Raw genomic sequence first — 57203 nt, 5'->3', positions numbered from 1 at the left:
CTCCATAGTAAAAAATTAACCTCTGCGATCCAGTGGGAAAAAATTTGGATCCTTTTCCTGATTGAAATTCTGATCGATAAACTCCTCAGGATTAAAGCCGGAGAAAAGTTTGAACTCCTTGATGAAATAGGACTGATCAGTAAAGCCACATTGATAGGCTATCTGTGCCCAGGAGATCATTTCTTTTTTGTGGACTTTTTGCAGGATTTCGTTGAAGCGGAGGATGCGTTGTGCCGACTTAGGTGTAAGTCCCACATACTTTTTAAACTGATCGATCAGGTGCTTTTGCGTATTGGGATAATTTTCAACAATCAACGGATAATTAGCTGCTGGAGCCTTTTGTAGCGCTTCGTAAAATTCAATGAGTGCCGGAGGAGGTATTTTATCTGAATCAAACCTATCAAGTAGCCAGGATTCAATTTTTTGAAACTTACCTGTGGAGGTTTCCTTGGTGAGGAGTTCTCCCCTCAGTCCAATGATTTCACCTCCCAAAAGCTCCTGTGCGAGGATCACTTTACCGGCAATTTTTTCTAAATCTGTATGAAGAAATGGGTAGGCACCAAAAGGTTTGAATTGGATAACCAACATTTCAGACATTTCATGGGCGGAGATGGAAATGTAGTTTTTGTGGGTTCCGGATATCCACGCATTCTGATAGGTGCCATTAGGCTTCAGTGTTTCATTATCAAAGGTGTGACGTGTAAAACCATCCAATTCGAATATCATGAAAACATGTCCTGTAGGAACTACCCGCTCGATGGAATGATCCGGCATAAAATCTTTTAGATGAAAAACCGCTTCTATATAGGGAACGAGTGTGGTCGGTAGTTGATGTGTTTCAAAGATCATGGAGGTGAATATCTGAAATTTCTATGATAGTGCTCCTCCTCAATAAATAAATAATTTAATCTACCACAATAGGAGCGGCCAACAGCTTTTCAGGAATTCCAAATGCCTCAACTAAAGGAACAACGTCTTTTCTTAGATCCCAACAAAGTTGGTTGACGAGTTTTCGTATAGCTCCTAATAACTGATTTTTGTCAAATAGCTTTCATAAAAAAAGTATCCTGCCAAAGCAGGATACTTTCAACCAAATACAATCCATTTTAATTAATCAAAATGAGTAATATTTTACCTCAGAGAAACCATTGCTGGTCAAAGTCAATTTATAGTTACCGGGCAAAAATTTAAATCGCTTACCAATTAGGCCAACGGCCCCTTTTATTTTGTCATCAAAAAGCAATTCCCCTTCAGATGAATGAATACTCACATGTAAATCATTAGTTTCATTAGAAAGTAATTGTACCATCATCAATTCTTTCTCTAATTTAACTTTTGGGAAGTAGGTCTTGGAAAGCAGACTCATATCCACCTTTACTTCTTCATTGCTAATATTCAGTGGAACTGATTGCTGTTTTGCTTGATCTCTAAGCGTGAGAGTGTAATTACCTACTTCAACTTTATTGAGATCTATTTTAATTTTCATTTCTTTCTTAGCCTTAAAATTTTGTTCATGAATAATATCCCCTTCTTCATTAGCTAAGTATAACCTCACCTTTCCACTAATGTCAGATAGATGGAGATCGATGAGTTTTTCACCAACTACGTGAACGAAGAGCGAATGCTCCACACCGGATGCTAAACCTGCGTTGATCGTTGATACCATCAAGATCATCGCGATAACTAAGTTTCTTAGCTTTTTCATTGTCTTACTACTTTATAAATTTCTAATAATGCAAACCTAGAGGCGGTAGCATGTACATATCACCTGAATATTTTCTAATATCTATGGTATATTATCTATTATTAGATGAAATTCATTAAAATGTGAAATTCATTGCGGAATTTTACAGTAAAATTGATTTTTACTGGTATAAAATTCAATAGAATAGTGCATAAGGTATCAAACAAAAAATACAAAAGTCCTCCTTTAGAGAAAGTGGTATTTCCACATGAAGGGTCAATCCTTGTACGACATTTTTCAGAGAAAAATAGAAATACACGTCCCTATTGGCATTATCATCCTGAGCTGGAATTGGTATTCGTAAATAAGGGGCGGGGGAAGCGTCATATTGGGAGTCATTTATCCTATTTCAATGAAGGTGAATTGGTATTGATCGGATCAAACCTTCCTCATCAGGGGTTTACAGACCGCCTGTCTGGACATGAGAGTGAAACTGTGATTCAAATGCGTCCCGATTTCCTAGGTAAAGAGTTTCTTCGGATACCTGAAATGAAAAATATTAGCACTTTATTTGAGCGAGCGAAGAAAGGGTTATCGTTTTACGGAAAGAGTAAGGAAGATATTGGTGAGAAGATTGTTGCTTTATCCGATAAAGATAAATTTGATCAGGTCTTAAGTTTATTAGATATCCTCAGGGACCTTTCCATTTCTCATGAGTATAGTATTCTAAACGCAAATGGTTTCTCGATGGTGGCCGCTCCACAGGATAATGACCGGTTGAATGCAGTGCTGAATTATGTCCGTAGTAATTTCCAACAGTCAATCTCGATAAATGAGATATCCGAGGCAGTAAGTATGACAGAAACTTCTTTTTGTCGCTATTTCAAGAAGATCACATCAAAAACATTTACCCAATTTTTAAATGAGTACCGCCTGGTGCATGCTTCCAAATTGTTGGCAGAGAAAGAGGTCAGTATTACTGAGGTTTGCTTTGAATGTGGCTTTAGCAATTATTCTCATTTTGTAGATCAGTTCAAATCGTTTACGGGTAAAAGCCCATCAAATTATCGTAAGTCTATTCAGCAGGTGTTTTGAGTGGGACTAGTTGGATTCTCTACTTTCCCATAATTCTACAAAATGATAGATTTCACCTAGTACAAAAGCCATATTATGCTTTACATCCAGATCGTCAAATCGGAGGAAGGATAACTCCATCGCTTCTAGAATTTTGTTGCCTTGCCTTATCCTGAAGGCGAGCTTCTTCATGGTAGTGACTGCTGCCATCCACTTCAATGACCAGATTCAATTTTTTGCAATAGAAGTCAACGATGTAATTATTAAGTGGTTTCTGCCGATTGAATTTGTGTCCATTTATAGAGCCTGCCCTGAGTTCTTGCCAAAGCAAGACTTCTCCGAGTGTGCTGTTATTTCGTAGATTCCTCGAAAACTGTTTTAGGTTCTTGTTGTACGGCAGGTAATACATAGGTTAAAAATAGAAACGTTGCGTTGAATCCCCCGACTGTGGTTCGTCGAATCCCCCAACTTGATTCTTCGAATCAAGCCACCCCCTTTAAGAAAGTGGGAATTCTTCCTTATTTTATTCAAATCAAAAATGGATGTATTCCCCCTTGAAAAAGGAGGATAGGGGGATTAGTACGTACACAAAATGCATAAGCGAATGTTTGTGCTAGTAGTTAAAATTAAACGTTTTGATTTAAGGAATGGAATAAGTTAAAAATATGCTTTGGCTCCTCTAAATAATTCATCATAGGTAACTTCTTCAAATTAATATCAATTGTTGTTTTCTGGATATTTTGGAAATGCTCAAGGTTTTCAACAAAAGGACCAGGTAAGACAACACCAAAGTGCTCCCTGATCCCACTTTTTTTGTCCAAAAGATTATAAACAACTAATACCCCAAACCAATTCTTGTTAGAATCAGAGACTAAATGAATACCCTCTTTGTCCGAAATCCTAGGATCCTTGAAGACAAGAGTATTATTCTTAACTTCTTTTTTAGAATGTATTTGTTTAATTATAAATTGACCACTAGGTGTAAAGATGTAGGGGTAGCCAAGTATCTCAAATAATTTAAGATAGGCAATTCTTACATGAGCCAGAATTATTCTATCTGGATTACCTCCGCTTATATTGACATTAAATTTGAGGCCATCCCAAGAATTTTGTAATTCTGATAATTTTGATTCAAGGAATGGATTATTTCTATGTTGAAAATTCCAAGTTGTCTTCTGTTTATCGAACTTCAAATCCACTTTGAATTTAGCAAACCCTAAGTCGAGGATAGAGTCGATTGGTATGCCAGAACCGTCTGTCAACCTTTTGATGTTAAGGTTTCTTGTTAGATGTATATCAAGGTCTGATCCTGATGTATTATTACACTTTTTGCATGTTAAAATAGTTGCTTTTCCTCCCATAGATTTTGGAGGAACATGTTCGAGTGATAGATGATTAGGAAAATTTAAATCAAGACTATTTTCATCATGAATTCCTTTGCACGTTGGGCATATGTAGAAGAATTCTTTTTCAATATTAATTTTTCCTCCTTGAATCTTGCCTACTTGAATATCAAATATGTTTGAACATGCAAGAAAATTTTCTGAATAGGTGTTAAATATTTCTAGTCTTTTTTTATCATAATTCATATGTGAAGATAACTACACTTCATACCAACCTAGGACGCAGTTGCAGCTACCCCTTTTGTATCCGGTCAATTCATATTGACATTTGCTAAGAACAACAACTGCCCAAATATTCTTTCATTTCCCGACCCTTTGCACCAAACGATATCCTACTCTATTTTCACTGAAACCAAATCTCTCCAAATAACCTTCCTTTTCCGTATCTTTACCATCCCAAAAATTGAAGCGACATGACCCCAGAAGTTGAGATTTATAAGCCTAAGAATCACATTCGAATTGTTACCGCAGCATCCCTATTTGATGGACACGATGCAGCGATCAATATCATGCGAAGAATCATTCAGTCTACCGGCTGTGAGGTGATCCATTTGGGACATAATCGTGCCGTGCAGGAAATAGTAGACTGTGCCATTCAGGAAGATACGCAGGCGATAGCGATCACTAGTTATCAGGGTGGTCATGTAGAATACTTCAAATACATGTATGATTTGCTTAAAGAGCGGGGTGCAGAGCAAATCAAGCTGTTTGGTGGAGGAGGGGGTACCATCCTCCCGGAAGAAATTGAAGAGTTGCATCAGCATGGGATCACACGCATCTACTCCCCGGATGACGGACGTGCAATGGGACTACAGGGCATGATTAATGATCTGGTCAAGCAAAGTGATTTTCCGGTAGGAGAAAATCTGAACGGACAGATAAAGAAGATCAGCACGAAAGATCATCAGGCCATAGCTCGCACCATCTCAGCAGCAGAAAACTATCCCGAGCAATTCAAGGATGAAATGGCTGCCTTGCGAAAGGTCGCTTCTGATACCCCTGTTTTGGGAATCACCGGAACAGGAGGGGCAGGAAAATCATCGTTAGTGGATGAACTGGTTCGCCGCTTCCTAATGGATTTTGAGGATAAGAATATCGCCGTTATTTCGGTTGATCCGTCTAAGCGGAAAACAGGCGGAGCTCTGTTGGGAGATCGAATCCGAATGAACGCAATCTTCAGTGATCGGGTATATATGCGTTCGCTGGCTACCCGTCAGTCCAACCTGGCATTGTCTAAGTATGTTCAGGATGCCATCGACATTGTGAAAGCAGCCGGATTTGACCTGATCATTCTCGAAACATCCGGTATTGGTCAATCCGATACGGAAATCACCGATCACTCAGACGCTTCCCTATATGTGATGACACCAGAATACGGGGCAGCTACTCAGCTGGAAAAGATTGACATGCTGGACTTTGCTGATATCATCGCACTCAACAAGTTTGATAAGCGAGGTGCATTGGATGCCCTTAGAGATGTGAAGAAGCAATATCAGCGCAACCATCAACTGTGGGATGCTAAACCTGAGGATTTGCCGGTATTCGGCACGATAGCTTCTCAGTTCAATGACCCGGGAATGAACCAGTTGTACTTGTCGTTGATGAACCTCATTGATGAAAAGACCGGATCAAAATTGAAATCTTCTTTTGTGAGTTCTGAAGAGATGAGCGAGAAGATTTTCATCATTCCGCCAAAGCGAACCCGATACCTATCAGAGATCACCGAAACGATTAGAGGCTACAACGAAACAGTTGAAAAGCAAAAAGAGGTAGCGCAGAAGTTGTATAGCCTGGATAAGACAAGTGAAATACTAAAAGATAAAAAAGAGGCGCTTGAAGCAATTGATCAAGCCAAAGAGGAACTTCGCCTGGAGCTTGACCCTTACAACTTGAAGCTTTTAGAAGAGTGGGATGCAAAACGAGCCAACTATGAAGGCGAGTACTTCACCTATGAGGTGAGGGGCAAAGAAATTAAGGTTGAAACCACCACGGAATCACTTTCTCATACCCGGATTCCAAAAGTGAGTCTTCCAAAATATGAAGCCTGGGGAGATATTTTAAGATGGTCGTTGCAGGAAAACGTACCCGGTGAATTTCCATATACCTCAGGTGTATTCCCGTTTAAGCGACAGGGAGAAGATCCAACAAGGATGTTTGCCGGAGAAGGTGGGCCGGAAAGAACAAACCGAAGGTTTCACTATGTATCCAAGGGCCTACCTGCTGCCAGACTTTCTACCGCATTTGATTCGGTAACACTTTACGGAGAAGATCCGGATCACCGTCCGGATATCTATGGAAAAATTGGTAACTCCGGAGTTAGCATCTGCTGCCTGGATGATGCGAAAAAATTGTATTCAGGTTTTGATCTGTGCGATCCGACCACTTCTGTTTCCATGACCATCAATGGTCCCGCTGCTACGATCTGTGCATTCTTCATGAATGCCGCGATTGATCAGCAGTGTGAAAAGTACATTAAGGAACATGGCTTGGAAAAAGAGATCGAGGCGAAAATTGACGAGATGTACAAGGATGCGGGCGTGCAACGACCAACATACAGTGGCGAATTACCGGAAGGACACAATGGATTAGGATTGATGCTGCTTGGTGTGTCAGGTGATCAGGTATTACCAGCCGATGTATATGGGGAAATGAAAGTGAAAGCACTTTCCTCTGTTCGAGGCACTGTACAAGCAGACATCTTAAAAGAAGATCAAGCGCAAAATACGTGCATATTCTCAACCGAGTATTCGCTTCGTTTGATGGGAGATGTTCAGCAGTATTTCATTGATCAAAATGTGCGGAACTTCTATTCGGTCTCTATTTCCGGTTATCACATTGCAGAGGCAGGAGCTAACCCGATTTCTCAGCTTGCATTCACGCTGGCCAATGGATTCACATTTGTGGAATACTACCTGTCCAGAGGCATGGACATCAACGCCTTTGCTCCAAATCTATCGTTCTTCTTTTCCAACGGAGTAGATCCGGAATATGCAGTAATCGGACGTGTGGCGCGTAGAATCTGGTCAAAAGCCATGAAACTGAAGTACGGAGCAAACGACCGTGCTCAGAAACTAAAATATCACATTCAAACATCCGGGCGCTCGTTGCATGCGCAGGAAATCGATTTCAACGATATCCGGACCACACTTCAAGCACTTTATGCTATTTATGATAATTGTAACTCACTGCACACAAATGCTTACGATGAGGCGATAACCACCCCAACGGAGGGATCAGTAAGGAGAGCAATGGCTATTCAATTGATCATTAATAAAGAGCTCGGACTGTCGAAAAATGAGAACCCAATTCAGGGCTCATTTATCATCGAGGAATTGACAGATTTGGTTGAGGAGGCTGTGATGGTTGAGTTCGATCGAATCACGGAACGAGGAGGTGTGTTGGGTGCAATGGAAAGCATGTATCAGCGCGGTAAGATTCAGGAAGAATCAATGTATTATGAAATGCTGAAGCACACTGGTGAAATGCCAATCATCGGTGTAAATACGTTCCTTTCTTCTAAAGGGTCACCAACAGTCATTCCTGATGAGGTTATCCGTGCAACCAAAGAGGAGAAGGAGCAGCAAATTCACAATTTGCGGGAAATGCACAAAGGCAATGCCAGCAAATCAGCAGAACTACTAAAGGAACTTCAAGAGGCAGCATTACACAATGAAAATACGTTTGCAGCCTTAATGCAAGCTTCTAAATATTGTTCATTGGGTCAGATCACGCATGCAATGTTTGAGGTTGGAGGCCAATACCGAAGAAATATGTAAATGATTGGCCGAAAACCCTGAACAGCGTGAAGAATCCAGGGAGTAATATGTGGTGTTGAAAAAATGACTTAATGATATGTCAAATAGGAGGTTAAGTATATCTGAGTGATGTACTTTTCGAAGTATTATACCATAATTTGAGAATCCCACAGCATAGAAAAATTTAGTTTTCATTTTGAGAAAATTACTAAAAAACGTAAATTCATTAGATGCGTTGGCTCCTCATTGGCTTTTTGTTCTTAAGCTCATGTACCGCTTATAAACACAATCTCAAAACGGAAGACATCACCAGCTCAGAACTTGAAAAGATCGAGGTTGATGATAAACTATTATTGGTGTTAAAAGAGGAACTTGATGAAAAAACATACCTAAGAGGCAGGTTCGAATCCTTCACTGATGAAACTATTCTGATTTCTAATAAAAGGAAAGGTGTTAAGGAAATAACAACAATCCCACTCTCCAATATCCGGAAAATAAAATTTGATGAAAACGTTCCTGTCACCATTTTAAAAGCAGTTTCGGGAGTAAGTGGTACCGTATTCCTGGTGGCATTAATTTCTTTTCTAAGCGATCCTAATATTAGTGTAGGCGGAATCTAAAAGGGGACGGATTTTTAATCTTGCGGGAAATTAATTTTCAAAAAGTTGAATCCGGTTTCCGTCCGGATCTTTGATGATAACCATTCTTAAACCTGAGTTCGGGTCATTTACGACATCTCCGTGGAAATTGACGTTATTCTTTTTTAACAGTTGAACAAAATCATCGAAAAAGGAGGTTTTAAACCCGATCTTGAAGAGGCCTTCCAGTTTAGATGCACCGGATAGTTTGGATGCTTCTGACAGTGACATACTTCCTTTTAATTCTATTAACTCAAGCTGCGTGTTGGAAGAAGTCATATTTGCGATTACAAACCCACTTTCCTTGGATTCGGTTTTGTCGGCGAGCTCAAAGCCGAGGTTATTGTTGTACCAGTCTATTGACTGCTCAATGTCTTTAACAACTATTGCGAAAAAACTAGGCTGAAGACTCTGAAATACGTCATTTTGACGTTTTTCGGCTTCAGTGCTCTGGCAATAAGTGGAAATTGAAACGACCAATGAGATAAGGCAGAATAGTTTCTTCATATCGGAGTATTTAAAGGGTATACTTTAAAAATTAGTACAAGGTTTAAAACAGTTTCAATTCTGTCATGTAACAAGTTGTTGAATTATTGACTATTTTGAATTAAAAACCAATCAGATGCTTTACGATGTTAACACCCCTTCAGAATACCTTACAGAATTGGATGAAGATTGGCGTAAGGAGAAGTTAATGGAGCTTAGGAGTATACTGTTGGGTTATAAGTTCACTGAAGGAATCAGGTATAAAATGCTCAGCTACGCAGATGATCGGGGAGTTGTTTTTCAACTCAACGCACAGAAAAATTACGTGGCGCTGTATGTTGGAGATGCGAGCAAAGTAGATCCGGATGGTGAATTGCTAAAAGGGATAGATCATGGGAAGGGGTGTTTAAGGTTTAAGAAGACCACCTCTTTAGCGGAGACAAAAATTGAAGCATTTATAAAGAATGCAGTTGACAAGTGGAAAAAAGGAGGAGATATTGATTGTTAGTAGCCTTAAACTCGACTTCTGACTACCATTTTAAATTGGCCATTCGCCATTTGAATGGCCCTGTTTTTTGCGTGTTCAACAAGAGGTCCTTCAAAAAGTGTATCCAGTGTTTCAAACCACAAGCCAACCCATTGACGAAAGTGTTCTTCTGTGATTCCATTTTTTAAGGACCTATCTACCATGATGTGCATCATACCTGGTTTCCCATTGAAATTCCCGGTTCCAAATAAATTCATCTCCCAAAAATCTGTCAGCATCTCCAGATGGACCGGCCATCTTTCCTCTTCTATGTGATGATTGAAGATTGGGCCGAGCAACTCATTTTTTCGAATGTTTGTATAAAAAGTGTTTACCAGTAGGGAGATATCATCTCTGGATTCAATTTGCTTCATCTAGTTTAAGTTTTACTCTTTCAACTTTTCGAGTACACCTTTTAGTTCCTCATAGCGATCAAAAGCATCCTTCCCTGGCACCTGATCTGCTCGATTGAGCATGAAGTATAAGTATGAAATCTGATCAACGAGCATTGGCTTCATGTAAATACCTTCCTCAGTTCTTAGCTGCTCGAGCTTTGTTTTCGAATTATTAAGAGTAGTCTGCTCTTCTTCAGATAAGCTTTCGTTGGATTTTAGCTTTTTCACCTCATCCGCAAGTTCATTTTCCATCTTGCGAGCGTCACTCAGCAGATTTCCTACTTTCATTTGAAAATCTACTTGGCTACTTATGTCACTTTCACTCACGCCGTTTTCTTTTACCCTTGGGTCAATGATTAACTCAAAAGAGTTGGTGTAAGATCTTCCTTCGACAGTTAGTACAACATCGTATTTTCCGGGTTTCGCTAACGGACCTCCTTTGAATCGTCTATTGTTTTGGCTGTGCCAGGGTCCCGTCATAGACATATCCCATTCAAACCGATTCATTCCCTGGTTGGTCGTAAGTGACTTATTGATGATATAAGTTGTGGCACTTAGGTCCATATTTTCGATTATTTCATCTTTCACTTCGCTTTTTGTAGTGTCACTCACAAATATTGCAATGATATTGCCATCTACATCTTTAATTTCCAGTTTGATTGCATCCGTTTTTTCCTCGAGGAAGTAATCAATAGCGACTGTTTGTGCCGGGTAGTTGGGCATTGCATCTCCTCGATTTGCAGTGGGATATCGGTAACGTATCGTATTCGCTGGTTTAAAGAGCGTGTTTTCTGATATCTCCGTGAAGTTTTCATTCCTTAAGGATTCAATATTATCAACTACCCAAAAGCCACGACCCATGGTAGCCATGACCAGGTCATTACGATGAATTTTTAAATCAGTAATTGGCGTTATCGGTAAGTTCTGTTGAAAAGACTTCCAGTTTTTTCCATCATCAAACGAGATAAATATGCCGTATTCTGTGCCGGCATAAAGCAATCCTGCTCGTTCCGGATCTTCCCGAATTACTCGTGTTGGGTAATCTGCAGGAATACCATTTGTCCCCGTAGTTAATAGCTCCCATGATTTACCATAATTGGCAGTTTTGTAGATGTAAGGCTTTTGATCACCCAGCTGATACCTCAATACGCTTATGTAAGCTTTTGCAGGATCGTGAGGAGATGGCGCAACCGCATCCACACGTCCACCTGACGGTAGCTTGGCAGGCGTCACATTCGTCCATGTTTTTCCTCCGTCTTTAGTAACATGAACTGGTCCATCATTTGCGCCAACCCAAATCAATCCTTCACTTATTGGTGACTCTTGAATGGAATAAATCGTACTGTAGAATTCTTCACCAGTGATGTCACGGGTAATCGGAGATCCTGAAATAACTTGTTTATCTTCTTCAAACGCGGTTAGATCCGGAGAAATGGTTTCCCATGTTTTTCCATCATCAGTGGTTTTGTGCACGTACTGTGAACAGTGATAGACTACATCAGGATTGTGTGGTGATACATGGATAGGTGAGACTCGCTGGAACCGGTACTTTAGTTCTTTAGGGTTATGGCCATACATGTTGGAGGCGCCAACATAAAATTGCATTTCTGTTCCTGTATTCTTATTAAAAACACCAAATCTGCCTTTACAATTTGAATAGACAATATCAGGATTACCGGGTTTGGGAACTGCAGGTCCTGTTTCACATCCTCCGGTATTGAGAATATATCCGGTACCGCCAACCTGATTTCCATAGGGCGTAAGACTAGGTACTGCTATTGTGGTGTAATTGTCTTGCTGACCGCCGTAAACCCAATACGGATACTGGTCATCTACTTCCACCTGATAGATTTCTGCGGTCGGTTGATTAAACTGGGTTGACCATGTTTTTCCACCATTGTGAGTCACATTGGCGCCTCCATCATTCGCCTGAATAAATAGGTCAGGGTTATCCGGATTGATCCACATGTCGTGATTGTCTCCGTGAGGAGGGTTCATTCGCTCCCAATTCTTTCCTCCATCTATGGATTTGTAATACCGGGTGGCCAGCGAATAAACAATATCGGCATTCTTCGGATCTACACGTATGTTATTATAATAGAATGGTCTCGTTCTGATAAAATCTTTATTGGAAACAAGTTCGAAAGATTCCCCCTGATCAACCGATTTAAATAATCCGCCTTCATCATTGGGAGCCTCAATCAAGGCATAAACGATTTTACTGTCTGCTGGGGTTACTGCTACATCAATTTTACCAATCAGGTTATTTGGTAATCCCTTATTGACCTGATTCCAGGTCTTCCCACCATCTATTGATTTGTAAACTCCACCTTCCTCAGGGCTGCCACCACTGATGATGGTCCAGGGTTTTCTTTCTGCTTTCCAGGCAGAAGCGAAAAGCACTTCTGGATTAGAGGAAAGAAATTCGATATCCGAGAAACCTGTTTTTTCTGATACATAAAGAATTTTTTTCCAGGTCTTCCCGCCATCTTCCGTTTTAAAAATTCCTCGTTCCGGATTAGCATTAAAAGCTTTACCTACAGACGCTACATATACAATATTGTGATTGGTAGGGTGAATTCTGACTGCTCCAATTTGACCTACATTTTCTAAGCCAACATGCATCCAGGTCTCCCCTGCATCAATGGATTTATAGACTCCTTTGCCTTCGATGACATTGCTTCTTAACCCGTCAGAGCCAGTACCCACATAAATAATGTTGGGGTCATTTTGAGCCACTTCCAATGCTCCTATCGAAGGCGTGCTGAAGAAACCATCAGACACGTTCCTCCACGTTGTTCCATAATCTTCGGTTTTCCAGACTCCAGCACCGGTTGCTCCGAGATAGAAGGTAGCCGGTTCTGACGCAATCCCGGCCACCGCGGTGACTCTACCACCCCGATAGGGGCCAAGATTTCTGTATTTGAATGTTGAAAAATCCTGACTATAGGAAGCAAGTGCTGCTGTCAGAAGCAGCAAGGTAATCGTACGATTCATGTTGTTGATTTAAGTTATTAGTTATCTACCAGCCAATGCCATAATCCTCTCCGAAATTACTACTACCACCCCACATGCTTCCATGTTCCCAGTCGAAGTAGATGGCATTGATAGGTCCCGAGGTTCGTTCCCGAATTTGAAGTGTATAGCCCATGTCACGAAGTTTTTTACGAACATAATCCGGTGTATCTTCTCTAATTAAAAGTTTTCCAGGCTCAATTTCATGTTGCCCGAATGAGCCCTTCATTTGAAAGCTGTTAACATTGGCAGCCTCTGCAGCCTCTTGTACATTCATGTCAAACTCTACCATATTAAGGAAGAATTGCAAGAGGTTTTGGTCTTGAGAATCTCCTCCCTGAACTGCAAACGATAGGAATGGCTTACCATCTTTAAGTGCCAGTGTAGGGGTAAGGGTGGCTCTCGGTCGTTTGCCTGGCTCGATCACGTTATACGGATTCTCTTTTTCATTCAGCACAAAACTTTGAGCACGCTGGCTGAGTCCAATGCCGGTATTACCAGCGATAGCTGCAGGAACCCAGCCGCCACTTGGAGTGATAGAGACTACCCACCCCTCTTCATCAGCTGTTTGGATGGAGGTGGTGCCGTTATATATTTCAGTTCCTTTAGGAAATTCAGACGAAGGAGACTGAATATTGGGGACAAACCCTGTTTTGCCATTCATTTCTTTTGCCCAGTCTTCGATGTATTTCAAATATGGATTTTTGCCATTTTGGTAAGGATAGGGATCTCCAGGTTTTACTTCCGGGTCATTCATCTCCCAGTTGATTTCCTTTAATCGCGCCTTTGCATATTCTTTGGACATTAACCCATCGATAGGCTCAGCAGGTGGAAAGTAAGGGTCGCCGTAGTAGAAATCACGATCAGCAAAGGTCATATTCATAATTTGGTAAAGCGCATGAATGTAATTCACCGAGTTGTACCCCATCCCTTTCAGATCCAATTGTTCTACCATATTGAGTGATTGAAGCATCACCGGACTTTGAACCCATGAGGTTAACTTGTATACATCTATCCCTTTGTAATTGGTTTTCAGCGGTTCTTCGATGTATACTTTCCAATTTGCCAGATCTTTCTTAGTGATCAACCCACCTAATTCTTTTACTCCCTTCACAAAATCATCCGCTATGTCACCTTTATAAAATCTGTCGTAGGCAGCATAAATAGCCTCTTTTCTTGACTTACCATCTTTAAGGGCTTTTCGTTCTGCTTCGATTAGCTTTGATAATGTATTGTAGAGGTCTTTTTGAACAAAAATCTCCCCTTCATCAGGCGCCTCTGTTTCCTTTCCCAAATTGGTGAGAAAAATTCGTTTAGATGCAGGCCACTTCTTTATTTCATCTTTTGATCCTTCGATGCGTCTGGCAGTCTGCCCTTCCATTGGATATCCCATCGCCATCTCCATTGCGGGAGCAAGGACTTCTTCTAAACTCATAGAGCCGTACTCGGCTAACATGGTCATTAAACCTCCGGGTGTGCCAGGAGTAACAGCCGCCAAAGGTCCATACTGAGGTGGATAGTCATATCCCTTTTCCTTATAAAACTCTACAGTTGCTCCGGTAGGTGCTACCCCTAAAGCATTAATGCCGATGACTTTTCCCGTGTTTGGATTGTAAATGAGTGCCTGAGTTTCACCTCCCCAACTTAACACATCCCACATGGTACTGGTAGCTGCCAGCATTGCACAAGCTGCGTCAACCGCATTTCCTCCTTTATTGAATGTAGTAGCTCCTGCGGTTGCTCCCAAAGGTTTTCCAGTAATTGCCATCCAGTGTCTGGCATGAAGGATAGGTTTTTGGGTGGATTGTGCAACGAGTAGAAAGACACTGAATATGCCGAGTATTGAGTAGAGAAGTCTTTTGATTAACATGATGAGGATGGGTTTTGGTCATTGAATGTACCTCAATTTACTAATTATAGCTGTTTTTTGAAGCCACAAAAAAGGGCCGCTCCTTGAGCGGCCCTAATCGCATAGCCATTAGCTTATGCTTCCTTAGTTAGCCTTAATAATCTGTTCCCTAAAAACCTGATCGCCTGATTTAATTTCAAGTACATAAAGACCTGGTTTTATAGTTGAAAGATCCAGTGATCCATAGCGAATTTTATGTTTAGCCAATAGAATCCTTCCATTCATTCCAATCAATCGAATGGTAGAATTTTCGCTGGTTTTGATGGTTAATTTATTTCTAACAGGATTTGGATAATATTCTACATCAATATCATTTTCAAAGCCCAATACATTTTCAGTTACCTCAAATGACTCTATTGCTGAAGCAGAGTTGTAATTCTCATTACCCTCCTGAGATACCGTTACAGTAACAGTTCCACTTTCTCCAGTTAATGTTACGGTTGCATCCTCATTTGTTGCAGGACCAGAAACGTTGTAAGTAAGCTCCAGCCCAGAGTCTACTTCTGCATCAATATCAAACGCTGCATCGGTTGTCAACTTATCCTCAATTGGAGTGATGGTGATCACTTGTTCTGCTTTGACAATTTCAAAAGATTGAGTCACTTCTGAAGCTGGATTATATGTGTCATCACCGGCTTGATTGGCGGCAATGGTTGCTGTTCCTGCTCCAGCAATGGTAACGGTATTTCCATCCAGTGAGATTGGACCTTCAACTATTGTGAACGATACATCAAGATCAGAGGAGCTGGAAGCGGAGAGCTGAAATGATTCATCACCGAAGACTTTGTCTTCAATTGCGGAGAATGTGATGATTTGATCTTGTTTTGTAGGATCAGTGACTTCAAACGATTCAGAAGAGGAAACACTATTATAGTTATCATTTCCATCTTGCGATACTGTGAAGGTTACTGTCCCTGTTTCCCCGGTTAGTGTTACAGTTGCGCCACTGTTTGTAGCAGGGCCGGATACATTGTAAGTAAGTGCAAGATCTGAATCAACTTCAGCAACGATATCGAACGCCGCATCAGTTGTCAACTTATCATTAATTGGAGTGATGGTGATCACTTGGTCTGCTTTGGCGATTTCAAAAGATTGAGTCACTTCTGATGCAGGATTGAAAGTGTTATCACCGGCTTGATTGGCGGCAATCGCTGCATTCCCTGCTCCTGTAATGGTCACGGTATTTCCATCCAGTGAGATTGGGCCCTCGATTACAGAGAATGAAACGTCAAGATCAGAAGAACTTGTAGCTGAAAGCTGAAATGAATCGTCTCCATATACTTTATCAGCAATTTCAGAGAATGTGATGGTCTGATCTTGTTTTGCAGGATCAGTCACATCAAATGATTCCGAAGATGAAGCGCTGTTGTAGCTATCATTTCCTGCTTGAGATACCGTAACAGTAACAGTTCCACTTTCTCCAGTTAATGTTACTGTCGCACCCTCATTTGTAGCAGGACCAGAAACGCTGTAAGTAAGCTCCAGCCCAGAGTCTACTTCTGCATCAATATCAAACGTTGCATCGGTGGTCAGCTTATCATTAATTGGAGTGATGGTGATGACTTGATCCGCTTTAGCAATTTCAAAAGATCGAGTCACCTCTTGAGCAGGATTGAATGTATCATCACCGGCTTGATTGGCGGCAATCGTTGCATTCCCTGCTCCTGTAATAGTTACTGTATTCCCATTCAAAGAGATTGGGCCTTCAACTACTGTGAACGATACATCAAGATCAGAAGAGCTTGAAGCGGAGAGCTGAAATGAATCATCACCGAAGACTTTGTCTTCAATTGCAGAGAATGTGATTGTTTGATCTTGTTTAGCAGGATCCAAGACATCAAAAGACTCAGTGGAAGACGTACTATTGTAATTGTCATTACCTGCTTGAGATACCGTAACAGTCACAGTTCCACTTTCCCCAGTTAGTGTTATGGTCGCTCCCTCATTAGTTGCAGGTCCAGAAACGCTGTAAGTAAGCTCCAGTCCAGTGTTTACTTCTGCATTAATATCAAACGCCGCATCAGTTGTCAGCTGATCATTAATTGGAGTGATGGTGATGACTTGATCTGCTTTAGCAATTTCAAAAGATCGAGTCACCTCTTGAGCAGGATTGAATGTATCATCACCGGCTTGATTGGCGGCAATCGTTGCATTCCCTGCTCCTGTAATAGTTACTGTATTCCCATCCAAAGAGATAGGGCCTTCAACTACTGTGATCGATACATCAAGATTAGATGAGCTTGAAGCGGAGAGCTGAAATGAATCATCTCCATAGACTTTATCAGTAATTTCAGAAAATGTTATGCTTTGATCTAGCTTACTTTCAGTGGTGAAGTTCCACTCAGTAGATTCTATTATTCCACTGAACCAATTATTTGAGAGATCCGCAATTACCCCATCCGCCAGGTACATGTAATAGGTTGTTTCTCTTGCAAAATCCTGATGAGGAATTGAAAGTATGTTTCCCTGAATGTTATCATTTGTAAGGGTAACAACTTCGAATATCTGGTTACTACCATACTTTATAATCGCTTGCTTTGTTGCTCCACTAGTGGCAATCATAACGTCTTCATCAAAGGTGATTTCTAACATTTGATTGACAGCTATATCAATGGCATCATCGGTTGGATTTAATACTTCTATCGACGGTGCGATTTCATCAGGTTCTGCCAGGGTGGTTATTACCCAGTCAGTACTATTTGTGAAATTGGGAGCGTTATTTCCCCATTCATCTTCGATCGCATTGGTTATGGTGAAATAAATTTCTGTTTCGTATGGTAGGTCTATGGGAATGTCATAGGTAACCGTACTTCCATCCACAGTGGCACCTGAGTTAAATGCCCAATTAGCACCAATTTGTTCATCAGTAGCGGCGTTGTACATTTTGAATAAACCCGATCCAGTCAATTGAACATTCTCATCAAAGTTCAACACTAAGTTTTCAGTAATTGAAACATCAGTTGCACCATTTAACGGAGATAAAGATGTTATTTGCGGAGCATCCAGCTCTCCTTCGACAGTAAAATACCAATCATCACTGCCTGTGATATTTTCTGCTCTATTACCGGCTAAATCCTCGATTGCATTGGTTATTTCAATATAGATTTCAGTACCATAAGGTAGATCTATTGGAATATCATAGGTTACCGTGTTTTGATTTATTGTCGCTCCAGCATCAAAAGACCATATGGTTCCTATTAGCTGATCATTGGATCGATCGTACATTTTAAATATTCCTTCACCACTCAATTGAACATTTTCATTAAAGGTTAAAATCAAATCCTCATCTGCTGCAACGTCTGTAGATTCATGTAATGGAGAAATTGTGACGAGACTTGGTGCAATCTCATCGCCAGTTGTGAAATTCCATGTTTCTGTACCCGCGATAGTGAATGTCTGGTTGAATTCATCTCTGAACGCACTATTTGGGATATAAACATAATAGGAGGTGTTCGTATTCAATTCACCAAAATCGATTGTTACCTCATTGCCATTGAGTATAACCTCTTCTGAGTCTGTAGTAACAACTGATGCATTTGCGTTATTGCTAGCATATTTAAGGTAAATAGGAGCACCGGTGGCCACAGTAATATCATTATTTGTTGTGAATGATACTACTCCTGAAGTACTTACATCAACAGCATCATCAGCGGGAACTGTGGATTGAATTTCTATTGCTCCGTATGTGGTAAAACGCCAATCGTTTTCTCCATCAATGGCAGTTACATTGTTTCCATCAGCATCAAAAATGACTTGATTGGAACCATTTGTCTCATCCAGAAGAATATAATGTTCCGTATTTTCAAACATGTTATAGTTTCCAGGAATATTGAAAGTTACAGTTAAGTTATCCTCACTTATTGACGCAATATTTCCAATATTATAGTAGAGCACATCCGATTCACCTGCTTCACGATATAATCTTACAGCCCCACTTGTATTTCCTAAATAGACAGGCTCATCAAATGTGATTTCAAAATCAATGGCATTACCGGCACGTTCAACTTTGGTAGCACCATTCGAAGGGCTCAGAGAAACAATATCAGGTCCGTTACCATCATTGATTCTGGTACTAAAATTCCATGTTTGATCATCTTCTATGTCCTGACCTCCATTTGCAATATCCTCTGCATCCACAAAAAGGCCTTCTCCCAGCGTAACGTAGTAATCCGTTCCGGAAGCCAGAGGGTTAGGTAATGAAATAGTTGCCGTAGCTCCATTCAATTCAATATATGGGCTGTTTTTGTTTGCAAAGAATACTTGCGTATCGTCAGAGTTATAGACCCTAATAGCAGGAATAGAGGATGTAGTCAGAACCATCTCACGATCATAGGTTAATGACAATTCCACATTGACTGGTATAATTTCAGTTGTGGGAGAAAAGGAGATGATTTGTGGTCGTGTATCTTCTACTGTAAAAGTCCAGCTTGTGTTATCCTGAATACCTTCCCAGTCTTCACTAATCAAATCACTTCTGAGATAAGCGTCAGATACTTGAACATACAACCCCTCACCTTGCGGGAAATCTACCGGAAAATCAAAGGTTATGCTTGGACCATCAATGGTCATATACGTGCTATTGAAATTATTTAATTGTGCGACCAAGGCATCATCAGATACTTTATAAACCTTAATGTTACCTGCGCCAACATCCGCATCGTGAGAAAATGTTAACGTTAATACAGATTCTTTAGAAGCTTCTGTAGAGCCATTTCCAGGAGTCAACGAGACCAACTCAAAGGGGCCCGGACAATCGAGGCTAAATGATGCAGTCTCATCTTTTCCCCAGTTGGCATTGGCATAATCTACATTGCTTACTTGAATACACTCTAGGTTGGGTGATGTATCGACTTCCAGATATAAGTTTTCATTATTTCCATTCGCTGCATTCAAATGACTTAAAGGTGTATTACCATTTAATATGGCCTCTATTAGCATTGTGTTTTGAGAAATGTCAATTTGAGCTAGCTGGTTATACTCTATATCCAGGTATTCTAGGTTTGGGTTTTGAGTAAGGTCGATGCTTTGAATTTGGGTGCTGTAAACATATAATTCAATAAGTTCTGAGAGTGGCGTCACATCTATAGAAGCCAGATTGTTATCTGTTATTGCCAACTCCTCCAATAGCGTATTATTTGACAGATCTATGGTTGTAATGTCAGTATCAGATGCATCTAGCTCTCTTAATTGTGCGTTTTGAGAAAGGTCAAGAGTTGATAAGTTGAAATTATTTGCGCAATTCAATACTTCTAGCAATGGGTTGCTTGAGACGTCTAGTGTAGTTAGCTGACTCCCCCATAATTCAAGTTCTTTTAGAGCAGTGTTATTTGAAACATCTATTGAGGTTAAATCATTGCTGTTTGCAAAAAGATATTCAAGTTGTGTGTTTGCCGATAAGTCAATAGTAGAAAACGAATTATCTGCGATGCTTAAATTTTTAAGAGCTGTATTTGCACTTAAGTCTAGGGAGGTAAAGTTCATTCCTCTGATTCTTAACCATTTCAATGCAGTGTTTTCGCTTAAATCGATTGAGGTGAATGCATTGTTGCTCAAATCCAATGTATCGATAGACAGATTAGTCGAAAGATCTATACCTGTTAGATCGTTCCCGTTCACATAAAGTGATTGTAGAGAGGTATTCTGAGATAGGTCAACTGAAGTAAGGTCGTTTATTGAAAGATACAGCGTGGTAAGTGCTGTATTCTGACTCAAATCGACACTGGATAAATTGTTTTGAGCAACATTGAGCTCAGTAATATTTGGAAAGTCTTCAATTCCAGTCAAGTCCGAAATATCCAGGTTATTGGAAATGATTGCTCCTGTGTAGGAAGTAGCTTCACTTACCTGAATTTCTCCATCAGCATTAGTGTTAATGGAGGTATTTCCAACTAAATATGATTTAAAGTTAGCATCCGGAATGTTGACATTCTGAGCTTGACTTGCATGGGCTAGCAATAAGCTAGCAATAAAGACGATCGCTTCTATTGTCCAAAGTGTGTGCTTCAGTCGGCGATGGTTGTGATCAGTAGTGTTAAATGTTTTCATGACTATTGTAATTTTTCAAGTCTTAATAGCCGATGTGGTTGAAGGTTAACAGCTCAGTAAAATTTTTTTTCGATTAGGTGTTAACTATTTTGGTTGATGAAATACTAAGTAGTGAAAATAAGTAGCGACGAAAATGTAATTGATCGATTGTCTAAAGGTGATGAAGCTGTATTTAAGCAGGTTTATAACTTTTATAAAAAAGAGGCTAGAAGCTGGTTGATGAAGCACTTTGGTGATGATTTTTCATTTGAAGATGTTTATCAAGATTCAATCATCGTGCTTTATGAAGCTGCCCTTGATGGAAAGTTAGTTGACCTCAAGTGCACGTTGAAAACCTATTTGTTTGCGATTTGTAGAAATCAGTTATTAAAAAGATTCAAACTACAAAAGAGACAAGATAATAAGGTGGATGAGGTGAAAATCTATTATCGGGAGTGGTTGGAAGAGGAGGAGGAAGAAAATGGATTAATCTCTCAATTAAAAAAATATTTTGATGAAATGCATGAGCCCTGTAAGTCTATTTTGAAACTGTTTTACTATCAATCAATGAGTCTGGGACAAATTGCTGAAGCATTGGAATACTCAGATAAAAATGTATTGAAGGTTCAAAAATCAAGGTGCATCAAATACTTAAAGGACAAAGTATGGAAGACATAGAACAAATACGAAAATACATTCAGAATCAACTTTCTGCTGAAGATAAATCCAATTTTGAGAAAAAGCTGGATGCAGAAAAAGGGCTAAGAGATGAGGTAGAAAAGGAGCGTTTGATTATGAAAGGAATTGCTTTTTCTGAACGTGAACGCTTAAAAAGTGTGCTTCAGCGGGGTGAACAAACACGTTCTAAATATTGGTACGCAGTGGCAGCATTGATTCCACTCTTGATCATAAGTTATCTTTTCATTTATGACTCACCGAATGCAAATTCCATTTATACCAATTTCTATGAGCCCTATGGAGTGTATGAGTTTGGAGAAGTGAGAGGTGAAAGTTTAGAGAATAATCTTGAGGAGGAGGCATTTGAGGCATATAAGCAAGGAGAGTATCAAGAGGCCTACGAAAAGATCAAAGAGTTGCAAAATGCAAGTGACCGAATTGGATATGATCTTTATGCTGGCATTTGTTTAATGGAGTTAGAACGATTTGAAGAAGCGCTCAACATGTTTGATCAAATACCCGAATCATCAAAATACATTGACATTGGAACATGGTATCAGGCTCTGGTTTTAATCAAGTTAGAGCGTATAGGTGAGGCTAGTGAATTATTGGGAGAGCTTTCTAATGGGAAAAATGGATTAGCACGTAGGTCTAAGGAGGTGCTTGATCAGCTTTGACGTTTTTTTCTAGAAAGAAAAACCACAAAAATTATTGGAATCAAGATGATAAACCATTTTTTAAAATCGCTATCAAATACCAATGGCTCGGGATTTCCAGTGAATGTAAAACCAGCCCAATAATATGGGTGTGATTTGACTGGATCAGCATTTTGCAGATAAGTCAGCTTTGCCTGTCGAAGTGCTTCATCTTTGTTCATTCCTTCCTTCAAATTTTCATAAAGATATCCCATTAACTCAGCGGTGGATTCATCATTTACCTCCCAGTGACTGATAATCAAATTAGGGCAACCGGCGTATAAAAAGGCTTTACCTAAACTTTGTAAACCCTCCCCATTCTGTAGTTTGCCCACTCCCGTATTACAAGCGCTTAATGTGACAAGGTCAGCATTAAATTTTTGATTGTACAATTCATAGGCATAAAGAACACTATCCTCAGAATCTGTTAGGTATACAGCAGATTTTCCTGGACTTTGAAGGTTGACTTCTGCATGTGTGGCAAGATGGATTAAATCAGATTGCTCAAGCTGTTGAATAATCTTCTTTTTCGAGCTATCTGTAAATCTTTGACCACTTATTATTTTCCTTATTTGATTGATTTCCCTGTTAGCGCTAGTTAAGGTAGCTTTGGAGCTTTCCCGCACTCTTCCATCTGCCATATCTACTGATGAACTAAAATCAGGGGAGATTAACGTGCTTATTTTAACAATTCTAGGTTCAGTATTTGCTAATAAAGCTTCCATAGATACAGATTGTAAGTATCTAATGGTATACTTTTCAAGTAAATAGTTTCCTTCAGTATCGGTGAGAAGATCAAAAGGAAGATAGAAAAGCTCATTGCTAGGGACAATGTTAAGATTTATGATTTCAGGGAATAGCGCCAATTCAGATAAACTCAAAAGTTGGAATAACTCATCCTCATAGCGAAGCTGATCCTTTCTATTTCTTACATCTGAAAGATAGCTTTCCAGCTTATCACTGAAATCCTCCGTCTGCTTGTGCCATAATTTCACCCCATCTCTCATAATTAACATGGCATAAACTTCAGATTTTTTATCAACCACATATTCACCATTATTGTAGATGAGAAAAGCAGATTTATTATCCAATTTTTCTTGAAGCTGAGAAATAGATGCGTATGATGTGTTGATTCGTTCTTGGTAATAAGAAGGATAATTATTCCGAATCACCTTGTTTAAACTGTCTCTTTGATTTGTCTTCTTAATTAGTTGTGTTTTTGACCCATCCTCTTCGTTTTGTAAGGCTAAAATCTCTTGTTCAATCTCGGCTTTCAAGTTTAGTATATCATGGGGTACATTGAGTTGTTCCATTCGCTGAGCAAGCTGGAATGTAGAGTAAGAGATGGATGATTTACATTTTTCGGTTGAGTAGAGGAACCTATCAGCATAGGTTGGATTATTATTTTTCTCAAATAAGCTAAAAAAGAGCTTTGTTCCAATGAGATACAAGTCTGTATGGAGATTGAGAAAGTGACGCTGATTGTCGTAATAATCGATATTACCCCAAAAATGATTCGCTAATGAATCAGCTTCTTCAAAAGTGTTAAGTGCTTTTTGGAGAGATTCATCGCTACCTAATTCAATACCACTTTCAATAGCTGAAATGGCAGATTGTCCATAAAAATAGAAAGCGAGCATTTTATCCATCATCTCGGTTTCAAAGTATTCCCTCCTTGCTTCTCTGTGCTGTTCAATTACGTTTTTCCAGTCTTTACTTTCCTTATATGATACACTCATTAGTGCTTGAAGGCGTAATTGATTTTCAGGATCTTTAGCAAGTGATAGTTGGCTTTGAAGTATATCCATTCCTTCTGATGTTCTACCAATGCCTGATAACAGATTCCCATAATTAATAGCGGAACTCACAGTCAAAGGATGCCCTTCACCGTAAATCTCTTTTTTGGATTGCCATGCTTTTAAAGTGTACTGAAGGGCCCTATCGGTCGAATCTAAAAATGTATAAATCCTCCCTAGGTTATTGTAAATAGCAATTGTTTGCTCTTGTGATTGTATTCCTTCCCTCATTTTAAGCTCTTCCAATGCAAAAAACCTGGCTTTATCATATTCTTGTAGATGGAAATAGCTCATACATAAATTCCTACAAGCATTTAGCAGTATGCGTTTATTTGATCCGCCGTTTTGAGCTAATTCATATTGTGCCTTTGCATACTTCAATGCTTGGTCTTGCAGACTTAAACCCTCATAATAGTAGTACGCTGCATTATAGAGTCTGGACCATTCACTATCATTTTCATTGTATAATTTCTCATAGATTTTTAAAGCTTTTTGCAGGTATTGCTCCGCCTCTTTATCGCGCCCTAGCGAAACCAGAATCTGAGTATAGTTTGATATCGTTTTCGCTGTTTTTTTATGAATAGAACCGAACGAACTTTCAAAAGCGTGAAGGGATTTAATATAGTACTCAGCACCTTTTTCCTTCTTTCTTAGGGCATTATCATGCAACCAACCAAGTCCGAATAATATTTCGCCAACTCCAGAGCTCTTTTCTCCCATTTTATCCATTGCAAGACTTAAGTCAGATTCAAGGCTATCAAGTGCTTGCTGTGAATTGCGATCAATGAGAACGTAGGAAAGATTGATGTAATATTTACACTCAAAATAGTTTTTCCATATTTCCTTTTCCTTAAATGAAAACGCTACCTCTTTCAGAATGGGAACGGCCTCCTGAAATTGAAAACTCAGAAAAAGCTCTTCTCCTTTTTGTTGCTGTTTCACTAATGAATCTTCAGAAACCTGAGCTTGTATCACATAGGTGAAAAGTAATAATAACAGGGTTGAAAACTTGGTGGCGTAGGGTGACATGGCATTTAGATATTATCTAAGATAGAAAACAGCTTACTCTAAGCCAAACGAATAAGAGTTCATCGCTAAATTTGATTCTACCATAAAGAACCATTTTTTTATTTCTGTGGACTCAACATAATAGTTTTGTGTCTATGACAATGAAGCAGGCTTTATTGAGCTCTATACTCCTTCTTTTGATCTTTAGCACACAAGCCCAAATTCTTAAGGTTGACAAGGGATTTTTAGCCACAGACTCATCCAACTATTTCACAGGAGTAATTGATGCCACTTTTGCAATTAACAATCGAAGCTCAACTGTAGACGAGCAAAATATTTATGTAGGGGTCAATAATAATGTTGATTTAGTATATATCGCAGAAAAATCTGCCACCATTCTTATAAGTGGACTTAATTATTATAAAATTGGAGATGGGCCATTAATTTATAATGGTACTGCTCATGTTCGGGAGGTTTTGAGGAGGTCTGCTGAACTAACCCCGGAGTTTTTTGGCCAGATACAATTTGATGAATCCAGGAACATGGAGCTAAGGTGGCTGTTGGGTGGTGGCTATCGCTGGAATATCATTCAAAAGAAAAATTCCCTATACACAGGAATCGGAATATTCAGAGAGTATGAACGATGGAGTGGGCCGGTAGAGACCATTGAAAAGCGGCTTTGGAAACTTAATTCTTATGTGAGTGCAGATGTTAAGTTAACCACCACAACCAATATTAATGCAATCGTCTATTTTCAATCAGGAAAGGACAGTGAAATTAATGCGTTTAGGAACAGATTGAGCGGTCAATTAGAATTTAAAAATGCATTGACAGACCAGTTTAAAGTAAAAATGACTTCTAATTTTTTACTGGATGATAAGCCGATTATTCCCCTCAATAAATTTATTTACGAAGTTTATTTTGGTGTAGAGTATAGCTTTAATTAGCTATTTAATGACTTTGAATATGATTTCCTTTGCAGGAAGGGCATATCGCTTCTTTTCTTCCTCACTTAGTTCATCAATCAATCGTTCTTCCACAACCTGAAATCCGGAACTAGCAAGACGTGATCCGTAATCCTCCCCATACATCCTTACGTGATCGTCCTGACCGAATTCTTTCTCTCTTTCTTTTGGATCGGTGATGGACTTGTCTTCATAGGTAGTTTTTGGGAGTGGGTAAAAGAAGGGAACCTGTAGTATGGCCCAGCCACCCGGTCTCAGCACTCTTCGCATTTCACTCAAGGCTTTTAGGTCATCATCTACATGTTCAAGTACATGGTTGCAAAAGATGATGTCTACTGAGTTTTCTTCAAATGGAATCTGATGGATGTCCATTTTCACTTTAGCTAATGGAGATTCAATATCGGCAGTGATGTATTCAAGATTCTCTAAAGCTTCAAATCGACTCATAAAACAAAGCTCAGGAGCTACGTGAAGCATGGTCGCTTTCTTCGTAAAGAAGTCTGTTTTTCGTTTAAGGTATATCCAAATTAATCGATGGCGTTCTAGTGATAAGCACTTAGGACAAAGTGCATTGCTTCTTGATTTTCTGCCATACGGTAGAAATTTTCTGAATTGAGATTCGCAGACAGGACATACTACCTGGTTACCTCGATAGAAGATGGCGACTATTCTTAGCGCAACATGGCTAAAAAGTTGTAAGTATCTGCGGGGTATTTTTCTTAGAAAGAAGGAAATTAAAAACTTCACACTGCTTGAATTTTGGACCGCAAGTTATTTATTCACCTATCGACCAGCAATCATTGCTGAAAATTTCTCTATTTTGGTTTTTATATGAGTCGCACGCTAATTTTCATTGCCTTGATAGCCTTTAGTTTGATCGGGTTCGGTCAAAAGGTGAAGCCCGTAGAAAAAGAGCTTCCAACTGAAAATTTGCAAATGCGAAAAGACTCCAATAAGCGCGCTAACAAGCCAAAGAAGAAAAGGTATGGCCAGCTTTATGTGCCAAACGCTGACAAAATTTTGTACGGAAACCAATGTGTATTGGAACAAACCCGCAAAATGGGGTTTGAGTACCTGGTGGAGCCACCAAATATTGCAGGGAGTAAGACCTGGAAGGGTAAATTTTTGAATAACCTCTGGGTAAAGACTAAATTAGTAGTGACTCGTTCACCTTTTTGGAAGCAAATTCTTAATGGTAAAATCAAAAAATGCCGTAAGATGAGTGGAGATTTGGTGGGCTAAACACCTAAACACGCTCTAATGAAGTTGCTTATCAAGCTTAAAAAACTGGCAATAGTTGCCTTGTTTATTCTTTTATATTCCTGCGCTAACATAACTGAGGAAATCTATTTAAATGCCGATGGTAGCGGAGAGTACATCGTTTATACAGACGTTATCAGTAGTACCCGTTCGATGATGTTAGGAATGATGGGAAGTCTGTACCCGGATGCTTCGGCAGATAGCTTAAGACAAATAGTGGATGCTCAAATTTGGGAGCAGTTTCCTGCAGAAGTGGATTCAATCATGGATTTTTCGTCCAGAATACCTGACAGTATTAGAAATGATCCTGATCAAATGAAATATGTAGAGAAGATGGTGATGTTCATGAAAGGCAGCCGGAAAGATGGTTACCTGAACTCGGGGATGCGTTTTGATTTTTCTAGCGTAGAAGAATTGCAGAATTTCAATGATTTTATGAGTCAAAATCAGACAGGTGCTAGTAATGGAATGGGTATGGAACTTCCAAATATGAAAGTGAAATATGCATTTGACGGGTCTACTTTTTCCAGAACTGCAGTTATAGAAGACCTAATCGAAATGAGTGATTCTACTCTGATGATGATGGGTGAGTTATTGAAGGGGTCTAAGTCGCGTCTAAAACTTCATCTTCCTAAAAAAGTAAAAAATGCGAGCAAGGGCCAGCTTGTTGGAATTGTAGGTAAAGATGTGACTTATGAATTTGATCTGATTAAGGTTGTTAGTGGCGACCAGTCTTCAGACATTAAAGTAAAGTTTTAAATTATGGAGCCACGAACTGTACAATTCTCCAGAACTAAACTCACAGAGCTAATGATCCCTTCCTTTGCCAATTTTGGTGGCAAGGTGCATGGAGGGTTAATATTATCTCTAATGGATAAAGTAGCTTATGCGGTCGCGAGTAAACACGCTGGTTCATATTGTGTAACAGTGACGGTCGATGGAGTGGAATTCCTTGAACCAGTGGAGGTAGGTGAATTGCTGACATTGGATGCGGCTGTGCACTATGTAGGAAATAGCTCACTGGTGGTTGGCATTAAAGTCACCTCTGAGAATATAAAAACAAACGTGCTCAAGCATACGAATAATAGTTATTTCACAATGGTGGCAAAAGGTGAGGATGGTAAACCCGCAAAGGTGCCAGAGCTTATTTTAGAGGATATAACAGAGATGAGACGGTTTGTCGACGCAATCAAAAGAAAGAAAGTCAAGAAAGAAGCTAATGCCAAAATAAAGAAGGAGGAGGACGAATTTATCATGGTGGATGATATGGAGCTTTTAAATGATCAGAGATGTAAAATTGAATTTAAAACGGATGATGATTTTAGCGATCTTTTTTCCGATACATAAATTTTAACCCCGACCAATCCTCGTCAACTGCGCATACTTTCACATCAACGAGTCCTCCATTCAGGCCGAATTCTCTCACCACATTGCCATTTAAATCTGTTTCTATTTTGGATGACCCCTTGGGCCATGAAACCCACAAAGTGCCATCTTTTTTCAGCGCCTTTTTCCAATCATTCCAATGCTTTTTCAGCGTCTCCAGTTGTGTGATGAAAACATGTTGGAAATCAAATGGTGCTGAGGAAAGCTCTTCTGACCACTCGGTTTCTTTTGGAGTAGATTCAATGAGTTCAAAATAGTTTTCAGGAGAATTGAATAAGTAACAGTTGTAGCCCTCTTTGATGTTTAGTTTTTTCCAAAGTGGATTTTTAGAATATCCAGCCATATTACTTACAGTATGAAGGTGTATTGCCTTTCCAGTTTCGGTCTCTTGCTCCACTAAATTCAATGCATGCATTGTAATTATCACTCATGGCTAAATAGGTATTTGCACTTGTTACATATGATACTGCGCTATCAGGCCAAACATACTTATTCCAGTCGGCTGCTTTTAAGGCCATTTCATAATCCTCTAATTGAAGGTATAAATCTGCCAGGTTGGTATATAAATAGAAGTGAGATTTTGGAAGGTATTTCTCATTTATTACCAGCGCATATCCTTCACCATAGTAGGTTTTGTAGCGCTTTATTGCCAATCTGTGCGCAATGAGGAGGTGATCAAGCGCCTCTTCAAGGTTATTCAATTCATCTCGTTGTATTTCAGCTATTTTGACTAACGAGCCTATGATTTCATATTCACCCACTAAAAAATCTTTAAGAATTTCAATTGCCCTGTCCGGTTGATCAGTTCTTTTATAGGCTTCCGCTAATTTTTGTCGAAGTTCGTAAAAAGGGAGGTTAGGGGCGAACTCCTGTACTAGTTCATATAGGCTAATAGCCTTCAGGTAATTACCACTTCTGAACTCCTGATTCCCCTTCGCTACAATTTGATCCAACATGGTATTTTTAAATGCCTTCATGTCTCGTTCCTCCGTTCTAAAGAAACTAAGAGAAGTCATCATCTCAAATGCTTTTTTATAATCACCCGCTTCAAAATGATCCTTTGCTTTAACGTATGTTGTTCTTCTCTCAGCCAAACGTTTTTCCAGCTGATTGTCATCATAATTTTGCTTCACCCATACTCCTGTCATCACGAATAAGGCAATCAGGAATGTGATCCCAAAAGCATAAGCTGTAGCTATTGCATTTTGTCTATAATCAACCCTTGGTTGCGCGTATCTTGCCCTGGCGCGATTTTTCCAGACATTTGGATTGCCCGGCTGATAGGTATATGCGCCTTCTTGACTGCCAGAAAATTGTTGATACTTTAATTTAAGGTCAAACCGGGCCTTTTCATATTCATCCGAGAGGATCTGATGAGCAACATTGATCTCTTTGAACTTTTCCTCCATTTCTGGTTTGCCCGGATGCTTATCAGGATGATACTTTACAGCCAGTTTTTTAAAAGCTGCCTTAATTTCATTTGGAGTTGCGTCCTCAGAAAGCCCCAGTACGTGGTAGTAATTGGTCATCTGAAATGGTTAAGTAAACTGTATAACGAAGATACTGGAAGAAAGATTATGCTTTATTCATCAAATAGAAGCCTGCCAGACAGAGTAATAAGCCTCCAATGATACTTACAGATGCGTATGTAACGAATTGCACAATCAGACCCTCACGAATAAGCTTAAAGCCATCCAGTGCGAACGTAGAGAATGTAGTAAACCCTCCACAGAGTCCTGCAACCAGGAATAATCCGGTCTGATTATTCATTTTCACTATTCCTCCACTAAGTAAACCGATTAACAGGCAACCCAATAAATTAACTAGTAAGGTGCCCAAATAGGGTTTGTCTGCATAAAGCTTAGCAGACAAAAGGTAAACAGCATACCTGCTACCACTGCCAATAAATCCACCCAAACCAACAATCAAAATATCTTTCATTTCTCAAAGTTGGCAACATGGACTTCTAAATCGGGAAAAAAAAGATGAAATTCTTTCTCGAATTCGGAGTAATTTTTTTTTAGTGCCAATGATGCTTCTTCCATTTTACTATCAAACTTGGTTCTTCTGCTCATTCCTGTTAAAGCTTTATTTATTCCTTCAATAAATTGATAATTATAGAGCCAGTTATCCCTTGACATATAACTCAGCATATGAATGACACCCTTGGGAAGGTGTTCAAAATACTTTTTAATTAATTCATAGAAGTTTTCAGTGTACTCGAGTAGAGGAACCTTGCAGAAATTTGACCAATCCTTTGCTAAAAAATGATCGTAATAGATGTCTACAATGACAGGAGCATAGTGTCTGAATTTTTCTCTAAGCCTGATCTTACTTTGAAGAACAACTTCATGTGTATCTGTATAAAAGTCGATACTTCGATGGAGCCTGATTCCTTTTTGTATTCCCTGAGAGTAATGGTCCATTTGTGCACCTTTCACAAAATCACCAATGAAGTTGCCCACTAAGATTTCTTCATCGTCACCGCTCAGGTATAAATGTGCTAGAAAATTCATCTTTTCACCTTTAAGATAAGGACTTAATTTTAATAGTTTGAGATTAACGCTAGCAGGCTTACTTTTGTAATGCGCACGCAATCGTTTTAAACTTGAACAAAACAGAAACCTAACAAAGTCATCGAAAGTAATTTCCCCAATATTGCCCGATCTCATTTAAATATGCTTGTACAGCTTGCGCGAGTAGATGGTGTAGTTGTACAGGAGGAAATTGATTTAATTAAGCAGATTGGTAAGGCAAACGGTATGTCAGCTGAGGAAATAAGTGAATGTTTTGAGGACCCTTCTATTATCGAAGGTTTGGAGACACTTTCTAATGATCAACGATATGACTACCTCTACAACGTGGTTCAATTGATGAAAATTGACGGGCGTATATATAAAGAGGAAATCAAGTTTTGTGCCCGCATTGCAAGCAAATTGGGATATGACGAAGACGTTTTGCGAGAAATGATGCTTAAAATATACAGCGACCCACACATTACTACGGATAAAGAAACGTTAAAAGCTAAGATCCAAACGTATCTTAGAAAATGAAGAAGCTCATCATACTTCTGTTCTATATCCTCTCCTTTCCTTCCCTTTCACAATCTGCAGATGAATTAGCTATTCGAGATGTACTTGCTCAACAAGAGGAGTGCTGGAACGCTGGCGATCTGGAGTGTTTTATGGAAGGCTATTGGAAATCTGACCAATTGGTGTTTATTGGAAGCAAAGGGCTCACTTATGGGTGGCAAAAGACCTTAGATAATTATAAAAAAAGTTACCCGGATAAGTCGGCAATGGGAAAGCTCACCTTTGATGTATTGATTATGGAGCCGTTGAGCGAGGACTTCTGGTCTGTAATCGGTAAATGGAATTTGAAAAGGAAGGATGATAATCCAAATGGACACTTTTCTTTGATCTTTAGAAGGCTGGGGGATGAGTGGGTGATAGTCTCTGATCACTCCAGCTAGTAGGCGTACTATATTTGGCTTTTATGTGTTTTTTAAGTATATTCTATGCTACTAAAAACATTAAATTCAGCAAAATATGGTAATGAGCTATAGGGGAGCAGAAGCTCCGAAAACCCAGGAAACACAAGCACTTAAAGTAGAAGATTACATGGCTAGAAAGTTGATCACTTTCAAGCCGGATCAGCCTATGCATGAGGTAGTAGATGCCTTAATGAAACATAAAATTTCCGGAGGTCCTGTAGTGAACAATAATGGCGAGCTTGTAGGAGTAATCTCAGAGGGCGATTGCCTAAAAGAAGTAGTGAAGGGTAAATATGATAACATGCCCATTTTTTCAGGACTTGTTGAAGAGCACATGGCAAAAGACGTGGTTACTGTGGCAGCAGATCTCAATATTTTTGAAGCTGCCAAGATGTTTCTGGAAAAGCGCCTAAGACGGTTTCCTGTTATTCATGAAGGAAAATTGATTGGTCAGATTAGTCAAAAGGATGTAATGAAGGCGGTTCTGAAAGCCAAGAGTTCCACATGGTAAGAGTGGGGATATGACCCATTTCAGAATTGATTCCACTATATTTTCCAGTGAAATTTCGAATTCGTTCATTCATTTAATGGACTAGTTTTCATCTTATAGGGCACTAAAGAAATCTACTTATTAATTTGTGTCTAAAAATGAATTGTTCATGAAAAAGCTAATCGTCCTTTTACCCTTATTTTTCTTTTTATCCAGTCGGGCTCAGGTTAATGTCAAGGCCATTGATAAATACATAGAACAGGCCCTCAAGGATTGGAACGTTCCAGGTATGGCTGTCGGCATAGTGAAAGATGGAGAAATTGTATTAAGTAAAGGGTATGGGGTAAAAGAAATTGGTGGTAAAGAAAAAGTAGATGATAATACGCAATTTGCTATTGCCTCCAATTCGAAAGCATTCGTTGCATCTTGTATTGCCAGACTGGTAGAGGAGGGTAAGTTATCATGGAAAGATAAAGTAAGAGACTACCTGCCTTATTTTAACCTTTATGGGAATGAATATGTATCAGCTGAAGCTACGGTGGAAGACCTACTCTGTCACCGAGTTGGTTTAGGGACATTCAGTGGAGATGTGATTTGGTACAAGTCTGAGAAATCTCCTGAAGAAATCATTAAGCGGGCAGCCTATGTTCCAGAGGCGTTTAGCTTCAGGGATGGATATGGCTACACCAATCTCATGTTTATTGCTGCAGGAGAGGTAATAAGGAGTGTAACAGGTAACTCTTGGGAAAAGTACGTTGAGGAACATTTCCTCAACCCTTTAGGGATGGTTAATACGATCATTAGTGTAAGAGATTTAAGCGATAATGCAGCAACACCACATAAACCGACCTTAGCGAATGGTACGGTCCCTGGCCCATGGGCCAGTTGGGACAATTCCAGCGCTGCAGGTGGCATCATTTCCTCATCGACTGATATGTCCAAATGGATGATGATGAATTTAAATGCTGGAGAATGGGACGGAAGACAATACATAGACAAGGAACAACAAAACCTACTTTGGACCCCTCATAATAACAATAAATTGAGCGAACGATCTAAAGAATTAGGATGGGGCCTGATGGATTACCATGGAAATCTGGTTGCAAGCCATGGGGGAGGTTATGATGGGATGTATTCCAGGGTGATGATGGTACCGGACATCAACCTGGGAGTTGTGGTTTTGACCAATACAATGGAGGGAATTTCTACTCCATTAACTTATTACATCGTTAATCAGTATTTGCAGAAAGATATGCGTGATTGGTCTGTAGAATATTTGGAAAGAGCAAGATCAAGAAATAGCCATAAAGAAGATGTGGAAGAGCGCATGACTAAAAGAGTGACCGGTACCAAACCTACTATTGATCCGCAATTATTTGCAGGAACTTATAACGATCCGATGTATGGTGATATCGTTGTTATTGAAGATAGTGAAGGATTTCGGATGACATTTGCAGATGCTCCAGCTCTAAGCGCGACATTGTCACACTGGCACTATGATACCTACGAAATCAAATGGGATGAAGAACATGCCTGGTTTGATTTCGGAACCGTTTCATTTGAGCTGAACAATAACCTGGATGTGGAAGGAATTGAGTTCGATGTTCCCAATGGGGACATCTTTTTTCATGAACTACATCCTAAGAGAAAAGGGAAATAAGAAAAAATTTATTCTACTTACTCAAAGAATATTCACTCCAATTATAAATGATACGAAGTTGTGGTTATTGGCAATATTCCATTGTTCCAAGAGGTCTCGCTTCATACCATACCGTAGCTCACCTGAAAAACGATTATTGTATTTATAACCAAACCCAAGATTGGAGCTTGTGCCTGAATCTATTGAGAAGTCGTTAGATGTTTGAACTTGAGAGTCGCTAGAGGGATTGTCAAACGTGAGTAATCCGTTGATAAATAATCGGGAATTCTCAGAGAGAATGAAATAGTGCCTGACTCCAAAAGAAATTTCTATTGACTGATAAGTAACTTTAGCGTCTCCTCTTGTAACGTTCCATTCTCTCTGCCGTGGACCGGTGGCCTCATATTTTTGAAAAACTGGTTCTAAAAGAATTGCCCATCTCTGATTGTTACCAGGGAGTAAAAATTCAAATTCAGCCCCTACCCGGAAAGATGGTTTCTTTTCAAATGTGCTTTGTGTGGGTGACCCATTGAATGATCTTTCTGTTTCATAATTGACAAGACGTATGCCTGGGCGTAATGCGATCCTAACTTTTATTTTTTCCCCCTCCTCACCTTTGTAAACGATACTTTCTGCTCCTTTACACTCATTGTACTCATTTACTACCTTTCGAAGCTCATTCTTATTGTACCGGATTTGAGTCAGTCTATCAATTGTAACATCACCACAAACAATGTTTTGCATCAACTGTCTCCTGAAGGATGTGTTTTTAGCGGTTAGGCCTGTTTCGGGTTTTTTATAGATTTTATAAACCAATGAAATCGGGGCTTCATTGTTCATACTTAAAAAGAATCTTCGCAAATCTGAGTTTTTGAAAGTGAGTAAGCTTGCCTCTCCTTCTACCAGATAACGAAGAAAGCGAGTTTCATTCTTGAATTCCGGCTCTTTTTTTGAACTTAATTTATCTGTTTTGGTACTGGAATAATCCATATCTACTGTCCAGCGAATAAACTTGGCCTGGCCAACAGCAAATTCTTTAAGATCATCAGTTGATCCCTTTCTAACCTGATCATTTTCGCTCAATTTATATTGGATTTGATCGGGGTTATCTACCCATTCTTCATTTTTGACCAGACATTGAATTTTTTCACCATTATTGTAAACAATGTAGCCATCCTGATACAATTCCTGAGATATTAGATTTTGAGAGCAAAGGATGAGAGCAAAGGATAGAAGAGTTATGTATTTCATGAGAATGAGTTTGGTTTATGAATGCGAGCAAATAAAACCGTTAAATGATTGTTCACCAAATTTGCCTATTAACTTAGAGTATTTACTCTATGATCATTCTTTGAGTAGTTTCTTTTCCATTCACAAGACATTTTAGTAAATAAATACCGGCTTTGAGAAAAGAAACATCGAGAACATGTTTTTTTGAGTGATCGCTGAATACACTTTTTCCACTTAGCGATAGAATTTCAATTTCATCGATTGCATCAGAGAACTTTATAAGCCCATCGTGCACCGGATTTGGATAAAATAATACTTGGTTACCTGTTTTATAACCTAAAACAGGAGCTTCTCCTAAAACTTCAAGTTTAAATGAACCCTTTGAGGTTTTAACAGTAATCACTTCATTCAGAGGCTCAGTACTAGTCGGATCAAAAGTGAATTTGATTGTTTTTGATTGCTGTGCATCAATGATTCCATCCCAATGACCTTTAAAGGACTCTGGATAATCGATTCCTGTTACTATCACTCCATTATCTCCGTCATTTACAATGGTGAAAGTACCCTGAAAAGTCTCTCCAATTTCATAATCTTCAATAATCAGAAAATCATCAGAAAAGGTTATCAGATCATTGGGTACATTAGTTAAATAGAAATGCCTGGTTACTTCCTCACTTTCATAAGTCGACACAAAACTCCATTGGCCTTCGCTTCCGGTGGGTGGCAAATCAAAGGATCTATACCAATAAGATCCTGCATAGAACTGGGGAGACACAGTGTTCCATTGTTGGAAAACAGTCCCATCAGGTTTGTAGACCACATGGGTACTTACTCCATTCGCCATCTGATCACGAAAGTACGTAGCGAAATAGACACGTTCACCATGAGTGAAGTCTACGCGGATGTTTGGGTCTTCCTCGCTATAACAACCAAACACCGGAACTTCATCGTGAGTGAGTACCCTGCTGATCCCTGAGATATAATAATCAGGTTGATTCACCCACCATGATTCTGAAACCGAATCATTGCAGGTTCCTGCGAAAGGATCAATGAGGTTTCCGTTTGCATCATAGATTTCTAAATGTAAGTGCGGACCTGTGGAGTTACCGGAACTTCCCATAACACCTAAATATTCACCTAAATCCACACGTTCACCAACGCTCTTTTCCGTAAGTGATCCGGTTTTTAAATGCCCGTACCATGCTATCGAACCGTCATCATGTTGAATGTAGACAGCATTCCATGAGTTGCTATTAAATGAACAGCTTTTGTCGTCTTGACTTCCCTCCTTATAAATGATCTCACCTGCAGCAGCAGCTATAATTTCAACATGGTCATTGTCCATCTTATGCCAGGTAAAAGGCCAGGAAAAGATGTCTGTTCCTTTATGATTGTATCCATTTTCAGTATCATAGGATCGCGTGCCACAATTATAATCGGTAAGTGTATTTGGATACGCCTCATTCCAATCAACATAATTTGATATGCCTATAACCTCTTTTTCGTCATAGTTCATCGATTGTCTTATGGGCCATTCGAGCTTAATACTACTTTGGGATCGTGTATGGTTTATTCGGTAATCTTCTAAGATTTGCCGGATCCTATTTCTGTCATTTTCACTTAAGCACTCACTTTTATTTTGAAGGATATTAGGGACCCCAAAACCTTCTTCTTGTGCAGAAAGATATTGGGAAAGGAGTAATCCTAAAATAAAAAACAGATGATGAGATTTCATGTAGACAATATTTGCTATAAATATAACGGAAAGACTACTTGCTCCACTTAAGTGGAGGTACCTTTTGATTCTTACTTGAACATTCAATCAATGTGTTCATTCTTCTCTCTCTCGTTTCTTCTCGTTTAGCACTTATCACCCAGTGAATGGATTGCTTTTGGTAGGAAGGCGCGAGCTTGTTTGTAAAAAAGGCCCATGCTTCTTTATTTGCCTTGAACTTCTTTTTATAATCGGAGCTGAGTTCCACCTTGTCTTGCTCAAAAGAAGCTTTACCAGAGTTTTTAGGATCTCTTTTAGCGTAAGCAGCTAATCCGGTCTTAGTAACCATATCGGCATTCTTTAATTCCTCAATTCGCTTAATATTGACGTGACTCCAATGGCTATTTGACTTTCTGGGGGTAAAACGAACTCGGTAAGCTTCTTCATCTATTTTCTTTCTGATTCCATCAATCCATCCAAAACAAAGTGCCTGATCAACTGATTCTGGCCAGGTGATGCTTGGCTTGTTGGTAGCCTTCTTGTAATAGCCAACCCATAGCTCAGATTCATTTTCATGATTTTCCTCCAACCATTTTCTGAAATCATTCGGTGTTGGAAAGAAAGTAGCCATATTATTGGAAAGGCAATAAATCCGGTTCTACGAATTCTCTTTTGGCTCGTTGGTCAGCAAAGACATTAAAGCCATAATGCTGCCCAAGAATTTCTTTAAAGTGTGTGAGCAATCGTGGGAATTCCTGAATGAAACCCTTGAAATTGTCAGCGTTTGATTTTTGCATGAAGTGATTCATCGCTTTAACTGAGGCTATTGTGACAGTCTTGTTGAATTTGTCATAGACTCCAAGAGATTCTGCGTACCCTTTAATTTGATTGCACATATTTTGTTCAGCCTGTCTGGCTCCATATTTTTTGATGTGAATGTAAGCCAGTCGGAGGTGTGCTTCGTGGCTAAACATCCCAGGTTTTAGCCTAAAGGACTCAAATGTTTCCTCGAATACTTCGTCAGAATATTGCCAATGATCCTTGATACGCATAGTACAAAATTAAATCTTTGCATAACAAAGATTCAAATGAGCGCTAACCTCATTCATTCTTTTCGGCATTTTTCTTCTTTTGAAAACCAGCCCCGACAGCAACACCTAATGCGATACCAACACTAAGCCAAATGGCCATATTGCCCGTAATCGCACCGACTGTTGTACCGAAGCATATACCTATTGCGATAGCTGTAGTTTGTTTATTGTGATTCATATCAAATGATTAGCTGCTTTAAAGTAGTGCTTTAATAGCCAAGATTGATACGAATCGTGCTAAGCGGTTGATCAAGATAGCAAGCTGTAAATGAGAGTCTTCATTTTTTTAAAAATGAAAAGGCCATCCGATTTATGGCGGATAGCCTTATTAAACTATAGTTGCTTATTTATTAAAAATGAATCGCGCTCAATCCAGTAACATGTAGGTGATTCCAACTTCCAGCTATTCCTGTTACAGTAAAAGTACCGTTTGGTAAGATTTCCTGGCTGAATGAGGCCTTATTGTATGTGGTAGCTATTGCCTTTCTGGTGTTTGCATTACTTGACAATACTTGGGATCCTTCCCAAACCCTTGAACCATCAGCATTAGGGAAAAAGACGTTTTTAATTTTCACCAATTGTCCCGCAAATGTTCCTTTAACTAAATCTTCTAAAGAGATTTCAACGGGTTGAACTGATACATTTCTTGTGATCACTTTACCTAATCTATCTTCCACTCCAATCATAGTTTTATGACCGTTCACCTCTTCACCAGTTGCATTCTTAAGGTTGATTTGAACCTTATCTCCAACAGTTAATAGGTTATTTAAAATGAAGCCAAGCATAATACCGCCTGTTTCGTCTTGAATGTAAATAAACTTGCTGCTTGGTACATTATCAGTGCTTGTCACTACCCCTTCAATAAAGTAATCTGTAGAGAAATACCAATTTCCTTCGTGTGTCGTAAAATAAGCTTTGAGTTCTGCGATGGTATGAATTTCAGAATCGATTACATCATCTTCTTCCACGGTCAATAAAAGATCAAATTCACTTCCTTGCATCAGACCTTCACTCCAGTTGCTAATGGTAAAAATCAATTCCGCATTGGCTGCTACTACATTATTATTTGAAGGATAAAATTTTATCATTTTACTGGTCTCGCCAGCTTCAAATACAAGCGGAATAAGGAAGTCAACCATTTCCGGATCTGTATGAAAATCTACCCAGTATTCATAGTTATTAGGTAGGCCAACAGCTATTTCAACCACCTGTTGAATTGCAGAGGCCCTTTCAAGCATCACTTCAATTTCATAACCATCTACCTCAGATTCTGATATTGTGGCACTTCGGACTTTGAAATTGACTGCAATTGGTTCTGTTTCCACAGGGTTCTCATCCACATCATTATCCTCTATTGAGATGTTTGCCGTACTAAGCCCTAACTCAAATCCAACAGATGGATTTTGAAGGGTCATGATAATTAATTTGGAACCAGTGTTTACTTCATCATTTATAGGTAGAATCATAAACATTAATTCATCATCCCCTTCTTCAATAGGTAATTTTAAAACCCCATCTTCAAGTTCTGGTAATACGATGTAATGATCCGGATTAATAGCGGAACCACTAAAAACTACCTCAAGATTGCCTTGGGTTTTAGCTGGCTTATCCAGCTTTACATTTACAACCAATACATCTTCAGCCTCATTGAGATTCAAAGTGCTGCTTTCAAATGCAACTGTAGTTTTATTTACTACATATGCCAGATCGTCGCTGGAACATCCAAGAACCAGCAACAATGTCATTAATAAAAATAATTTTGTCTTCATAGCTCATCAGAGATAAACTGATGCCGTCATAGCAAACGGAATGCCAGGTCTTTAAATGTTCAAATTTTGAATTTTGAGCGCATAGTTGAGTTTGAGAGACGTCCAATTATGGACAAGTCATTTGTTAATTTGATCATTTTCGATCATGAAATTTCCTCTTAAGCTCTTCAATGCATGATTTTTTAACTAATACCTCAAATATTGAGGTATTTATTTGCAATATATCAATATTTGATATATTGTTGTGTTATGTATTCAAAAGAACTCTTAAAAGGAACATTGGAAGTTATTGTTCTGAAGCTACTCTCTGAACATGGGAAAATGTATGGTTATGAGCTTTCGCAAAAGGTGAAAGAAGAGACGGATGGGAAGATCCATTTAAAGGACGGATCACTCTATCCAGCTCTGCACAAGCTTACGAAGGACGGGATTTTAACTTTCGAAGAAGTGAGCATAGGTAAACGAGTACGAAAGTACTATAAGCTGACCCAGATTGGAGAGGAGCAAAAGGAGACCCTGCTTAGTGAGATGAGGGACTTTATCAAAACGATGGAGAAAGTAATTTTTAGTGACTTAAAAACATCACCAGCGATATGATTTCTGAAGAATATGAGAATCGGATCATTCAGGAAGTTGATCAAAGCTCGATCAAGAGTCAAGCACTAAAAGATGATTTAATTGATCACTTCTGCTGCCTTGTCGAAATAGAGATGAAGAAAGGAGCGTCCTTTGAAGCATCCCTTAAAAAAGCATATGTACAAACTGCTCCTAACGGGCTGGATGAGATACAACAGGAAACAATTTTTTTACTCAATTACTCAAAAATTATGATTATGAAACGACTAATGTATGTAGCGGGCTATCTATTCACAGTGACTTGGATTGCCGGGATCGCATTTAAATTGCTGCATCTAGCTGGTGCAAGTGTTTTACTTGGTATTGGGGCACTAGGTTTGGCATTTATTTTTATTCCTATGTTTTTGATAAATCGGTATAAGAATTTTGCCAGGGAGGTACTGTCCGAACGATTGAAATGGATATTTGGAGGAATATCATTTCTATTATTGGTGACTTCCATTACCATGAAATTACTTCATCTTATGGGAGCAGGAATAATGTTAGGGCTCAGTTTTCTGGTTTTTGGAATCGGTTTTTTACCCTTCCTTTTTTTCAGGATGTACAAAAAATCGGTAGATGAACTCTGAGGTCAAGACTAAAAACTCAAAGTGAAAAGGCTACCTAAAACAGGTAGCCTTTTTAATAGTTAGAGATATCCCATATCAAATTCACCTTTTTTATTCAATTCTTAGCTTTACATCATGATAAAGCAAATAGAACTCTCTCTTAAACCTTATCCCAGAGGCTTTCATTTGATCACGAATGAACTTATGTCTGCTATTGATCTAAAAGAAATTGAAGCAGGAATGATAAACATCTTTATCAAACATACATCTGCCAGTTTGACAATTAATGAAAATGCGGATCCAACCGTACGTTTAGATTTTGAAAGCCATTTCAATACCTATATTCCTGAAAATGCTCTGTATTATAAGCATGACTATGAAGGGAGTGATGATATGCCTGCACACTTAAAATCAAGTACATTAGGAAGCTCTGTCACCATTCCAATCACCAGAGGACGACTGAATCTGGGGACATGGCAAGGAATCTACTTGGGAGAGCATCGGGATCATGGTAGGAGTAGGAAGTTGGTGATTACCGTTTATTCGTGATATTAGCTTTTATTCCTTTACATCTTGCACTACAATACTTCACCTCATCCCAAACCTTCTCCCATTTTTTTCTCCAGGTAAATGGCTTCCCACAGGTGGCACATGTCTTAGTAGGTAAGTTCGTTTTCTTATGTACCAAAATCTGGAATTTCGTCTGGGCGAGCGTACGGGAATGAAGCTTCTCTTTTCAGTGAATAATAGTTGTTCAATCCGGAGATGCCTGCGGTATTGAACAGAGATAGATCGATGTAACCCTTTTCATCAACTGCCCGATCCGGAATGATTAATTCCTCAATCTGTCCAATGATCATTATCGTATTGTTCACTGCGATCGGGATCTCCTCAACCAAACTCAATCCTATTTTAACATGGCATTCCTTTACAAAGGGAGCATGAAAGCCATTTGCGTATTCCTCTGTTAGTCCGCAGCGTTCAAATTCCGATATGCTCCGGTCAACTTTAGCTGAAGAGTAGTGAGCCCTATCTACAATCGTTATTGGAACATGATTGACTGTGTAGAAGCCCGTCTCTTTGATGTTTCCATAGGTATGCCTTGGTACTTCACCTGCGGGCCTCATAATGAATCCAAGTAATGCTGGATTACTTCCGAGGTGAAAAACGCTGCTAAAAATAGCTACGTTGGTTTGCCCGTTTTTTGATTTTGTGGCAATAAGGTTCGCAGGCTTAATACCGGAAACTGAGTTAATGATGTTGAGACGCTTTTTGCGTTCCAGGTTCTCTATATCAGATTTTGTCAAGTACATGTGAGTAAGACTCTTCAGAGGGAGTAATGTTTTATGATTTTATTTGTCATTTTGAGTGCAACCAGAAATCTATGCTCCAATTTGGGGTGGACTTCTCCCATTCGGTCGAAACGACAAATCAGGGAAGGTTTTAAAGAATCGTGGTTTTAGTCATTGGTTCTAGACTTTTCAATCAAACAACTTAGGTTGGTTCTATTCTTTCATTTCCTTTTTACATTTCTTCCAGAAAGCGAAAAATGAACGATAATATCCACTAACACTAAACATCCAATCTCTGGGCTCCTCTGTTCCTTGATAGTTGTTTAAAGGATGTTCTTTGTAGATGATTTCTTCTAAGTTGTAATTCTTTTTAAGCTCATAAAATTCGCCAACATATACTTGAAGGTTATGAATGTTTTGTCCAAGATTTAAGGTAAAATCAATGGCATTCTGACTAACCGGATACTTTCCGAAAATACTAGGCTCTAAGAGTAAGATGCGGTTTGTATCTTCATTTTCATGCCACTTTGGATCCAGGTTGTAGTAATTATAGATCAATGTCTTTTTAGAAGGATCAATTTGGATTTCTTCCTTTTTCGGAAGTGGAGTTTTTAGATCAGGGCGGATGGTGTTCTGCAGCACATTCGGAATACCCATTCCATCAAATGACTCATATTCCACATCGAGAAAGGTATGTTTTTGGTTCGTGTAACAGTATTTATTGATGTTATCCTGATTGGCATAATACGATTTACCTGCATTGGCTCCTGAAACCCATTGCCAGCTAAGTGCATTGCTTGCCCAATCTCCATCCAATAAGTGATAATACATCCATTTTGCAGGTACCCACCAATGACTTCCTCCAATGTTACATGCAATACTCGCTATGTACATACGAAGGTGATTGTGCAAGTAGCCTGTTGAATAATATTCTTCTATCGCGTCATCAATAGCGTTAATACCTGTATTGGCATCTATGATTGCCAGAGGCATTTCTCGATTTTGAACGTTAGGCTGCTCTCTTCTCAGATCATTATCGATCTCATCGCCTTTATGTACCCATACTTGTTGCCAATAGTCTCTCCAGGCCAGCTCTTGAATAAACTTCTCTGCTTTATTGATATCAATACCTCTCTCTACGATGGATTGATAGACTCGTCTTGTAGAGATAACCCCTCTGGATATGTATGGTGATAGTTTTGTGACTGCACCATCAATGAAATTTCGTGTCTTACCATATTCCAATGGATCGATTTGAGTTATCTGGTCCAGGATGTCCTGATAGTTGGTGCTGAACATTACCGTTTGGAGATTTTATTTAGGCTAATTTGTTTTTGCCTGGTGGATTTGAATTTTACCATGTCGCCAGGCTGTTTTTTAAGATGTTTTTGACTTGGACCGCTATTCACACGTTTTCTCCAAAGATGGAAGCTGCTTCGTTTTAGCGTAGTTCTCATAAGTTTAATTACCTCTTTTTCAGGTAAGCCAAACTGAAACTCGATAGCCTCAAATGGAGTTCTGTCTTCCCAGGCCATTTCTATAATCCTATTTCTGTCTCGTTCGTTAAATTTCTTCATAGGATGATTCCCTCTTCAATCAAGTCTTGAAACATCAGAATCTCTTTTTCAGATTTAGTACTTGACTTGGTTACTTCAAACCAAAACAGCTCATGATCTCCATCTATGTTCTTATGGCCCATTTTCTTTAACTCTAAATAGCCACAGGCTCCTTTCAGGACGTTATTTTCATTCCATTCATCAATGAGATTCTTTTTCTGAAGGAATTCAAGTTTGTTAAAGCTCTTACCAGACTTCATACCCAAACTATTTATTAGTTGCTTATGATCCTGATGAAGAACCTGAAGAACCGATTGGGATCCGTTCTTCAAGTTTTCATATGTCTTGGTTGAATAATCGATGGCCACCATAAAGAGTTTGGGCTTCATACTTACAGCTGTCACGTATGTGCAGATATTCATATTGACCTGCCCACTATCATAGGTAGCCAGACTATAGACTGGAACATTGACAATGTTCCACGGTCTTTTTACCCCCATTAAGATATTGTTTTTAGCTCTTTTAAGACTTCTTCAGCCTCGGCTACTTTTTGATCACTGGCCTTTCTGTTTGATTTTGAAAGCACATATGACTCTTTCATTAGCTTCTCGTATTTTTTTTGAAGCTTTTCTTTCGGAGATTTTTTACTGAATAGTCCCATATATCATTAACTGGTGACTGTTAATGTTGTTAGGTACTTCTCACAAAATGTGATCAGTAAATAAAAAAAGCGCCAATGCGGCGCTTTTAAATGTTTAACGGTATTTAGTGCGGTGATCAGAGCGATCAATTAACCAACCATCAGTGATAAAATCAAAATAAGAAGAAATATTTTACTTCCTAATTCAACATAAGTTCGATGAATTGATAATGTTTTTATAAAATGGCTCATAGCAGTTGCGAATAGTTGTGTATACAAATCAAGGGGCTTTTAGGGCTATAAACAATACCCAGTTTGGGGTATTTTCAAATCTTTCGATGAATTGCATAAACACATCCACCGGTCCCTTGAAATTGCATTTGTATGGTTTTTTAGGTAACTTAATTGAGAATCAAATTCTAAAAATTATGGGGATCATTCAAAAAATTGAATCGATTAATCCACCCATTTTAGTTGATTTTTTGCGAATAGTCTTAGGTGGATTCATCACTTACAAAGGAATTGTTTTTGCAGGTAATTTTGATAGTTTCACTGCAAATATTCAGTCTGTCGGATGGGTTTTTGTAGCAGCTCATTTAGCGCATGCTATTATTTTTATTCATATGGCTGGGGGCATCATTTTGATGTGTGGGGCGCTTACCCGATGGATGTGTCTTCTAAACATACCGATTTTAGCAGGAGCTGTGATTTTTAACTACAAAAAAATGCTAACGGCTGATAATTACATGGAATTACCCACGGCAGCTGCTATACTAGCCTTACTAATCCTAATTGCCATTCTCGGTAGTGGTAAGTTTTCTTTGGATTATATCAGAGATCAGCGACTAAAAATGAAGTCTACTTAATGTAGTAGGAGAGAGCTGTCGCCGTAACTTAAAAAACGATAGTTATTTTCCAGCGCGGATTGATAGATTCCCCTCCAGTCACTGCCAATAAATGCAGAAACAAGCAATATAAGCGTGGAGCCGGGTAAATGATAATTTGTGACTAGCCCGTCACATATTTGAAACTCATAACCAGGGTAAATAAATATTTCGGTATGCCCACCTAATGTATGAGTGTTTAAGTGATTCATCCTTTCGAGAACAGCCGTGAGCGCTTCTTTCTTGTCCACAGGTCCAAAAGCATAGGGATCATTTTTCTTAATAAAGAAATCTGTTTCACCATTCAGAAGTTTAACTCCATACCAATAAAGACTCTCCAGGGTCCTCATAGATGTGGTGCCTACGGCAATTGCTTTATCATGATTTAATATGTTTTGAATGTTTTCTTGCGTTATCCAAATCTGTTCGTTGTGCATTGGATGTTCGCTTATGTTTTCGCTCTTTATAGGTTGAAATGTCCCTGCAGATACATGGAGAGTTAGATAATCCGTTTTTATCTGCTTGCTAGAAAAAGAGTTAATTATCTCTTTTGTAAAATGTAATCCAGCTGTGGGAGCAGCAACAGCACCTTTCATTTTAGAGTAGACAGTCTGATATCTTTCCTGATCAATTTCATCAACTTCCCGATTTATGTAAGGCGGTAGGGGGATTTTACCTATCTCGGTGAGTACATCTGAAAAAGTACCGGCTAACCATTCAAATGTGACTATATCTTCACCAGTACGGGTTGCTTTTAATGATAATTCAGGTATTTCAAGTGCCGAATTGTGTTTCCATTTTTTTGCATTCCCAATCATGCATTTCCAAGCGCAAGATCCTGATGAATTCATTACCTCCTCATGAACTTTTGATGGTTTGATCGGTTCGAGCAAGAAAATTTCTATCCTTGCCCCCGTTTCTTTATACATAATGATCCGGGCTGGGATGACTTTTGTATCATTAAAAACCAAAAGCGAATTATCAGGTATCAGGTCCTTAATATTCTTAAATTCGTGATGCGAAATTTCTCCTTTGTTATAGAATAACAGTTTTGAACCTGACCTTTCTTTAGGTGGATGTTTTGCTATTCTGTCTTCTGGCAGATCGTATAAGAAATCTTCTAATTTTAGCTCCATGTTAAGCCTCGAAGTTAAACCGTACTTACTTGATTTTAAATTCTCTGCGCGAACAAGTCGTGGAAAAATGGAGAACAGAAAAGTTTGGTTTTTAGAAGTTCGAGATGAATATGGTAAATGTGGAATAGGAGAAGTTGCACCTATCCATCGCCTCAGTCCTGAGGATGTGGAGGGTATTCCTGATATTCTGGAACGGTTGAAAAAAGAGATTGAAAACTGTCTAGTCCCTCAAACGGAGGATGAGGTTTATGCGATTGTTTCAAAATTGGTTTCTCCAAACTGTCCGAGTATTCGTTTTGCCTTGGAAATGGCATTGTTAGATCTGATGAACGGAGCTGATAAGTTGATCTTCAGGAAAGATCTGCAACGAATAAAAATCCCGATTAATGGCTTAGTGTGGATGGGAGATGAGGCCTTCATGAAAGAACAGATAAAACAGAAATTAGATGATGGCTTTAGTTGCATAAAGTTGAAGGTGGGATCACTTGATTTTGATATTGAGTTGGAGCTTATCAAATCGTTAAGAAAAATATCTGATGACCTAATAATAAGATTAGATGCTAATGGAGCCTTCCAAACGGAGGATGTACTTTTCAAGATTAGAGATTTAAGTAAATACCATATTCATTCAATAGAACAGCCGATTATGCCAATGCAGCCCGAGGCAATGGAGTTGGTTTGTAGTCGAAGTGAAATTCCAATTGCACTGGATGAAGAGTTGATTGGGATTGAAAACTCAAGAGATCGCGTGGATATGCTTCAGGAGCTTAAGCCACAATACCTTGTGCTCAAGCCTACCCTTCACGGAGGGTTTAATTCGGTTAAAGAATGGATTGATTTGGCCGAAATGCATGGAATCTTATGGTGGATTACGTCTTACCTGGAATCCAACTTAGGTTTAAATGCAATTGCCCAGTTTGCAAGTCTTTACCCTGAAAACAAGGAATTTCATGGGTTAGGAACTGGAGGGTTGTATCACAATAACATCACATCACCCATTGTCATTGATCAGGGATTTTTTACCTACGCTAAGTCAAGTGTGTGGGGATACGAGTATACTTAGGAACTTCCTAATATTTTTTGAGTGATTACTACCCAAAAAGGACTTATGAAAATGGTGATGGCAATAATTATGATGGTAATTTGATAGCCATATATGGTGATAATGTTTTGTTCTAATCCCAGAGTGGCCAATACAAAACTAAACTCACCAATTTGTGCTAAAAATGAACCGCCGATCAAACTTTCCCTCCAGGTATTTCCTAGCAATTTTAAGGAAACGGCATTAATTCCGTGGTTCGATAAATAAACAATTAGCACCAGGATGCTAATGGTAAATAAGTGTTCCTTCAAGAAGAAAAGGTCAATCAACATACCAACTGATATGAAAAAGATGGAGATTAGTACTACTCGAAATGAGTGCAGGCTATCATGAAGCCATTTGTTAGAATCTGATGCATTGATTAGTATTCCCGAGACTAATGCTCCTAAACTCGCGGAGAGTTCAAAAAGAGACGTCACTAGTGCGATTCCAAAGCATGCGATAAGAGCAGCAAATATTTGTAATTCATGATCATCTTTCAATATCTTCTCAAATGGGAATTTGATTTTTTGTTTTTTTATCAAAATAACCATTGTGATGATGATTAAAACTCCTCCAATTACCTGAAGAATCACTTGATTGACGTCCAGTTCATCCCCTCCTAAAAGTGTTAAGAGAATAATCATAGGTACTATTAGAATATCCTGTGTCAATAGAATACTTATCACATTTTGACTTGTTTTGCTAGTTGGATTTGCCTGATCTTGTATGAGTTTTATTACTACAGCAGAGCTGCTGATCGATATAATGAAGCCTAAAAGAACCATTCTATTTATGGACCAACCAAGTATCGAGCCTAGGATATACATTAGGATGAGACTGAATATCACTTGCATTCCTGTCCCAAAGAATGCGACTTTCCACCTACGGAGAAAATCAGGTAATGAAATCTCCATGCCGATAAAGAACATCAAGATTATGAGGCCAACATCTCCCAGATTTTGAGCGACGTTTATATCTGTTACAATTGATAGTCCATGGGGTCCAAGAATTACGCCGGATAGAATATAGGCAATAATGTAGGGTTGGTTGAACCTCTTTAAAATGAGGCCGAGAAATACCACCACCAGACTTATAATAAGCAGCAGGTTTATCTCAGAAGCAAGTGCACTAATAATTACCATGTAATAGTAAAAATAGTTCTTAAAAATGCATCTTCAACCCCTCATGAGAGGCCAAAAAACCGATTTTCTCATAAAACCTTAAAGCTTCTGGTCGTTTTTTGTCTGTCGTAAGTTGTATCAAATGCGCACCCTTATCTTTTGCCTTCGAGATCATCCATTTAAAGAGCTGTTCTCCAATGCCAGATCCTCTTCGATCCGATTTTATGCGCACTGCTTCAATTTGAGCCCGAATCCCACCTTGATAGGTCATATAAGGGATTAAGCTAAGTTGGGCAGTGCCAATAATTTCATCTGCATCTTCAACTACAATTAAATATTGATTGGAATTGCTGGTTATATTTTGGAACGCTTTGATGTAGCTCTCAGGTATAGGAAGTGTGTAATTTTCTCTTTCACTGCCAAGCGCATCGCTTGCCAGCAAAGAAACGATAGCAGGGATGTCAGTTTCAATTGCCTTACGGATATTCATAATAAAGCCCTGTTAAGAGGACAATACTATTTAATGTTTGTGATAAACTTTTGCTACTATCTTCCAACCGCTATCAAATTTCAGTAAACTTAGGAAGTCAGTGTAAACATGTTTCCCCTGATTTCTTAATTCTACTTTAACCTGTGCAGCACCGCCTGTTACATCCACATATGCAAATGTATGTTTCCATATGTTTTTGGGATCTGAGGGATCATAGTTATTATTTTTCCGTTTTTTCACACCCGCTACCCAGTGGGATATAGGGTATTTGCTAATGTCTTCTCCTTTGGCAGAATAAATAGCAAAATCTCGATGAAACCCTTTTTCCATCGCCTCAGCATCTAGCTCATTAAAAGCGCCATTGATGTATGATTCGAAGACTACTTTTTTGACGGCTTCCACCTCACTGGTTTTACTATTTGACTTTGAAACAAAAGCCATGAAAGTGCCTGTGACGGTGATTACAAGCAATAATTTTTTGATCGTTTTCATGTAATGAGCAAGATTGGTTTCTCACTACAACGATCTGCTATCAAAGTGGTTGTTTATTGGAGTAATTCAAATTCGCCCATTTGCTCCTCTGAATCGTGTAAGTCTTTGTTTTTCTCATTTAGCTGCTCATACTCAGCTTTATTTTCGTCGAGAAAATCCTGAAAGTCGGCTTTTGACATCCATTTATCTATTAGGATGTAAGTAGAACCATCTCCGCTCTTCATTAAATCATGCCCTAAATAGTCCTCGCAGGACTCAAAAAACTTAAACCAGCTACCGCTACGCCCATATTCTTCTTCAAATTTGGCTTGATTTGATGACACTTTATATTTCCATACCAGGCAGTACATTGACATAATTAAGGGATTTGAGGTTAGCTAAAGATATAGAAATATGTAGATATGAAAATGAATGGTCGAAAAAATAGTGGTGCTGCTTGACTATTATATCGGGGAGTTTTTAATTACCACCTTCAACTCGCGTTTAAAAGATGTCAATACAACAGCATATAGAATTACTTGAAATTGGTGGCATAGCAATTTTTGCAGCTTACAATTTGGTTTTATTTAATCAGGTGAGAAAGAGGTATTACCTATACTTAGGATTACTCTGCCTGGTAATTTTTTTGAGATCTACACTTGTAGATGATGGTTCAATGATTTTTTATTCTTTCTTTCCCAATATTCCACTGAGCATTGGTCGAAAAATTGAATTTTTCTGTAGTTACGCTGGCCTACCGCTTACGCTGCTTTTTATTTATCGCCTTTACACTTTTGAACGTTTCAAACGCTACGTGAAAATTTTCATCGCGATAAGTGCTGGCTTTTTACTGGTTGTTCTTTTTGCTCCGTACCGAATTTTTTACCACACGTTGGACGCTTATAATATTCTGATTCTATTATCTTATTTCCTGGTTTTTGCCATGCTGATAAAAGCTGTAAGACAGGAATTGACTGGTTCGATGTATGTTTTTTCAGGGACAGTTCTTTGTTTTTTCTTCGTGATGGCAGAATTGCTAAAAACTTCAGGTATTGTTTTTATAAGCGCCGGCCCCAACCTTGTAAATACTGGCTTTGTCATATTTTTATTTTTCCAAACGATAGCACTCTCAGAAATTTTCGCGAAATCTTTTAAGGAAAATCAGATGCTAAATAAAGATTTAGAAAAGCGTGTAGAAGAAAAGACAGCCGAAATCCAGCGAGCAAGCTTGTTAAGAGACACGCTTATAAGAATTGTTAGCCATGATATACGAGGACCTCTTGGTAACCTTAAAAGTGTAATCACACTTACCAGGGAAGGGCAGGTTAGTTTGGAGCAGACAAAAGACTTCATGGGCACAATTGAAAAAGGTGTGCATCACACTATTCAGATGTTGGATGAATTAATGGAATGGGGGCACGCAGCTTCTCAAAATAAGCGGGTTAACCAGGAAGAGTTGATGCTAAAGGATCTGATTGATTCTGCTGTAGAACATGCTAAAAGTCACATGGAAACAAAAGGTCTTTCTTTCGAGGTGGTTGGGGAGACGGATACTTCTTGTCTTTTTGATAAAAACGCATTAAAAGTGGTATTAAGAAACTTATTGTCCAATGCCATTAAGTTTACAGAAAGAGGAGGGAAGATTAGTTTAGGCGTGGAAAAAAGGGCGAATAATATTTTGATTGAATTCATTGATTCTGGCATTGGAATTCCAGATGATATGAAAGAAAATCTCTTCGAAATGAAGAAAGATAACAAAAGACCCGGAACGGATAATGAGAAAAGTTCTGGAGTCGGTTTATTTATTTGCAAAGACTTGATAGAGCAAAATGGAGGTTCAATTGATGTGGAAGACAATCCACAAGGAAAGGGGTCTGTTTTCAAATTTACTTTGAAAAGTGCTTAATAGTTTAAGTATTTTGCTTATCAAAAATTAGATACTCTTTACTCGACATTTCGTGTATTTTTGTAACACAAGTAATGCCTATGGAAACACTCACAGCAGAAGAAAGAGCTGAGCGAAGAGCTGCCCGAAGAGCTGCTAGACAAGCGACAAGGGTGGAAAAAGAATATACGATCTTATACGTTGATGATGAGATGCCCAATCTGAGAGGATTTAAATCGACATTTAGAAGGCTTTACAATGTTCATACTGCTCTGGGACCCCAAGAAGCATTAGAAGTAATCAAGAAAGAAAAAATTGATCTTATAGTGACAGATCATCGAATGCCACACATGTCTGGTGTAGAGCTCCTTAAGGACGTTTTTTCTTCAAAACCCGATATCAAAAGAATGATTCTGAGCGGATTCATTAAAAGAGCGGATTTATTTGAAACGATTGGTGATTTTGGAATCCATGATTTTGTTACAAAACCATGGGATTTTGAGGATCTCAATGCAATTTTCCAAAGGATTCTGACAACCGATGCGGACGTGAAAGATTTCAGTAAGCTTGGATAATTAAGCTATGCGTGATATTCGAACTTAAGCGAAACCTCGTTGGCTGTAATTTTCAACTCTCCACCTAATTTCTTAGATAACATTTCTATTAACGACGAGTCACTTTCTCTTAGAAAATGAGTGTTTTCTGATTGAACTACTAAAAATAAGGATTTTTGCTTCTGAGATAACTTAACCGTTAAGTCAGCTGATGAGTTTTGTGGTAGGTTGCTTAAAGTTTTTTGAAGTACAATTCCAAGTAAAAGTGCTTTCTCATGATAAATTGAAAGGTCTACTAAATCAATGGTAATTTTTTCAAGTCCGGAAGCCTGAACATAAGTAGCTATTAATTTATCTAAATAAGGTTTGAGGGAGACTTCCTTGTAATCATCTGAATGATAGAGCGGATCATGCGCTCTCGCTATCGTATGGATGCTGTTGGTAATTTCAGACAAATTATCCTTTGCATCAGGCCTGCCGTGTGATTCCAATTCTATCAGGCTGTTAATTAAGAGTAAATTGTTTTTTACTCGGTGATGGACCAATCGTAATAATTCTGACTTTGCTTCCAGATGCTTAGCAATTTCAGACTTGTATATTTCCTGATTATGCAGTTCTTCCTTAACTCTCTCTAAATTTTTCCTCGTAATATTTGAAAAAGTATACGTGACAAAAATATGTATGATTGTTATCGTCTGAACCACCACCAAATCAACCCATCTGACGGCCGCCACTCCCCTAGAGGGATAGAGGCCGTACTGCTCACCAAAAACAATATAAGCTAAGCATAGAATGACAATGATTGCAGTCAAGATGACACCTCTAACATTCATCACTAAGCTTGAAAAAAGGACGATGACAGGCAGGACAATTATTCCGGTTTCGTGCACACCGTTTCCCAGTGTACAACTCAAGGTTGTGGCAGCAATAAGTATTGACATTAGGATAATCATAGATAGGTTGATCATGCCTTTGGCCAATGCGATGAAGGAGAATAAACAAAAAACTGGAACGGTTAATATGGTTAAAGCAATAGTGGTGAGGCCCAATGAGAAATTGACAGTGGCTAGTATGACAGCTACAATCGGAATGATATACAAAAAGGTTTTTAAGAGTTTACTGACCTCTTGAAATGTGTAATCATCAATATTATCATATGGCAGCCATGTAGATATCCTCATTGTGCCTGAATTGGTTCAAATGACAATACTATTTCCTTTTCAGATCTTGATAGAACACCTTTAAGCTGCTTGCTTAATAGATCGGTAATAAGGGTGCTTCCCTCGGGTTGAATATTTCCATGGCTTAACCTTAATTTAACTTCATTATTAATTGAGAGCTCGACCCTCAAGTGTTTAGGCTCATGCTCATCTGCATCATTTATAAGTTCCAACAGGCAAATCCCAAAGTAGATGGCTTGATCCAGCTTTATCATGCAGGAGCCTTTTTGAATATCAATTTCAAAAATCTGAGCTTTTAATTCTTTTTCAAATCTGTTGAGTAGTGTTTGAGTCAGATTGATAAGATCCAACATTAATGGAGCATTTTGATTTAATAATGTTTCATGAGCTGTTTCAATCACCAGGATTTTTCGTTTCAGACTTTTGTAGACTTGCCTTAGGTTTTCATCATGATCTGATCTACTGTCAATCAGGTATTGAATATAATTCAGGCTATTTATGACTGCTTTATGAATCTCCGGGATTATGGCTTCTTTTTGTTTAATCTCTTCAATTAATTTTGTCGCTTCTTTCTTACTAGTACTCACCTCATGATTCGCTTTTTTTAAGGAGTTCTTCATATTGCTAGTCAGGCTAAAAGCTACAAAACCTCCCAAAACAATCATTAAGCTTGCAATAATGAAGTCTCCAGTATTCCCGGAGGGAACAGCAACTGGATCAAATAGATTGAATCGCTCACCCAATACAAGCCATAAAAGTCCAAAAACACTTAAAATCGAAGCAATTATGAGTTGTCTTTCATCAAGAATGATGCTCGAAAAACCAATTAGAATTGGAAATCCAATTAGCCCAATATCATGGATTCCATTCCCTAAAGAACAAACTATTGTGAGGAATATGGTAAAAAAAACGACCACTGTCATGATGGATTCGTGCAATCTTCCTCTTAGGAATAAAAGGTGTGCAATTAGCGCCACTATAATTCCTGAAGTGATGATCATGGCCATGTCAAAATCCAGTTGAACAAGTTGCCTGATAAGAACAATCGAAAGAAAAGCTGGAAGGAGAATCAGACCCATATTCAAAACACCAGCGATGCTTTCATGCTCGGTGCTGATATATTTCTCGGGCGTGTATTTGAGAAGATTCACAATTAGGTGTCGATTTGATTAAAACTAAGCGAAAAATTTGATATGTGAATTTTACTTGACCGTTCATACAATTCACATAACTTTCTGCACCTTATCCCGTAACTAACCGCAACGAAAACCGATCTATGAAAACCCATGACTTTTTGAGCTCTCTATTGATAGCTCTTGCAATATCTACATCAGCTCAAAATGTAAAAAAGTATCAGCCGGGTGAAATCCGCCAAAATCTCGAGAAACTCAACGTTTTAGGGTCAGTACTTTATGTTGCGGCGCATCCAGATGATGAAAATACACGCTTAATAGCCTATTATGCAAATGAAGAATTGATGCGCACTGCCTATTTATCCGCCACTCGAGGAGATGGAGGGCAGAATTTAATAGGTCCGGAAATCAGGGAAGAATTAGGATTGATAAGAACTCAGGAATTGTTGGCTGCACGGCGAACAGATGGGGGACAACAATTCTTTAGCCGAGCAAATGACTTTGGGTATTCTAAAAACCCTGATGAGACATTCACCATTTGGGATAGGGAGAAGGTGCTAGCTGATTTTGTATGGACTTTCAGGAAGTTCCGACCTGATATAATCATAACCAGATTCGATTCTGATGGCAGGTCTCATGGACATCATACCGCAAGTGCAATTCTCGCTCGAGAAGCATTTAAGTTGAGTGGAGATGAAAATGCCTACCCGGAACAACTTGCCTATGTAGAGCCATGGCAGCCAAAAAAAATATTCTGGAATACCGGCTGGTGGTGGTTTAGAAATGGAGAAATGGACACCACACAGCTTAATAAAATAAATGCAGGTAAGTATAGTCCCCTTTTGGGTGAATCGTATTCCGAGATTGCAGCGAGAAGCCGTAGCATGCATAAAAGTCAGGGGTTTGGATCTTCCGGCACACGAGGGAGTCAAATTGAATACTTGAAGCAATGGGATGGCGTGGAGGCTGGTAGTCCTTTTGGAGAAATTGATACTTCATGGGAAAGAGTAAAGGGATCGAAAGAGGTAGTCTTCTTTATTAACAAGGCTATTGAGTCATATGACGAACGCCTGCCGTGGAAAATCGTAGCGCCGTTAATGGGAGCAAGGAAGGCGCTAGATAAGGTAGAAGATGAATTTTGGAGAGAGATCAAACAAAAAGAAATTGATGAACTAATTGTTTCTGCTTGTGGCCTGTACATGGCTCTAAAGTCGAATCAATCAAGCTATACTATTGGAGACTCCATATCGATAGCAATGGAGATAGTGAATAGAAGTGAGATGAAAATGACACTAGATCAAGTGAAATTCAGTGCCTGGTCAAATCCAATCCAGCTAAATACTCCCTTGCTAAATAATAAACCGTTCATTTCTGAAATGAATTTTGTTGTTCCTGGAGGGATGGGGTATTCACACCCTTACTGGTTAAAGGAAACAGGCGAACTGGGAATGTACAATGTGAATGATCAAGAGTTGATAGGAAAACCTGAAAATGATCCCGTTATTTCGGGAGTGGTTACACTTAATCTGGAAGGTGAAAAGATTGAACTGGAGCTACCTGTAGTATTTAAGCGCACAGATCCTGTTGATGGAGAAGTCACAGAACCTATCACCCTTGGACCACCGGTCATGGTCAATATTTCAGCTGGAGTTTTGGTTTTTGGAGATAACAAATCCAAGTCTGTTGATGTCAGGATAATTGCTGGGAAAACGAACTGTAATGGAGCGGTTTCATTGAATGCTCCTGAAGGCTGGAAAGTATCCCCAGCTGCCTATGAATTTGATTTGAGTCTCAAAGGTGAGGAGCAAATTTTCCAATTTGAAATTACGCCTCCTTCAAATTCCTCCGAGGGTTATGTGGTCGCGGAGGCACAGGTCGGCAACAAAACCTATGCTCAGGGATTGTCAGTTATTGACTATGATCATATTCCTAAGCAGACGCTATATCCGGATGCAAAAGTCAAAGTGGTAAAACTGGACTTAAAGCGAGAAGGGAATCTTATTGGCTACATAGAGGGTGCGGGAGATGCGATACCAGAAAATCTGGCACAGATAGGTTATGAGGTAACTAAGCTTGGAAAGGATGATATCACAACCGCTAATCTAAAAAAATATGATGCTGTTATATTGGGAATTCGCGCATTTAACACCGTTGATTGGCTCTCATATAAGAACCGAGATCTTTTTGACTATGTAAAACAAGGAGGTAACTTAATTATTCAGTATAACACAAGTCATCGTTTAGTGACGCAAGAAATAGCTCCCTATAACTTAAAGTTATCCAGAGATCGGGTGGCAGTGGAAGGTGCTCCGGTTGAGATCATTGCTTTTGACCACCCAGTTATGAATACTCCCAATCGCATAACAGATAAAGACTTTGATGGCTGGGTGCAGGAGCGAGGATTATATTTTCCAAATGAATGGTCTGAAGAATTTACGCCTATACTTAAGAGTAATGATCCGGGAGAAA

57 protein-coding genes (1 of these 57 running past the window's edge) are annotated in these 57203 nt (G+C 39.0%); 22 read left to right on the top strand and 35 right to left on the bottom strand.

The window, feature by feature from the left end; translation table 11 throughout:
• Positions 1-15: 15 nt before the first annotated feature.
• From ACO05G_RS12710 to ACO05G_RS12700, 3 genes are all read right to left on the bottom strand, one after another.
• A complete protein-coding gene (locus tag ACO05G_RS12710; RefSeq protein WP_421763120.1) occupies positions 16-849 on the bottom strand; it encodes a DUF6597 domain-containing transcriptional factor in 834 nt (277 codons plus the stop codon).
• 55 nt (positions 850-904) lie between these two features.
• On the bottom strand, positions 905-1018 hold the full coding sequence (locus ACO05G_RS12705; RefSeq protein ID WP_421765718.1) for an acyl-CoA dehydrogenase: 114 nt from the start codon (positions 1016-1018) through the stop codon (positions 905-907).
• 96 nt (positions 1019-1114) lie between these two features.
• Positions 1115-1705 carry a hypothetical protein gene (locus tag ACO05G_RS12700; protein ID WP_421763119.1) on the bottom strand — a complete coding sequence of 197 codons (591 nt, stop codon included), beginning with the start codon at positions 1703-1705 and terminating at the stop codon, positions 1115-1117.
• 186 nt (positions 1706-1891) lie between these two features.
• Here ACO05G_RS12700 and ACO05G_RS12695 point away from each other — a divergent pair, with 186 nt between their 5' ends.
• Entirely contained in the window at positions 1892-2779 is an 888-nt protein-coding gene (locus ACO05G_RS12695; protein ID WP_421763118.1) for an AraC family transcriptional regulator, read from the top strand.
• A 94-nt stretch (positions 2780-2873) separates the two neighbouring features.
• On the opposite strand, the gene ACO05G_RS12690 is transcribed toward ACO05G_RS12695, so the two are convergent.
• Together ACO05G_RS12690 and ACO05G_RS12685 are read right to left on the bottom strand one after the other, a co-directional pair.
• Positions 2874-3167, bottom strand: coding sequence for an endonuclease domain-containing protein (locus tag ACO05G_RS12690; RefSeq protein ID WP_421763117.1), 294 nt, complete (start codon positions 3165-3167; stop codon positions 2874-2876).
• A 217-nt stretch (positions 3168-3384) separates the two neighbouring features.
• Entirely contained in the window at positions 3385-4347 is a 963-nt protein-coding gene (locus tag ACO05G_RS12685; protein ID WP_421763116.1) for an HNH endonuclease, read from the bottom strand.
• 227 nt (positions 4348-4574) lie between these two features.
• Here ACO05G_RS12685 and ACO05G_RS12680 point away from each other — a divergent pair, with 227 nt between their 5' ends.
• Positions 4575-7937, top strand: coding sequence for a methylmalonyl-CoA mutase family protein (locus tag ACO05G_RS12680; RefSeq protein WP_421763115.1), 3363 nt, complete (start codon positions 4575-4577; stop codon positions 7935-7937).
• Between the two features lie 209 nt (positions 7938-8146).
• The gene (locus tag ACO05G_RS12675; protein ID WP_421763114.1) at positions 8147-8536 is read left to right on the top strand and encodes a hypothetical protein; all 390 of its coding nucleotides are present in this window, start codon (positions 8147-8149) and stop codon (positions 8534-8536) included.
• Positions 8537-8566: 30 nt separating this feature from the next.
• Here the strand turns inward: ACO05G_RS12675 and ACO05G_RS12670 are convergent, their stop codons facing one another.
• Positions 8567-9061 (bottom strand): VOC family protein, encoded by a 495-nt coding sequence (locus tag ACO05G_RS12670; protein WP_421763113.1) that lies wholly within the window; start codon positions 9059-9061, stop codon positions 8567-8569.
• Positions 9062-9176: 115 nt separating this feature from the next.
• On the opposite strand from ACO05G_RS12670, the gene ACO05G_RS12665 reads away from it, so the two are divergent.
• Positions 9177-9548 carry a DUF1801 domain-containing protein gene (locus tag ACO05G_RS12665; RefSeq protein WP_421763112.1) on the top strand — a complete coding sequence of 124 codons (372 nt, stop codon included), beginning with the start codon at positions 9177-9179 and terminating at the stop codon, positions 9546-9548.
• Positions 9549-9553: 5 nt separating this feature from the next.
• Here ACO05G_RS12665 and ACO05G_RS12660 read toward each other — a convergent pair whose 3' ends face one another.
• From ACO05G_RS12660 to ACO05G_RS12645, 4 genes are all read right to left on the bottom strand, one after another.
• Entirely contained in the window at positions 9554-9940 is a 387-nt protein-coding gene (locus tag ACO05G_RS12660) for a group III truncated hemoglobin (RefSeq protein WP_421763111.1), read from the bottom strand.
• Positions 9941-9952: 12 nt separating this feature from the next.
• Complete coding sequence (locus tag ACO05G_RS12655; RefSeq protein WP_421763110.1) at positions 9953-12958, bottom strand: WD40/YVTN/BNR-like repeat-containing protein; 3006 nt, start codon at positions 12956-12958, stop codon at positions 9953-9955.
• A 25-nt stretch (positions 12959-12983) separates the two neighbouring features.
• Entirely contained in the window at positions 12984-14846 is a 1863-nt protein-coding gene (locus tag ACO05G_RS12650) for a gamma-glutamyltransferase family protein (protein ID WP_421763109.1), read from the bottom strand.
• Between the two features lie 123 nt (positions 14847-14969).
• On the bottom strand, positions 14970-20930 hold the full coding sequence (locus tag ACO05G_RS12645; protein ID WP_421763108.1) for an Ig-like domain-containing protein: 5961 nt from the start codon (positions 20928-20930) through the stop codon (positions 14970-14972).
• A gap of 111 nt (positions 20931-21041) precedes the next feature.
• Between ACO05G_RS12645 and ACO05G_RS12640 the strand changes: the two genes are divergently transcribed.
• The gene (locus ACO05G_RS12640) at positions 21042-21587 is read left to right on the top strand and encodes an RNA polymerase sigma factor (protein WP_421763107.1); all 546 of its coding nucleotides are present in this window, start codon (positions 21042-21044) and stop codon (positions 21585-21587) included.
• Positions 21575-22264 (top strand): hypothetical protein, encoded by a 690-nt coding sequence (locus ACO05G_RS12635; protein WP_421763106.1) that lies wholly within the window; start codon positions 21575-21577, stop codon positions 22262-22264. Before ACO05G_RS12640 ends, ACO05G_RS12635 begins: the two co-directional genes overlap by 13 nt.
• Here ACO05G_RS12635 and ACO05G_RS12630 read toward each other — a convergent pair.
• On the bottom strand, positions 22255-25107 hold the full coding sequence (locus tag ACO05G_RS12630) for a CHAT domain-containing protein (protein WP_421763105.1): 2853 nt from the start codon (positions 25105-25107) through the stop codon (positions 22255-22257). The genes ACO05G_RS12635 and ACO05G_RS12630 overlap by 10 nt on opposite strands.
• A 140-nt stretch (positions 25108-25247) precedes the next feature.
• On the opposite strand from ACO05G_RS12630, the gene ACO05G_RS12625 reads away from it, so the two are divergent.
• A complete protein-coding gene (locus ACO05G_RS12625) occupies positions 25248-26033 on the top strand; it encodes a DUF481 domain-containing protein (protein WP_421763104.1) in 786 nt (261 codons plus the stop codon).
• Here ACO05G_RS12625 and ACO05G_RS12620 read toward each other — a convergent pair whose 3' ends face one another.
• Positions 26034-26798 (bottom strand): class I SAM-dependent methyltransferase, encoded by a 765-nt coding sequence (locus ACO05G_RS12620; RefSeq protein WP_421763103.1) that lies wholly within the window; start codon positions 26796-26798, stop codon positions 26034-26036.
• A gap of 84 nt (positions 26799-26882) precedes the next feature.
• Here ACO05G_RS12620 and ACO05G_RS12615 point away from each other — a divergent pair, with 84 nt between their 5' ends.
• The 3 genes from ACO05G_RS12615 to ACO05G_RS12605 are packed head-to-tail and all read left to right on the top strand — an operon-like array spanning position 26883 to position 28658.
• Positions 26883-27293, top strand: coding sequence for a hypothetical protein (locus tag ACO05G_RS12615; protein WP_421763102.1), 411 nt, complete (start codon positions 26883-26885; stop codon positions 27291-27293).
• A gap of 18 nt (positions 27294-27311) precedes the next feature.
• On the top strand, positions 27312-28070 hold the full coding sequence (locus ACO05G_RS12610; protein WP_421763101.1) for a hypothetical protein: 759 nt from the start codon (positions 27312-27314) through the stop codon (positions 28068-28070).
• Between the two features lie 3 nt (positions 28071-28073).
• Complete coding sequence (locus tag ACO05G_RS12605; protein WP_421763100.1) at positions 28074-28658, top strand: acyl-CoA thioesterase; 585 nt, start codon at positions 28074-28076, stop codon at positions 28656-28658.
• Here ACO05G_RS12605 and ACO05G_RS12600 read toward each other — a convergent pair.
• The 4 genes from ACO05G_RS12600 to ACO05G_RS12585 are packed head-to-tail and all read right to left on the bottom strand — an operon-like array spanning position 28633 to position 31213.
• A complete protein-coding gene (locus ACO05G_RS12600; protein ID WP_348283810.1) occupies positions 28633-29040 on the bottom strand; it encodes a DUF3052 domain-containing protein in 408 nt (135 codons plus the stop codon). The two genes, ACO05G_RS12605 and ACO05G_RS12600, sit on opposite strands and share 26 nt — an antisense overlap.
• Before the next feature lies 1 nt (position 29041).
• Positions 29042-30226, bottom strand: coding sequence for a J domain-containing protein (locus tag ACO05G_RS12595; RefSeq protein ID WP_421763099.1), 1185 nt, complete (start codon positions 30224-30226; stop codon positions 29042-29044).
• Positions 30227-30272: 46 nt separating this feature from the next.
• Complete coding sequence (locus tag ACO05G_RS12590; RefSeq protein ID WP_421763098.1) at positions 30273-30638, bottom strand: fluoride efflux transporter FluC; 366 nt, start codon at positions 30636-30638, stop codon at positions 30273-30275.
• Positions 30635-31213: an ACP phosphodiesterase gene (locus tag ACO05G_RS12585; RefSeq protein ID WP_421763097.1), complete on the bottom strand. Its 579-nt coding sequence runs from the start codon at positions 31211-31213 to the stop codon at positions 30635-30637. Before ACO05G_RS12585 ends, ACO05G_RS12590 begins: the two co-directional genes overlap by 4 nt.
• Before the next feature lie 162 nt (positions 31214-31375).
• On the opposite strand from ACO05G_RS12585, the gene ACO05G_RS12580 reads away from it, so the two are divergent.
• The 4 genes from ACO05G_RS12580 (at position 31376) to ACO05G_RS12565 (ending at position 34340) form a co-directional block, all read left to right on the top strand.
• The gene (locus ACO05G_RS12580; RefSeq protein WP_350217660.1) at positions 31376-31750 is read left to right on the top strand and encodes a TerB family tellurite resistance protein; all 375 of its coding nucleotides are present in this window, start codon (positions 31376-31378) and stop codon (positions 31748-31750) included.
• Positions 31747-32169 carry a YybH family protein gene (locus tag ACO05G_RS12575; protein WP_421763096.1) on the top strand — a complete coding sequence of 141 codons (423 nt, stop codon included), beginning with the start codon at positions 31747-31749 and terminating at the stop codon, positions 32167-32169. Before ACO05G_RS12580 ends, ACO05G_RS12575 begins: the two co-directional genes overlap by 4 nt.
• An 82-nt stretch (positions 32170-32251) precedes the next feature.
• Complete coding sequence (locus ACO05G_RS12570) at positions 32252-32701, top strand: CBS domain-containing protein (protein ID WP_348283804.1); 450 nt, start codon at positions 32252-32254, stop codon at positions 32699-32701.
• Positions 32702-32849: 148 nt separating this feature from the next.
• A complete protein-coding gene (locus tag ACO05G_RS12565) occupies positions 32850-34340 on the top strand; it encodes a serine hydrolase (RefSeq protein ID WP_421763095.1) in 1491 nt (496 codons plus the stop codon).
• A 21-nt stretch (positions 34341-34361) separates the two neighbouring features.
• Here the strand turns inward: ACO05G_RS12565 and ACO05G_RS12560 are convergent, their stop codons facing one another.
• The 6 genes from ACO05G_RS12560 to ACO05G_RS12535 all read right to left on the bottom strand — a co-directional run bounded on the left by ACO05G_RS12560 (position 34362) and on the right by ACO05G_RS12535 (position 40123).
• Positions 34362-35570, bottom strand: a complete 1209-nt coding sequence (locus tag ACO05G_RS12560; RefSeq protein WP_421763094.1) for a hypothetical protein — start codon at positions 35568-35570, stop codon at positions 34362-34364.
• 82 nt (positions 35571-35652) lie between these two features.
• Positions 35653-37284: a peptidoglycan DD-metalloendopeptidase family protein gene (locus ACO05G_RS12555; RefSeq protein ID WP_421763093.1), complete on the bottom strand. Its 1632-nt coding sequence runs from the start codon at positions 37282-37284 to the stop codon at positions 35653-35655.
• Between the two features lie 34 nt (positions 37285-37318).
• Entirely contained in the window at positions 37319-37894 is a 576-nt protein-coding gene (locus ACO05G_RS12550) for a YdeI/OmpD-associated family protein (protein WP_421763092.1), read from the bottom strand.
• Position 37895: 1 nt separating this feature from the next.
• Entirely contained in the window at positions 37896-38315 is a 420-nt protein-coding gene (locus ACO05G_RS12545; RefSeq protein WP_421763091.1) for a hypothetical protein, read from the bottom strand.
• A 49-nt stretch (positions 38316-38364) separates the two neighbouring features.
• Positions 38365-38532 carry a hypothetical protein gene (locus ACO05G_RS12540; protein ID WP_421763090.1) on the bottom strand — a complete coding sequence of 56 codons (168 nt, stop codon included), beginning with the start codon at positions 38530-38532 and terminating at the stop codon, positions 38365-38367.
• Between the two features lie 172 nt (positions 38533-38704).
• Complete coding sequence (locus tag ACO05G_RS12535) at positions 38705-40123, bottom strand: DUF5689 domain-containing protein (RefSeq protein ID WP_421763089.1); 1419 nt, start codon at positions 40121-40123, stop codon at positions 38705-38707.
• Between the two features lie 249 nt (positions 40124-40372).
• Here ACO05G_RS12535 and ACO05G_RS12530 point away from each other — a divergent pair, with 249 nt between their 5' ends.
• The 3 genes from ACO05G_RS12530 to ACO05G_RS12520 all read left to right on the top strand — a co-directional run bounded on the left by ACO05G_RS12530 (position 40373) and on the right by ACO05G_RS12520 (position 41856).
• A complete protein-coding gene (locus ACO05G_RS12530) occupies positions 40373-40720 on the top strand; it encodes a PadR family transcriptional regulator (protein ID WP_348283798.1) in 348 nt (115 codons plus the stop codon).
• Entirely contained in the window at positions 40717-41328 is a 612-nt protein-coding gene (locus ACO05G_RS12525) for a hypothetical protein (protein ID WP_421763088.1), read from the top strand. The genes ACO05G_RS12530 and ACO05G_RS12525 overlap by 4 nt, the downstream gene beginning before the upstream one ends.
• Positions 41329-41442: 114 nt before the next feature.
• Positions 41443-41856 (top strand): secondary thiamine-phosphate synthase enzyme YjbQ, encoded by a 414-nt coding sequence (locus ACO05G_RS12520; protein WP_421763087.1) that lies wholly within the window; start codon positions 41443-41445, stop codon positions 41854-41856.
• On the opposite strand, the gene ACO05G_RS12515 is transcribed toward ACO05G_RS12520, so the two are convergent.
• The 6 genes from ACO05G_RS12515 to ACO05G_RS12490 form a co-directional block, all read right to left on the bottom strand.
• Positions 41840-41998 (bottom strand): DUF2256 domain-containing protein, encoded by a 159-nt coding sequence (locus ACO05G_RS12515; protein WP_421765717.1) that lies wholly within the window; start codon positions 41996-41998, stop codon positions 41840-41842. The two genes, ACO05G_RS12520 and ACO05G_RS12515, sit on opposite strands and share 17 nt — an antisense overlap.
• Positions 41985-42620 (bottom strand): flavin reductase family protein, encoded by a 636-nt coding sequence (locus ACO05G_RS12510; protein ID WP_421763086.1) that lies wholly within the window; start codon positions 42618-42620, stop codon positions 41985-41987. The genes ACO05G_RS12515 and ACO05G_RS12510 overlap by 14 nt, the downstream gene beginning before the upstream one ends.
• A 192-nt stretch (positions 42621-42812) precedes the next feature.
• A complete protein-coding gene (locus ACO05G_RS12505) occupies positions 42813-43898 on the bottom strand; it encodes an FAD-binding domain-containing protein (RefSeq protein WP_421763085.1) in 1086 nt (361 codons plus the stop codon).
• On the bottom strand, positions 43898-44176 hold the full coding sequence (locus ACO05G_RS12500; protein WP_421763084.1) for a TIGR03643 family protein: 279 nt from the start codon (positions 44174-44176) through the stop codon (positions 43898-43900). The genes ACO05G_RS12505 and ACO05G_RS12500 overlap by 1 nt, the downstream gene beginning before the upstream one ends.
• Entirely contained in the window at positions 44173-44655 is a 483-nt protein-coding gene (locus ACO05G_RS12495) for a flavin reductase (RefSeq protein ID WP_421763083.1), read from the bottom strand. Before ACO05G_RS12495 ends, ACO05G_RS12500 begins: the two co-directional genes overlap by 4 nt.
• Positions 44655-44816 (bottom strand): Lacal_2735 family protein, encoded by a 162-nt coding sequence (locus ACO05G_RS12490; protein ID WP_421763082.1) that lies wholly within the window; start codon positions 44814-44816, stop codon positions 44655-44657. Before ACO05G_RS12490 ends, ACO05G_RS12495 begins: the two co-directional genes overlap by 1 nt.
• Positions 44817-45223: 407 nt before the next feature.
• On the opposite strand from ACO05G_RS12490, the gene ACO05G_RS12485 reads away from it, so the two are divergent.
• Positions 45224-45661, top strand: a complete 438-nt coding sequence (locus tag ACO05G_RS12485) for a DoxX family protein (protein WP_348283789.1) — start codon at positions 45224-45226, stop codon at positions 45659-45661.
• On the opposite strand, the gene ACO05G_RS12480 is transcribed toward ACO05G_RS12485, so the two are convergent.
• Positions 45658-46815, bottom strand: coding sequence for an S-adenosylmethionine:tRNA ribosyltransferase-isomerase (locus ACO05G_RS12480; protein WP_421763081.1), 1158 nt, complete (start codon positions 46813-46815; stop codon positions 45658-45660). The genes ACO05G_RS12485 and ACO05G_RS12480 overlap by 4 nt on opposite strands.
• On the opposite strand from ACO05G_RS12480, the gene ACO05G_RS12475 reads away from it, so the two are divergent.
• Positions 46814-47878, top strand: coding sequence for an o-succinylbenzoate synthase (locus ACO05G_RS12475; RefSeq protein ID WP_421763080.1), 1065 nt, complete (start codon positions 46814-46816; stop codon positions 47876-47878). The genes ACO05G_RS12480 and ACO05G_RS12475 overlap by 2 nt on opposite strands.
• Here the strand turns inward: ACO05G_RS12475 and ACO05G_RS12470 are convergent.
• Genes ACO05G_RS12470 through ACO05G_RS12455 form a run of 4 tightly spaced genes read right to left on the bottom strand, consistent with a single transcriptional unit; the run spans position 47875 to position 50358 of the window.
• Positions 47875-49041 carry a cation:proton antiporter gene (locus ACO05G_RS12470; RefSeq protein WP_421763079.1) on the bottom strand — a complete coding sequence of 389 codons (1167 nt, stop codon included), beginning with the start codon at positions 49039-49041 and terminating at the stop codon, positions 47875-47877. The genes ACO05G_RS12475 and ACO05G_RS12470 overlap by 4 nt on opposite strands.
• Before the next feature lie 19 nt (positions 49042-49060).
• Positions 49061-49510 (bottom strand): GNAT family N-acetyltransferase, encoded by a 450-nt coding sequence (locus ACO05G_RS12465; RefSeq protein WP_421763078.1) that lies wholly within the window; start codon positions 49508-49510, stop codon positions 49061-49063.
• Positions 49511-49540: 30 nt separating this feature from the next.
• A complete protein-coding gene (locus ACO05G_RS12460; protein WP_421763077.1) occupies positions 49541-50002 on the bottom strand; it encodes a nuclear transport factor 2 family protein in 462 nt (153 codons plus the stop codon).
• A gap of 53 nt (positions 50003-50055) precedes the next feature.
• Complete coding sequence (locus ACO05G_RS12455) at positions 50056-50358, bottom strand: hypothetical protein (protein ID WP_421763076.1); 303 nt, start codon at positions 50356-50358, stop codon at positions 50056-50058.
• 134 nt (positions 50359-50492) lie between these two features.
• Between ACO05G_RS12455 and ACO05G_RS12450 the strand changes: the two genes are divergently transcribed.
• Both ACO05G_RS12450 and ACO05G_RS12445 read left to right on the top strand, forming a co-directional pair.
• Positions 50493-51887 (top strand): ATP-binding protein, encoded by a 1395-nt coding sequence (locus ACO05G_RS12450; RefSeq protein ID WP_421763075.1) that lies wholly within the window; start codon positions 50493-50495, stop codon positions 51885-51887.
• 80 nt (positions 51888-51967) lie between these two features.
• On the top strand, positions 51968-52441 hold the full coding sequence (locus tag ACO05G_RS12445; protein ID WP_348283781.1) for a response regulator: 474 nt from the start codon (positions 51968-51970) through the stop codon (positions 52439-52441).
• Between the two features lie 5 nt (positions 52442-52446).
• Here the strand turns inward: ACO05G_RS12445 and ACO05G_RS12440 are convergent, their stop codons facing one another.
• Positions 52447-53601 (bottom strand): sensor histidine kinase, encoded by a 1155-nt coding sequence (locus tag ACO05G_RS12440; RefSeq protein ID WP_421763074.1) that lies wholly within the window; start codon positions 53599-53601, stop codon positions 52447-52449.
• On the bottom strand, positions 53598-54752 hold the full coding sequence (locus tag ACO05G_RS12435) for a hypothetical protein (RefSeq protein ID WP_421763073.1): 1155 nt from the start codon (positions 54750-54752) through the stop codon (positions 53598-53600). Before ACO05G_RS12435 ends, ACO05G_RS12440 begins: the two co-directional genes overlap by 4 nt.
• Positions 54753-54877: 125 nt before the next feature.
• Here ACO05G_RS12435 and ACO05G_RS12430 point away from each other — a divergent pair, with 125 nt between their 5' ends.
• On the top strand, positions 54878-57203 hold the 5' portion of the coding sequence (locus ACO05G_RS12430; protein WP_421763072.1) for a PIG-L family deacetylase. The gene runs 143 nt beyond the window's last position; only the first 2326 of its 2469 coding nucleotides appear in the window; the start codon lies at positions 54878-54880; its stop codon lies beyond the right edge, outside the window.

Origin of the sequence: Ekhidna sp. (assembly GCF_965227465.1) — a bacterium.
Lineage (GTDB): Bacteria > Bacteroidota > Bacteroidia > Cytophagales > Cyclobacteriaceae > Ekhidna.
The sequence above is the reverse complement of the archived record's forward strand: the minus strand, read 5'-3'. Positions and strand labels throughout refer to the sequence as shown.

Excerpts from the sequence above, each read along its gene's own strand:
- ACO05G_RS12710 (WP_421763120.1), bottom strand. The coding sequence starts at position 849 with ATGATCTTTGAAACACATCAACTACCGACCACACTCGTTCCCTATATA.
- ACO05G_RS12700 (WP_421763119.1), bottom strand. The coding sequence starts at position 1,705 with ATGAAAAAGCTAAGAAACTTAGTTATCGCGATGATCTTGATGGTATCA.
- ACO05G_RS12690 (WP_421763117.1), bottom strand. The coding sequence starts at position 3,167 with ATGTATTACCTGCCGTACAACAAGAACCTAAAACAGTTTTCGAGGAAT.
- ACO05G_RS12685 (WP_421763116.1), bottom strand. The coding sequence starts at position 4,347 with ATGAATTATGATAAAAAAAGACTAGAAATATTTAACACCTATTCAGAA.
- ACO05G_RS12680 (WP_421763115.1), top strand. The coding sequence starts at position 4,575 with ATGACCCCAGAAGTTGAGATTTATAAGCCTAAGAATCACATTCGAATT.
- ACO05G_RS12675 (WP_421763114.1), top strand. The coding sequence starts at position 8,147 with ATGCGTTGGCTCCTCATTGGCTTTTTGTTCTTAAGCTCATGTACCGCT.
- ACO05G_RS12670 (WP_421763113.1), bottom strand. The coding sequence starts at position 9,061 with ATGAAGAAACTATTCTGCCTTATCTCATTGGTCGTTTCAATTTCCACT.
- ACO05G_RS12665 (WP_421763112.1), top strand. The coding sequence starts at position 9,177 with ATGCTTTACGATGTTAACACCCCTTCAGAATACCTTACAGAATTGGAT.
- ACO05G_RS12660 (WP_421763111.1), bottom strand. The coding sequence starts at position 9,940 with ATGAAGCAAATTGAATCCAGAGATGATATCTCCCTACTGGTAAACACT.
- ACO05G_RS12655 (WP_421763110.1), bottom strand. The coding sequence starts at position 12,958 with ATGAATCGTACGATTACCTTGCTGCTTCTGACAGCAGCACTTGCTTCC.
- ACO05G_RS12650 (WP_421763109.1), bottom strand. The coding sequence starts at position 14,846 with ATGTTAATCAAAAGACTTCTCTACTCAATACTCGGCATATTCAGTGTC.
- ACO05G_RS12645 (WP_421763108.1), bottom strand. The coding sequence starts at position 20,930 with ATGAAAACATTTAACACTACTGATCACAACCATCGCCGACTGAAGCAC.
- ACO05G_RS12635 (WP_421763106.1), top strand. The coding sequence starts at position 21,575 with ATGGAAGACATAGAACAAATACGAAAATACATTCAGAATCAACTTTCT.
- ACO05G_RS12630 (WP_421763105.1), bottom strand. The coding sequence starts at position 25,107 with ATGTCACCCTACGCCACCAAGTTTTCAACCCTGTTATTATTACTTTTC.
- ACO05G_RS12625 (WP_421763104.1), top strand. The coding sequence starts at position 25,248 with ATGAAGCAGGCTTTATTGAGCTCTATACTCCTTCTTTTGATCTTTAGC.
- ACO05G_RS12615 (WP_421763102.1), top strand. The coding sequence starts at position 26,883 with ATGAGTCGCACGCTAATTTTCATTGCCTTGATAGCCTTTAGTTTGATC.
- ACO05G_RS12610 (WP_421763101.1), top strand. The coding sequence starts at position 27,312 with ATGAAGTTGCTTATCAAGCTTAAAAAACTGGCAATAGTTGCCTTGTTT.
- ACO05G_RS12605 (WP_421763100.1), top strand. The coding sequence starts at position 28,074 with ATGGAGCCACGAACTGTACAATTCTCCAGAACTAAACTCACAGAGCTA.
- ACO05G_RS12600 (WP_348283810.1), bottom strand. The coding sequence starts at position 29,040 with ATGGCTGGATATTCTAAAAATCCACTTTGGAAAAAACTAAACATCAAA.
- ACO05G_RS12595 (WP_421763099.1), bottom strand. The coding sequence starts at position 30,226 with ATGACCAATTACTACCACGTACTGGGGCTTTCTGAGGACGCAACTCCA.
- ACO05G_RS12590 (WP_421763098.1), bottom strand. The coding sequence starts at position 30,638 with ATGAAAGATATTTTGATTGTTGGTTTGGGTGGATTTATTGGCAGTGGT.
- ACO05G_RS12585 (WP_421763097.1), bottom strand. The coding sequence starts at position 31,213 with ATGAATTTTCTAGCACATTTATACCTGAGCGGTGACGATGAAGAAATC.
- ACO05G_RS12580 (WP_350217660.1), top strand. The coding sequence starts at position 31,376 with ATGCTTGTACAGCTTGCGCGAGTAGATGGTGTAGTTGTACAGGAGGAA.
- ACO05G_RS12575 (WP_421763096.1), top strand. The coding sequence starts at position 31,747 with ATGAAGAAGCTCATCATACTTCTGTTCTATATCCTCTCCTTTCCTTCC.
- ACO05G_RS12570 (WP_348283804.1), top strand. The coding sequence starts at position 32,252 with ATGAGCTATAGGGGAGCAGAAGCTCCGAAAACCCAGGAAACACAAGCA.
- ACO05G_RS12565 (WP_421763095.1), top strand. The coding sequence starts at position 32,850 with ATGAAAAAGCTAATCGTCCTTTTACCCTTATTTTTCTTTTTATCCAGT.
- ACO05G_RS12560 (WP_421763094.1), bottom strand. The coding sequence starts at position 35,570 with ATGAAATACATAACTCTTCTATCCTTTGCTCTCATCCTTTGCTCTCAA.
- ACO05G_RS12555 (WP_421763093.1), bottom strand. The coding sequence starts at position 37,284 with ATGAAATCTCATCATCTGTTTTTTATTTTAGGATTACTCCTTTCCCAA.
- ACO05G_RS12550 (WP_421763092.1), bottom strand. The coding sequence starts at position 37,894 with ATGGCTACTTTCTTTCCAACACCGAATGATTTCAGAAAATGGTTGGAG.
- ACO05G_RS12545 (WP_421763091.1), bottom strand. The coding sequence starts at position 38,315 with ATGCGTATCAAGGATCATTGGCAATATTCTGACGAAGTATTCGAGGAA.
- ACO05G_RS12540 (WP_421763090.1), bottom strand. The coding sequence starts at position 38,532 with ATGAATCACAATAAACAAACTACAGCTATCGCAATAGGTATATGCTTC.
- ACO05G_RS12535 (WP_421763089.1), bottom strand. The coding sequence starts at position 40,123 with ATGAAGACAAAATTATTTTTATTAATGACATTGTTGCTGGTTCTTGGA.
- ACO05G_RS12530 (WP_348283798.1), top strand. The coding sequence starts at position 40,373 with ATGTATTCAAAAGAACTCTTAAAAGGAACATTGGAAGTTATTGTTCTG.
- ACO05G_RS12525 (WP_421763088.1), top strand. The coding sequence starts at position 40,717 with ATGATTTCTGAAGAATATGAGAATCGGATCATTCAGGAAGTTGATCAA.
- ACO05G_RS12520 (WP_421763087.1), top strand. The coding sequence starts at position 41,443 with ATGATAAAGCAAATAGAACTCTCTCTTAAACCTTATCCCAGAGGCTTT.
- ACO05G_RS12510 (WP_421763086.1), bottom strand. The coding sequence starts at position 42,620 with ATGTACTTGACAAAATCTGATATAGAGAACCTGGAACGCAAAAAGCGT.
- ACO05G_RS12505 (WP_421763085.1), bottom strand. The coding sequence starts at position 43,898 with ATGTTCAGCACCAACTATCAGGACATCCTGGACCAGATAACTCAAATC.
- ACO05G_RS12500 (WP_421763084.1), bottom strand. The coding sequence starts at position 44,176 with ATGAAGAAATTTAACGAACGAGACAGAAATAGGATTATAGAAATGGCC.
- ACO05G_RS12495 (WP_421763083.1), bottom strand. The coding sequence starts at position 44,655 with ATGGGGGTAAAAAGACCGTGGAACATTGTCAATGTTCCAGTCTATAGT.
- ACO05G_RS12490 (WP_421763082.1), bottom strand. The coding sequence starts at position 44,816 with ATGGGACTATTCAGTAAAAAATCTCCGAAAGAAAAGCTTCAAAAAAAA.
- ACO05G_RS12485 (WP_348283789.1), top strand. The coding sequence starts at position 45,224 with ATGGGGATCATTCAAAAAATTGAATCGATTAATCCACCCATTTTAGTT.
- ACO05G_RS12475 (WP_421763080.1), top strand. The coding sequence starts at position 46,814 with ATGTTAAGCCTCGAAGTTAAACCGTACTTACTTGATTTTAAATTCTCT.
- ACO05G_RS12480 (WP_421763081.1), bottom strand. The coding sequence starts at position 46,815 with ATGGAGCTAAAATTAGAAGATTTCTTATACGATCTGCCAGAAGACAGA.
- ACO05G_RS12470 (WP_421763079.1), bottom strand. The coding sequence starts at position 49,041 with ATGGTAATTATTAGTGCACTTGCTTCTGAGATAAACCTGCTGCTTATT.
- ACO05G_RS12465 (WP_421763078.1), bottom strand. The coding sequence starts at position 49,510 with ATGAATATCCGTAAGGCAATTGAAACTGACATCCCTGCTATCGTTTCT.
- ACO05G_RS12460 (WP_421763077.1), bottom strand. The coding sequence starts at position 50,002 with ATGAAAACGATCAAAAAATTATTGCTTGTAATCACCGTCACAGGCACT.
- ACO05G_RS12455 (WP_421763076.1), bottom strand. The coding sequence starts at position 50,358 with ATGTCAATGTACTGCCTGGTATGGAAATATAAAGTGTCATCAAATCAA.
- ACO05G_RS12450 (WP_421763075.1), top strand. The coding sequence starts at position 50,493 with ATGTCAATACAACAGCATATAGAATTACTTGAAATTGGTGGCATAGCA.
- ACO05G_RS12445 (WP_348283781.1), top strand. The coding sequence starts at position 51,968 with ATGGAAACACTCACAGCAGAAGAAAGAGCTGAGCGAAGAGCTGCCCGA.
- ACO05G_RS12440 (WP_421763074.1), bottom strand. The coding sequence starts at position 53,601 with ATGAGGATATCTACATGGCTGCCATATGATAATATTGATGATTACACA.